Raw genomic sequence first — 56,435 nt, 5'->3', positions numbered from 1 at the left:
CACCGCTTCCGGCTGCTTGTCAGGTGCGGCAGGCTCCCTATAGGCCGGCGTTACCGCAGCCCCGGCGCCTGCTCCCAACGCCTCTCCCGGCTTCGATGCGTCCGCTTGAAGGGACAAGCGCCGCTGTTCCTCTGACAACGTCAGCCGGCCCAGTTCGAGCCGCAGCTCCTGGCATTGCTTTTCAAGCGTTTCCACACGCGAGGTCAGTTTAGCCGTATGCTCCTCGTACGTTTGTTTCGTCCCGGAGAACAGCTCGATCAGCGCTTTGTTCTGCTCCTCAAGCTCCATAGCCAAGTGATCCATCGCCTGCTCCATCTCTTTTACGATGGCGCCGTCGGGCTTGGCCGCTCCTTCGGATTTTCGCGGGATAATCTTTGCATAGACCACGATTAGAAGCCCGACCAGCACGATGTATACCCAAGGTTGGTCCAATTGCATTCACCTAGTTTCACAACATAATAGTTATAAGGTCAAGTCGATATGATGCCCCTTGAACGGATGCTCCGGTGCGGTGCCGCCCGGCGCCTGTTTGGACTCCTCGGCCGATTTCTTCGCTCCGCCGCCGCCTCGGGGGTCCCGTTCGCCCGAACGGCCCGACTGATCGTCTTTGATCGAAGCTTGACCGGTCTCCTCCGTCTTGGCGCTGACCTGACGCTCTTTTATCGTCGACTTCTCGTTGGAGCTGTTAAGCATGGCCTGGTCTTCCACTCGCTTTTGCACCATTTGATGCTGCTTCAGACCGGCTTCGTCGTTCTTATGCAGCGCAAACTGCATTTCAACCGGTTTCATGCTCACCGGCATCCCCTCCTTCGAGCTGTACGCGTACGTCAGCCTTTATACGATAGGAAGCATCGCGATATCTCCGTCGATCAATTGGAACCTAACGCGGGGAGAAGTATCTTTAATGAACTTGGTATATCGGCCGATCACGATTTTCGTGCCGCTGTAGGCGTTGGCAATGACTTCGACCTTTGCTTTTTCCGAGTCCTCAAGCGATCTTTCAATTTCCAGCATGCGCTCTCTGGAGCTCGCAATTTCTTCCGTAACCTGTTTCTTGGTATGGTTCAGCTTAACCCGCATGGCCACTTTGTCCGGTCCAAGCTGTCCCGTGGCTGCCAACTGGTCGAGCAGCACGAGCGCTTTATCCGTTTTGTCCAAGTTCTCGCTCAAAGCTCTTTGTTGGATGCGAAGCTGCTGAAGCTCGTTGCGAAGCTCCGGCAGGACGCCGACTTCGATGACCGTGGCCGTCGACATAGAGTTGCCGATCGTTCGGGCAATAACCACGTCGCCCGCTTGAATCATTCCTCCGACAATCAGTCCCTTGGTGCCTTTGCATACAACTTGTTTGCCGGCGCGCACCTGGGAGTGCATAATGCTCTGGCTGACCAGCACTTCCTCACCCGCATAGATGTTGGCGTCTTGGATGAAAGAGCTCTTCACCCGTTTTCCGGCACGGATTGTTCCTTTGTTATGCCCAAGGATCCCCGCGCTGATCTCGATGGAGCCGTCTGCCTCCAAGTCTGCGGCGTCCACGCTGCCCGTAATGCGGATATCTCCCGCCGCTTTGATGCGAAAACCCGGCAGAACGTTGCCTCGGATGACGACAGACCCGACAAAATCAATATTTCCGACATTATAGTCGACATCCCCGTTCACTTCAAAGATCGGAAAAACATTGATTTTATCCCGGTCCGTCTTCGTGACCATTCCGTCAATGGCTGCATAAATGGCCGTCTGCTCCGGATCGGTCACGACATTTTTGCCGAGCTTGAAACGCGCATCCTTCCCGTCCTTCGCAAAAAGCGTTTCTCCGGTCACCGCGCGTCCCGGGACGCCTAAGGCGGCCGGAATTTTTTGCGCGATCAATTGCCCCTTTTTCACGTTATGGATCGTAGTCACTTCTTTATAATCAACCTTGCCGTCCTCCAGTTCGGCCGGGCGTTTGGACTTGTCGTCCAAATCGTACATCATCTGGACGCGCCCGTCCTGACCGTTCTGCGGCGCATCGCCTTTGGCAATCACCGTCTGGGAGAAGAAGAAAGCCTTCGGATCGTCTACGATCGCTGCGATTTTCTCCTCATCTATGCCGTATACGATGTGATACGAGGCAATCAATTCCATAAGCTGTCCTTTGGAAACGCGGAACGATTCCTCGCAATTCGCAAACTTGAGGTAAGCGAACAGCTTGTCGTCGGACAACGAAATATCCATATAATAGCTGAGCGGCATCGCCAGATCGGCCATCATTCTCCCCACTTTCCGACCCCTTAGTCATAAAATAGCTGCGACTTATGACGGCTCAAAGAACCTTTTAACCGCAGAATCGCTTTTGAGTGCAGCTGTGATATTCTGGATGGGGAAAGATTCATGACTTCCGCGATCTCGCTTAAAGACAATTCTTCGTAATAAAAGAGGGATACGACGGTCCGCTCTTTTTCCGTCAACCGTTCGATAGCTTTAGCTAACGTTTCCTTTAAATAGACTTCATTTACTTTGGATTCCGGACTTTTCGCCTTTTCGTCAATTAACAAAGAAAGCCGCGTCTCCGAATCTTCCTCCCGGATAGGATCGTCGATCGAGCAGACGGTCGTCACTGCGATTTCCTGTACCATCTGTTGAAACTCCTGCTCGCTGACATCCAGATAAGAGCTGATTTCGCTATCGGTTACGGAACGCAAGTATTGCTGCTCGAGCTTTTGGTAAGCGTCCTCGATCTTCTTGGCCTTCTCCCTCACGGAACGGGGAACCCAATCGCCTTGACGGAGCCCGTCGATCATCGCTCCGCGAATGCGCCAGGAGGCATACGTTTCAAATTGCAGTCCTCGCTCGTAGTCGAACTTTTCGATGGCATCGATCAAGCCCATAATACCGCAGCTGGATAAGTCTTCTTTCGAAACGTTTTTAGGCAGACCGATGGAAAGACGACCCGAAACGTAATCTACGAGCGGCAAATACGTTTCGATGAGCGCCTGCTTCGCTTTCAACTGTCTGTCTTCTCTCCATTGCTTCCAAACATCGATATTCGCCAAATGGGATTTTTGCGCGATCATGACAGATAGTCACCATCCTTATTCTTCAGACATTCGGCGAACCGCCTGTGCCAATTCGTCAGGGCTCCCTTGGATCTTCGTTGAGAGCTTCGGCGGATTCAGCGGGGAAAAATCGGTCTCCGCGGCGTCCTTCGGACCCGGCGACGGTTTCAGCATCTGATGCAGCTCCGCATCCTGATCGGGCGTTACAACATCGACCGCCGTCCCTTTAAGCTCATCCTCTTCTTCCGAATGCTCAGGAATCGGAGCGCCTGCCAATCCGGCAACCGTGCCAAGCAGCCAACGGAACAAAAATACGATTACAAACATCAGGACAAAGCTGTAGAAGCTGCGAATCAAGGTAGTCAGCCAAATATTGTCGGTGATCGACAAGGCAAAGGTAATGACGAATGCCGCGGCTCCTACGATAAAGTTCCAACGTATCGATCCGATCATAGGTTTACAGTTCCTTCACTCCGTGTTGTACGCTGCGAATCATGAGCATACCGGATTCGCAGTCGAATTCAATGGTTCGTCCGTAATTGCCGCCGGTATCTTCGGCAATAATCGGGATCTGGTAACGGCTAAGCATTTCTTTGCAGGACTCGACATTCCGCGGTCCGATCCGCATCGTGTCCGATTGGGAGCCGAATGCGAACATTTGTGCTCCCCCTGCCATTTTGGCAACCATGCGCTTCACTTGAGCCCCCAGATCCTCCATCAGGCGAATCATTTCGGGGATTGCCGTATCTGCATATTTCGCGATGTTCAGCTTTCCTTCTCTGGCAATATCCGAGGTCGGCAGCATGACGTGGGCCATTCCGGCTACTTTGGCCTTGGCATCGAACAAGGTAACGCCCACGCACGAACCGAGCCCCGTCGTCTTGAGCACACCGGTCAAGTGAGCGACGTTCAGGTCGGCCATTCCTACTTTAATCAGATTGTCTTGGATCATGGAGTATGCACTCCCAAAGCTACGAAAATACGTTCGAAGGACTCCGGGTCCGGGATGAGGAAGAAATGCCCTTCCACCTCGTCGCTTCCGTCCAGAAACTTCGTGTCGATCAAGAGCGCCTGGTCTCCCATTTGACCGAATTGGAGCAAGCCGTAGCTCAGAATCGCTCCCGCCATATCAATCGCAAGCGAAGGTACGGTAGGCTGCATGTTCAGCTGCGTGAAATCTGCCAGAGACGACAAGTACGAGCCCGCTAAAATGTTGCCGATCTCGTTGAGTGCGGACAACTCCATTTCGGAGTACTCTTCACCTTCCACCGCGTCCATTCCGACCAAGTTGCGAAGAAGCTTCTTGGCCGACTCGAACTTCAGGATAAAAAATAAATTTCCCGGCGTTTCCCCTTCGACTCTCAGAAATATAGCGATAACGGCTTCCTCGGCTCCTCCCACGCTGTCCGCGATTTCCTCGAAAGGAACCATTCGCACTTTGGGCACAAGCATATCAACAGGCTTATCAAGCAGCTGCGAGAGAGCAGTAGCCGCATGTCCGGCACCGATATTTCCGACTTCCTTCAGTACATCCATTTGAAAATCGGCAAAAGAATTAAATGCTTCCACTAGGCCTACTCCTCTACATTCTCCAGTTGAACGATCTCGCTCTTGGTCAATACTTCCTTCAGGTTCAGCAGCACAAGCAGCCGGCTTTCGCCCACTTTGGCAATCCCGTGAAGATACTTGGCCTTAATGCCGCCTACGATTTCCGGCGGATCGTCGATATGATCCGAATCCACATCGATGACGTCGTTGGCCGAATCGACAATCAGACCAACTTCGATGTCGCCGACGGCAACGATTATGATCCGCGAGTTATCGGTATATTCGGTTTCCGGAAATCCGAAGCGACCGCGCAGATCGATGACGGGGGTAACAACGCCGCGCAAATTGATGACGCCTTTGACAAATTCAGGCGTTTTCGGAACCCGGGTCATCGGCTGCATCCGTTCAATGGTGCGGACCTTCTCAACCTCTACCCCGTATTCTTCCTTTCCTAATGTAAACACGATGACTTTCAATTCTTCTCCCATACTCGCAGCCTCCTTAAGTTATCGCGTGAATGTAGCCGTCTTTGCGTCCCGCTATTTAATCAAGGCATTCGTATCGATAATTAACGCGACTTGCCCGTCTCCCAGAATGGTTGCGCCGGAAACCGCAAACAGCTTGGTCAAATATTTGCCGAGCGTCTTCAGCACGATTTCCTGCTGCCCGATAAATTCGTCAACGACGAGAGCTGCCATTTTGTCGCTTTTGCGAATGATGACCACTTGCGTCTCGTTCTCGGAAATATTCGTTCCTCCCGGCACATCGAACAGATCGGCCAAGGAAACGAGCGGGATGACCCCGGTACGGTACTCGACCATGCGATTGCCGTGAACCGAGCGGATCTGTTCTTGACGGACAGCCATCGTTTCCACAATGGAAGAAAGCGGAATTGCGTACTTCTCGTTATTGAGCCGGATCAGCATCGCCGAGATAATCGACAGCGTCAGCGGCAGCTGAACGGAAAATTTGGAGCCTTTCCCCCATGTCGAATCGACTTGGACTTGCCCGCCGAGACTTTGAATCTTCGTCTTGACGACATCAAGTCCGACCCCGCGGCCGGAGATGTCCGATATTTTATCCGCCGTGCTGAAGCCGGAGGCAAAAATCAGCTGATTGACCTCGTCATCCGTGATACGCTCGGCTTGTTCCTTGGTCAAAACGTTGTTTTCCAGAGCTTTTTTCAACACTTTGTCCCGGTTGATGCCGCGTCCGTCTTCCTCGATCTCGATAAATACATGGTTTCCGCTATGATACGCGCGCAGATGAATCGTTCCGGTCTCGGGCTTTCCGATGGCAACGCGTTCGGCAGACGGCTCCACGCCATGGTCGACGGCATTCCGGAGCAAATGCACCAACGGATCGCCGATTTCGTCGATGACCGTCCGGTCCAATTCGGTATCGGCGCCGGTGATGATCAGATCTACCTTTTTGTCCAGCGTCTTCGCGACATCCCGGATCATGCGCGGGAAACGGTTGAAGACGGTATCGATCGGGACCATGCGCAGCTTCAGTACGATATTCTGCAAATCACTGCTGACCCGGGACATATGCTCGACGGTTTCCGTCAATTCGCCGCGGCGAATTTCGCTGGCAAGCTGCTCCAACCGTACCCGATCGATCAGCAGCTCGCTGAACAGGTTCATCAGCGTGTCAAGCCGCTCGATGTCGACGCGGATCGTGCGTCCGGCTACAGGGGCACCACCTGCGGCAGGCGCTTTTTTCGCTTCCTGCTTCGGCGCTTCCTGCGTTGATGCGGCGGCAGTCTCGGCTTGGGTCTGTGCCTGTGCGGCCGCTGCGTTAGACCCGGAAGGCGGGCTCATGAGCTCCGTCAGCTTGGCCTGATCCAGCACGATAACGTCCACTTTATCGATTTCGGATACGCTCGCGACTTGCTTTTGCAGCTCGTCGGTTTCGATTTGAGATATGTAATAAACGACAAACGATTGATCGAATCGCTCCTGCTCGATATCTTCCACGGAAGGGTTGGATTTGATGACCTCCCCGTTCTGCTCAAGCACGTTGAATACCATATAAGCGCGCGCCGCTTTTAACACGCAATCTTGGCGAACCGTTACTTCGAGGCGAAGTACAGGAATGCCCGCTTCGATGGACTGCTGAAGAATCGAATATTGAAATTCGTCAAGCTCTCCCCCGACGACAGTTGTCGGCGCCGCTTTCGCCGTCGCGCCTCCGGCTGCACCACCCTTGGTGTACTCGCCGGAAACGATGGACTTCAGCGCGGCGACGATTTCGGTAACGTCCGCTTGACCCGTGCCGCCTTGGATGATGTCCTCCACCATGGATTCCAAGGAATCCAGACTTTTGAACAGGCAGTCGAAAATAAACGAATCCATCTTCAGCTTATGGTTGCGGACGAGGTCCAGCACGTTCTCCATCTCGTGAGTCAGCGACGCCAGATCCTCGAATCCCATCGTCGCCGACATTCCTTTCAATGTGTGCGCCGACCGAAAAATATTTTGCACGATCGAGATGTCTTCCGGGCTGCTTTCCAGACTGAGTATCTGTTCGTTCATCGCTTGCAAGTGATCTCTCGACTCATCGATAAACATCGAGAGGTATTGATTCATTTCCATATCTACACCTCCATCATGGTAATTGCTCTATCAAGGCTTACCCGGAAGTCAGGGCTCGCGGGCGACGGCTTGTACCAGCTTCGCGGTAATTTCCTGCTGAGGCAGCACATGCGTTACGCAATTCAGCTCCACCGCCGCGCGGGGCATCCCATAAACGATGCAGGTGTCCTCCGATTCGGCAATCGTCGTTACGGCTCCGGATTGCTTCAACGCCAGCATCCCTTTGGCTCCGTCAGAGCCCATACCGGTCATGAGCACGATGTGGCGTTTAAGCTCCCTCATCGGCAGCAGCGATTCGAAAAGCACGTCCACCGACGGCCGGTGTCCGCCGCGCGGATCTTCTTTTGTCAGATGGATCTTGTAAGAATGGTTCCCATTGCGGGCTACGGTCATATGATAGCCGCCAGGGGCCACATAAGCGGTGCCGCTCTCCAGAATCATGCCGGCTTCCGCCTCAACCACCCGCAGCCTCGAAACGGAATCGAGCCGCTGTGCCAGCGACTTGGTAAAGTTAGGAGGCATATGCTGGACGATAACGACGGGAGCGGGAAAGTACTCCGGGAAATCGGACAACACCTGATGCAGCGCCCGAGGCCCCCCGGTTGAGGTGCCGATGGCGACTATATGTTCGAATCCAGCCGCACCTGTAGCGGGGCGCCGTTCCATTCTTGGGGCCGGTTCCGAGAACGGCCGCGGATCTTTCGGCACCTCCGGCGCTTTAGGCGACGGTTTGCTCAACGCGGAACGCGACAGCTTGCGCATGTTTGTTTTTACCGCGATGTGCAGTTTTTCGAGCAGTAGCTGCTTGACTTTATGCAAATCGAGTGAAATCGAACCCGACGGTTTTCCGACGAAATCGACAGCCCCCCATTCGAGCGCTTTGATGGTCTCCGCCGCGCCTTCTTGGGTCAGACTGCTTAACATGATGACCGGAACAGGGTGCTCATTCATGATCGCGCGAAGCGCATCTAACCCGTTCATTTCCGGCATCTCAATATCCATGGTTACAGCGTGGGGGTTCAACTTTTGGACCAGCTCTACGGCTTCCTTGCCGTTTTTTGCGGTTCCTACTACCCGCAGCGCCGGATCCCCCGAAATAAGGTCGGTGATGATTTTTCTCATAAAAACCGAATCATCGACCACGAGCACATCGTAAGGCTGCATACGTTTCACTCCTCTGCGTTGTGTCTGATTCTGAAGGTCGGAGGACGTTCTCTTTTATTTAAGCAGCTTAATCATTCGGTTCAAGAAGCCTTTGACCGCCCCCGAGCTCATGTCCGCCGGCTTTTGGTTCGCAATAAAATCATCGGTCAAATCATAGATCGATTTGGATGCGCCGCTCGACGGAAAAGCTACGGTAAAAGGCACCTGCTTTTTTACGGCTTTGGATACCGCAGCATCATCAAGCACGTAGCCGATGGTTGGAATGTCCAGATTCAAAAATTGCTTGGCGACCATACTGATCTTTTCGGCGGTTTGCCTGCCTTCCCTCCAATCGGTCACCCGATTGACGACCAGCCGGAAGCGAATGTCGTAATCCATCGCGCTTACCATTTTGATAATGGCGTACGCATCGGTAATCGAGGTCGGCTCCGGCGTCGTCACCACGATCGTTTCTTGTGCGGCGACGATAAACTTGAGCGTTTCTTTCGACAACCCGGCCCCCGTATCGAAAATGATAAAGTCCGCATGTCCGTTCAGCTGGCCGATTTGCTCTTGAAAATAATCCAATTGTTCCTCGGACAGCCGGATCAAGTCGTTAAAACCCGAGCCTCCTGCGATAAATTGCAAATCGTTATAGCCTTTATGAATGATGTCCCAAATCGTCTTTTCCTTTTTCAACAAATGATACAAATTGTACTTCGGCGTAATGCCCATGAGCACGTCGATATTGGCCAAACCGATATCGGCGTCGAAAACGAGTACCTTGAGCCCTTTTTTTTGAAGTGCAAGAGCAAAATTAAGTGTAAAGTTCGATTTGCCGACCCCGCCCTTACCGCTTGTAACGGCGAGAATGCGTGTCGGCTTTTCTGCGGAGTTGGCTCGATGCCTGATCAGATTCCGAAGCTCTTGTGCCTGATCATTCATGGGTGTTATCCTCCAGAATCCAATCGATCAGCTGCCTCTCGTTCAACTCCTCGATATCGTCGGGAACGCTCTGTCCGTTGGCGATATAAGAAGTATGCAATCCAAAATCGCGGATCAGGTTAACGACGGCGCCGTACGAATCGGTCTCGTCCTTTTTCGTGAACAATACTTTATCTAATTTGAACTTGCTGAAGTTGTGCGTAATGGCCTTCATATCTTTATATTTGGTCGTTAAGCTGAGCACCAGAAACGTTTCGCTCTTCCCTCCGGATTGAAGCAGCGCGTTCAGCTCCGAAACGTACATTTCGTTGCGGAAGTTCCGACCGGCCGTATCCATAAAAATAAGATCGCAGTCTTTCAAATTCTCGAGTGCCTTGTTCAAATCCAGCGGAGAAAAGACAACCTCAAGCGGCACGTTCAAAATGGTAGCATACGTCTTGAGCTGCTCCACCGCGGCGATGCGATACGTATCCGAGGTGATGAACCCGACCTTGCGGCGATGCTTCAGCACTTGTTCGGCAGCCAGCTTGGCAATCGTCGTCGTTTTACCGACGCCCGTAGGCCCGACAAAATGAGCGATTCGGGTATCGGAAGCGATCCCTTTGCCGCCCTGAGACTGAAGCAGCGTTTGGAGCTGCATCCGGAGCGAATGGACTGCGAATTGTTCCGTGATCGGAACGTCCTCGGCTTCGGCTTCCTCCGCTACCCGGGCCAGAAGCTCCTGAACCATCTGCGAGTCGATCTCCTGATCGAGCAGCCGGCACTCCAGTTCCACTAAAACCGGATCTTGGGCTGCCTCCGGCATACGCTGTGAAGAAAGCTTCTGCATCATTTCTTTCATTTGCTTGATCTCTTCAAGCAGCGTATCTTCCTTGGCTCTGCTGCTGACGGATGCCGGCTGTGCCCTAACAGGTGCGGCCTGAGGAGGCGGGCTTGCCGGGAGCACGTCCGGCACTTCGGGAAACGACAGCGCCGGCTGCGCTTCCCGCTCCCGGTCACGCTGCATCCCGTAAGCTGTAGCCGCTGTCGGACTACCCACAAGCGAAGTCGCCGCCGGGGCGACCGGCTTCGCTAACGTAGCGGTCGCCGACTTGCCGGAAGCCGGCTGTCCGCTTCCGGCTGCGGAATCCGTGGCAGCGATCACTTCGATCTTTTTCTTCGAAAACATGCCGAGAAATCCGCCGGAACGAATTTCTTTCGTATTGATGATGACAGCGTCTTTCCCGAGGTCCGTGCGAATTTTTTGCAGGGCATCCGGCATGGAGTCTACGACATATCGCTTCACTCTCATAGATTGACAACCCCCATGCTCTGAATTTCAACGCTCGGTTCAAGCTCGCTGTAAGATAAAACCGGAATGTCCTGCATGGTGCGTTCGAGCAGCTGCCTTAAGTACATGCGAATGGTGGGCGAGGTAAGAACGATCGGCTGCTGTCCTGCTTGAAGCAGCTTGGTGACTTGATCGGTAACCTTCTGATAGATCACTTGGCTGGACGTCGGATCGAGCGCGAGGTAGCTGCCCTGATCCGATTGCTGTACCGATTCCGCAATTTTTTTCTCGAGCGTCGGCCCTACGGTAATGACTTTCAGCGATTCGCCGCCGGTCGTGTACTGCTGCGTAATTTGTCTGGACAAGCCCTGCCGGACATATTCCGTCAGCACTTCCGGATCCTTCGTATATGTGCCGTAATCGGCAAGCGTCTCCAGAATGGTGACGAGATCGCGGACGGATATTTTTTCGCGAAGCAGCTTGACCAGCACTTTTTGCACGTCGCCGATCGACAGTACGTTCGGGATTAAATCGTCGACCAGTGCCGGGTGATGCTCCTTGACATTCTCGATAAGCGCCTTCGTTTCTTGGCGGCCCAGCAGCTCGTGAGCATGCTTCTTAATAATTTCCGTCAAATGCGTCGCGACAACGGATGGCGGATCGACGACCGTGTAGCCGGAAAGCTCGGCCCGTTCCTTGGTCTGTTCGTCAATCCATAGCGCCGGCAGCCCGAAAGCCGGCTCCAGCGTATCGATCCCTGTAATCGAATCGTCGTCGATTCCCGGACTCATTGCCAAGTAGTGGCCGAGTAACAAATCGCCGCGCGCGACCGTATTGCCTTTAATCTTAATGACATATTCGTTCGGGCGCAGTTGAATGTTATCGCGAATCCGGATTACCGGTACGACGATTCCGAGCTCGAGCGCGCACTGTCTGCGAATGAGAATGACGCGATCGAGCAGGTCGCCGCCCTGCTGCGTATCCGCCAGCGGGATAAGTCCGTATCCGAACTCGAACTCGATCGGATCGACCTGCAGCAAGCCGATGACACTTTCGGGGCTTCGTACTTCTTCGATTTGCTGTTCCTCCTCAAGCTGGACTTCAGCAGCTTGCTTGCGGTTCATGGTCTGCTGCATCTTGTAAGCTGCGAATGCCAGCACGGCAGCGATCGGCAATGTAGTGATCAGATGGATCGGCGTGAAAATGCCCAGCGCCGTAATCGTTCCCGCTACAATATAAAGCAGCTTCGGATAAGAAAAGATTTGCGATGTCAAGTCGTGCGCCAAGTTTCCTTCGGATGCCGCCCTCGTCACGATAATCCCCGCTGCCGTAGAGATCAGCAGCGCCGGAATTTGGCTGACGAGACCGTCCCCGATCGTCAGGATCGAATACAGCGATCCCGCATCCTTAAGCGACATCCCTTTCATCGCCATTCCAATAATCAAGCCGCCGATGATATTGATCAGCAGCATGATAATGCCGGCGATCGCATCCCCTTTGACGAATTTGCTCGCACCGTCCATAGCGCCGTAAAAGTCGGCCTCGCGTGAGATTTTCTCGCGTCGTTCTCTGGCCTGCTGTTCGTTGATCAGCCCTGCGTTCAAATCCGCGTCGATACTCATTTGTTTCCCCGGCATCGCGTCGAGCGTAAACCGTGCGGCTACCTCGGCAACCCGCTCCGAGCCTTTGGTAATGACGATAAACTGCACCAGCACCAAAATGATAAAGACCACAAAGCCGACGACAATGTTGCCTTGGGCAACGAACGATCCGAAGGTGCTGACCACGTTGCCCGCGTCCCCATGGGCCAAAATGTTTCTGGTTGTCGATACGTTCAGCGCAAGCCGGAACAAGGTGGTGATGAGCAGGAGCGACGGAAAGATGGAGAACTGAAGCGCATCCTGTGTGTTCATGCCGATCAAAATGATCATGAGAGCAGCCGATATGTTAATAATCAGCAGGACATCCAGCAACCATATCGGCAGCGGGACGACCATCATCAGAACGATGCCGATCACGCCGATCAGCACGACCAGGTCTTTTGCTTTCATTGCAGGGTGTCCTCCTTTCCGGGATTAGTTCGCTTTTCCTTTAACTTTGTATACGTATGCCAGCACCTCGGCTACGGCCTGAAACATATCGGCCGGTATCGATTCTCCGATCTCAACCTGCGCGTATAACGCGCGGGCGAGCGGTTTGTTTTCCATCGTTATGATGCCGTTATCCTTGGCAATCTGCCTTATCTTCAAGGCGATGTAATCGGTCCCCTTGGCGATAACGGTAGGCGCCTGCATCTTGGAGGCATCGTATTGAAGCGCGACGGCAAAGTGCGTCGGGTTCGTGATGACGACGTCCGCTTTAGGAACGTCCTGCATCATCCGCTGCAGTGCCATACGGCGCTGCTTCTCGCGGATTTTACCTTTAATCAGCGGATCCCCTTCCGTTTTCTTATATTCGTCTTTAATATCCTGCTTGGACATCCGCAAGCTCTTCTCATGCTCGTAACGCTGATATATGTAATCCAAAATTGCCATGACGATCAAGATCAATCCGATTTTAATCCCAAGCTGCAGTGTCAAGGAAGCGGTGAAAGCGATAATTTCTTCCAGTGGCAGCCGGGCAAGCTGCAAGATGTTGTCCTTTTCCGCCATTAGGGTCGAATAAACAACCACACCGATGACCGTCATCTTGAGCACCGATTTGAGAAAATCGACGATAGCCCGCATGGAGAACAGCCGCTTTGCCCCTTCGAGAGGGTTAATTTTGCTGAACTTCATCATGAGCGGTTCGCCTGTAAACAAAAAACCGATCTGCACATAATTTCCGACAACGCCGATGACCATCGAGATTAAAAAAATCGGACCGAGAATTAAAAACATTTGTGTGGCGATCTTTTCGAATAAGACCATACTGTTGTCCATGGTGACATTCATATTGAGAAAGTCGATGAAAATCGAGCGAAACAAACCGACGAGTCGCTCTTTCATGTAGCCTCCGAACAAGAAAAACGATAAGAAGGAGAAAAACAAGATGAAGGCGGCCGGCACTTCCATGCTTTTGGCCACTTGCCCTTTTTTGCGGGCTTCTTGTTTTTTCTTAGGCGTCGCCGCTTCCGTTTTCTCTCCCGAGAACAATTGCAAATCCAGCTTTAAACGTAATGCAGCCACGGCCTGCCTCCTCACGCGCTAACTGCCAGCGAACAATCCGAAAAACTTGGCCATCGTTTCCAGCATAGTTGAGAATTTCTCTTTGTAGATCAATTCGTATCCTGGAAACAAGAGAAGCAGCAGAATAAAACCAACGATAATCTTCACCGGTATCCCGATGACGAAAATGTTGAACTGCGGGGCTACCCGAGCGAGAAGCCCAAGACCGACATCGGTCAGAAACATCGCGACGACAAGCGGCGCCGCCATTTGAAAGCTAATCGCGAATACTTGAGAGAACGTCTTCAGCACAAAGTCCGAAAGCTGACCGTTATAATTTTTTACAAACAACTCGTTATTCAAAGGAATCCATTCGTAGCTTCGCATAATTCCTTCGAGCAAGTAATGATGACCGTTGAAGCTTAAAAACAACAGCATGGCGATCATGTACTTCAGGTTACCCAAAATCGGACTTTGCGCTCCTGTCAGCGGATCGATTACGTTCGCTATACCGAACCCCATTTGAAGGTCGATGAACGCACCCGAGATCTGAACGACCTGAAAGAACATATACGCTATAAACCCGAGGCTTAGTCCCACAAACACTTCCCGGAAAACGGAAAGAATATACAGCGAATCCATAGCCACCGGCGTCGTCAACCCGATACTGAAGAACGTAATGAAAGCAACGAAAAACGATAGCCCTACCTTCAGCTGCATCGGCACATTACGAGCCGCAAATACGGGTGCTATGACAAAAAACGAAGAAATCCGACAAAAAAACAACAAAAATCCGGGAAGATACTGCAAAACCCACTCCATTTCACCCACAACCTATCCCACGTATTTATACAGGTTATTCAACAGATTATAGGTAAAATCAACGAGTGTCGTCAGTATCCAAGGACCGAATATAAGTATCGCAAGCAGCACAACGACGATTTTCGGAACAAAGGCAAGGGTCTGCTCCTGGATTTGCGTTGTCGCTTGAAATACACTGATGATCAAGCCGACTGCCAGCGCCAGCACCATCATCGGAGCGCTGGCTTTAAGCGTGGTGTATACCGCTTCTCCGGCTAATCTGATTACAAATTCCGAGCTCAATGCGCTCTCCTCCCGGCTGGTCCGTCTATGTATTGTAACTGAGCAGAAGCGAACGAACGACGAGATACCAACCGTCCACAAGAATGAACAGCAAGATTTTGAACGGCAACGAAATCATTACCGGCGGCAGCATCATCATCCCCATCGCCATCAGCGTACTGGCAATAACCATATCAATGACCAAAAACGGAATGAAGATCATAAAGCCCATCTGAAACGCCGTCTTTAACTCGCTAATCGCATAAGCGGGTACAAGCGACGTAAGCGGCGTATCTTCCACTCCGCTAGGCCGTGGCGCCTTGGTGTAATCCAGGAACAGCTTCAAGTCTTTCTCCCGCGTATGCTGAAACATGAACTTCTTGATTGAAACGGATGCTTTCTCCAGCGCTGCCGTCTGGGTCAGCTCGCCTTTAAGATAAGGCTGCACAGCCGTTTGGTTGATGTCTCCAAGCGTTGGCGCCATGATGAAAAAGGTCAGAAATAACGCAAGACCGATCAGCATTTGGTTCGGCGGCATTTGCTGCGTACCGAGCGACGTCCGGACAAAGCCGAGCACGATAACGATTCGGGTAAAGCTGGTCATCATGATCAGAATGGCCGGAGCGATGCTGAGTATGGTAATCAGCAGCACGATGGTAATGGCGCTCGAGGCCCCCTGCGGATTGTCGGATGTTCCGATATCGATGTTGATTCCGGGAATCGGATCGGCCGCATAGGCAGGGCTTGCGAGCGAACCGCACAGAACAAGAAGAATCAGCAGGAAAATGAGCCTTTTATTGAATTTCATCATTTATCATTCAACCGATCTGAATTAGTGTCTTGCTTGAGCAGCTGCTCCATATGTTTCTTCTGATCCGACATATGCTGGATTTTCGTGTGAAACACCTCTTGGAACGAGGCTGTCACTTCCATATCTTCTTCGACTGCCGGCTTGTTGCGAAGCTTTTTGAGCCAGCCTCCGATGGAATCGAAGGTCGGGCCTGCAAACGCCGGACCGGAAGACATCAGTTCCGTAATCAAAGCGACTTCGGTTTCATCTTCGATCTTTTCGAGCAGTTGAATGTTCTCCCCTACTCCGACGATATAAAGCGAACGGCCAATTTCGACTACTTGAATCGATTTATTTTGTCCGAGCGGCAATCCGCCCAAAGAACGTATCGACCGCCCGGATAAAAATTTATTTTTCTGCGAAATCATCTTCACGATGACCAGAAAAATTCCGATAATAAGTAGTAGAAAAAAAAGGACTTGGAAGATCATCCAGAACGTGCCCCCTGAACTACCTTCCGTTACAAGCCGATCCGGTGTTCCCAGCATTCCCGCCCCAGAGGGGGCCGGGTTTTCCGATTCCGCAAAACAAACAGCAGCAGGCCATACTGCTGTTTGCATCCAAACCATGGCAACACCGGATGATAACTTGGCTATGAGTCTTCTCAACATTTCACTTTCCTTTCAATTTGCGCAAGACCCATCGTTTAACCCTTGGTTGAAATTATCCCAAGGTTTTCTTAATCGCTTCAATAACACGGTCCGCCTGAAACGGCTTCACGATGAAATCTTTGGCGCCTGCCTGGATCGCATCGATAACCATAGCCTGCTGCCCCATAGCGGAGCACATAATGACCTTGGCATTTCCATCAAGCTTCTTGATTTCTTTAAGCGCATGGATACCGTCCATTTCCGGCATCGTGATGTCCATCGTAACCAGATCGGGGCGGAGCTCTTTAAATTTTTCAATCGCTTGTGCGCCGTCGTTTGCTTCTCCAACAACTTCATAGCCGTTTTTCGTTAAAATATCGCGAATCATCATTCTCATAAATGCTGCGTCGTCTACAATCAAAATGCGGTTTGCCATGGGTAACCATTCCTCCTATAGGATGCTTAAGTAATCTTGTTGGTTGATTATTATTGTAGTTTTTGAATCCGATCCCATTGATTCACAATATCCGTCACGCGGACACCGAAGTTTTCGTCAATGACGACGACTTCGCCTTTAGCGATCAATTTGTTATTGACTAAAATATCGACAGGTTCCCCGGCCAGCTTGTCCAGTTCGATGATCGATCCTTGAGACAATTCAAGAATGTCCTTAATGACCTTATGCGTACGACCCAGTTCGACGGTCACCTTAAGCGGGATATCCAGCAGCAGATTCAAGTTCGTATCTTCTGCAGGAGACAGCTGCGGATGACTGAAATTGGCGAATTGAGCCGGCTGGACGTTCACTCCCCGAGCCGTCGGAACACCGTAATTGGCCGGCTGCGGCGGATAAGCTTGCGCTGCAGGCGGAGTCATCGGCGGCTGGTACGCCGGCGGCTGCTGATAACCGTGCTGCGGCGGCGCTTGATGCCCTGCCGGAGGCTGCGAATAAGGATCTTGTCCGTAAGCGCTTGGCGCGGCATGGGCCGGCTGCTCCGGTACCGGTTGGGAAACGGGCACGGATTGCGCAGGCGCCGGTGCAGGTTCCTCTATTGCGTCTCCACCTCCCATTAAAGTAGACACCATCTCTCTGGCGAAAGGGACCGGCAGCAGCTGCATGATTGTCGAATCAATCAGGTCGCCGATCGTCAGTCGGAAAGAGATTTTGATAAATACATCTTCTTGAGGCAGGGAGGCAGTTCCTTCCCCTGACGCTAAATTTAATATGTCGATTCCCGGCGGCGAAATATTGACAAACCGGTTGAAGATCGTCGACATCGATGTAGCGGACGAACCCATCATTTGGTTCATCGCTTCCTGAACCGCGCTGATGTGAATTTCGCTGAGCTCTGCCGTTTGTCCCGTTCCGTCTCCGCCCATCATCAAATCGGCGATAACCTGGGCATCCCGGGTTTTGATAACCAAAAGATTGATCCCGTGAAAGCCGTCGACGTAGTTCACATGGACAGCCACGTGCGGCTTCGGAAACTCGTCGGCGAGTTCAGAATGAGCGATGATGGATACTTTCGGCGTCGTAATATCCACCTTTTTCCCAAGCAGGGTGGAAAGTGCAGTGGCCGCGCTTCCGAATGTAATGTTTCCGATTTCGCCAAGCGCATCTTGCTCCAAAGAAGACAAATAATCTTCCACTTGAGGAACAAACTCGGAAATAGCGGAGGATTCGCCATCGCCCGATTGTCTCAATAGCGCATCGATCTCTTCTTGAGACAAATAATCCTTGTTATTCGTCATTCTCTTCCACTCCTTCTTCTTGGACAATCTCGCTGATTTGGACAGCCAGCTTGCCTCGCGTCGTTCCGGGACTGCCGTAAAACTTCAACTTCTCCCCTATGCGAATGTCCAACGGCTCGTTCACGGATTTGCCTAGCGTGATGACATCCCCAGCGTTGAGGTTCAAAAACTCCCTCACGGAAATTTGGGAAGAACCCAGTTCCGCGATAATCGGCAGTTTCGCTTTATGCAGCCTGGACTGCAGAGCCGTCAGCTCCTCCGGCGCGCTTGTTTTTTTCTGGGAAACGAACCAATGGTGCACCGACAGTCTCGGCATAATCGGTTCAATGACCACATGCGGAATACACAGGTTGATCATCCCGGTCGTGTCGCCGATTTTGGTGCTGAGCGAGATCAGCGCGATCGTTTCGTTAGGCGATACGATCTGCATAAACTGCGGATTCGTTTCGAGCGCTTCCAGCCGCGGAGACAAATCGATAACCGTCTTCCAAGCTTCCTGCAAACTGTCGAAGGCCCGGCTGAAAATCCGTTCGATGACAATGGTCTCGATCTCGGTCAACGCATTGATTTTCGTTGGCGATGTCCCCGCTCCGCCTAACAGCCGGTCCAGCATCGCAAAGGCTACGTTCGGGTGAACTTCAAGCACCATGCGGCCTTCCAGCGGCTCCGCTTCGAAAATGTTCAGAATCGTCATCTTCGGAATGGACCGGATGAATTCGTCATAAGGCAGCTGCTCGACCTGCACTACGTTAATCTGGACAAAGGTTCTAAGCTGAGCGGAAAAATATGTCGTCAAATATCGGGCAAAGTTTTCATGAATTCGGGTTAAGCTTCGGATATGATCCTTGGAGAAACGCACGGCACGTTTAAAATCGTACACCCGTATTTTTTTCTGCGTCTCTTCCTTTTTAAGCTCCTCTGCATCCATTTCCCCTGAAGAAAGCGCCGCTAGCAGGGCGTCAATCTCATTCTGTGAAAGAACATCAACCATTAGCGTCACCTCCTTTGAACTGCTGCATCATGCTATGTAGTTATTGGAGTACGAAATCCGTAATCAAGATTTGATTCATTTTTCCCGATTGGAGAAGCGAGTTCATTTTATTCATAAGGGCGGAAGTGAGATTGTCGAAGCCTTTGCTCCCCGATACTTGCTCCGGTGTCATATCGGATAGCGTTTGAATGACAATGGCCTTCATTTGGCTGTCCAACTTCTCAAACTCTTCCTTGGCCTTCTTATTTTCCAGTTCAAAGGCAAAGCTCAATTTAATGAATTTGCCATTGCCCCCGGCCAAATTGGTAAGCACGTCTTTCATGATGACTGTATTTTGCTTGACCTCATCCGGGGTCAGCTTTTTGGCTTGTTTTACGTCGCGGGCAGAACTTTGCGCCTGCTCTTGAGGGTTCTGATTGGCTTTATCCATATAGTTCCACAGGACGAACGCAGCCGTCAATATCAATGTAATCGCAATAAGAATAGCAACAACCATTATGAAAATTCTGCTTTTAAACAACTTACGACCCCTCCGAATTCAGGCTCTTAACCGTACCGCCGACAAGACCTACGGTTTGCAAAAAGCGGTGTACGGTGTCCATTACTTCCGTCACCGGCTCGAGCACCATGATTTTTTTACCGGTCACCAGCGTGATCATCGTGTCCGGCGTTTCTTCAATTGATTCGATCAAAAGCGCGTTCAGAACGATTGCTTTCCCATTAAGCCGTGTCAGGCGGACCATCGGTTACCTCCGAAAGGATAAAGTCGGGGGAGAGTTACTCCCCCTTGAAGCAAACTATCGTTTCAGATTGACGACTTCTTGAAGCACTTCGTCGGATGTAGTAATAATTCTCGAGTTGGACTGGAATCCGCGCTGAGCGACGATCATTTCCGTAAACTCGGACGTTAAATCCACGTTGGACATTTCAAGCTGACCGGAGATGATTGCGCCGGTTCCCGTTGCTGGGTTGTTTGCCGTGGACCCATTCAGGTCGATTGGTTCCGTGTTCGAGTTTGGCGTCGTCCGGTACAAGTTTCCTCCAATTTTCTCCAACCCGCCCGGATTTGTTACCTTGGCAACGGCGATGAATTGATTGGTCGGCGTTGCAGCTCCGTCAGCTCCGATGGCGATAATTTCGCCGGACTGCGAAATCGAGAATGCAGTAACGGCTTCGTCCAACTGCACACCTGTACCGCCAGTATTCAGAACGAACATACCGTCCGCCGTAACGAGACGCCGTTGGGCATCCAGATCAAAATTGCCGGCACGTGTCAGGAGCGGCTGCCCGTTTACATCTGAAGTTGGAGATATAAGGAAGAAGCCGTCTCCGTCAATACGCAAATCCGTTATTTTATTCGTCGTCTGAGCGCTGCCCGGTGTGTGAAGAGTATCGATAGCGCCAACCGTCACGCCAAGTCCGATTTGTTTGGCATTAACGCCGCCCACTGTATCCGTCGGTGCCGTTACACCTGAAATCTTTTGGCTCATGATGTCTTTGAACGCTACACGCCCGGCTTTGAAGCCGTACGTATTCACGTTTGCAATGTTGTTGCCGATGACGTCAAGCTTCGTTTGAAAGCCTCTCATACCCGAAACGCCGGAATAAAGCGATCTTAACATCGATAGTTATCCTCCCATATTGCAACTGCACATCGATGGATGAAAACAGTTGTCAATGATGATGTGTAATTGGGCTTTCGAATGGGGCCAGTTACAGCAAGTTAAAGCACATTCGTTCTTCGGTTGTTTCAGTCGGTCCACAACCTCGGCCTCCGAAATTCGGGCCGGCCTATCGCTACGAAATAATCATGGCTGAGTCGATCTGGGTAAATACGTTGTCCTTCATCGATGCTCCGTCCATGGCTGTAACTACCGTGCGGTTCTTGATGTTGACGATCAGAGCGGTATCGTTGATCAGCATCAACGAGTCCTTTGCCCCTTTGCTCGCGGCTTTGTCAATCGCGGTGTTGAGCTTGACAAGCTGCTCGGGCCCAAGCTGTATGCCCCGCTGCCGCAAACGCTCTTCCGCGTGATGACTAAAACGCACAAGTTGATTTTGCAGCATCGCATCGAACGAGCTTGTCTGAACCCTCGGTTCCGGGTCCGTTCGTCGTACAGGCTGCGGCGATACGGCATTCGGAAACAGGCGACCAACCGTTATTCGATCCGTCATGGAGTTACCTCCGGATTGGAAATCTGGCTGATCTGATCCATCTTCACTTCGTCGCCGTTAATTTTTGCGTACTGCTCGTCCTTCTTCATAAGGATGGACTCCACAGTTCCGGTTTTGACGATAGATTTGTTGTTCTTGTCAACGTAAGTGTAGGTAACCTTTTTACCAATCAAACTGGATGCAAATCCTAGCGACTGCCGAAGCATTTTCATTTCCGAGCTCATTTTGGTCAATTGCTCCACAGATGTAAATTGAGCCATTTGAGCGATGAATTCTTTATCCTGCAGCGGCTGCGTCGGATCCTGGTTTTGCAATTGGGTCATCAGAATTTTAAGGAATTCGTCTTGTCCCAATTTCCCTTTTCCCTCAGCTTTGCCGGCGTTCTGAATATTTCCTTTGGCGTAATACGGCCATATATTCCTGGTGCTGACATTTGAATCGGGCACGGTTTCACCCCCTGCTCCATCGGTGTAAGCTTACTTAGGCCGTAACGTCAATCGATCCGGTTCCCAGACTGCCTGCGGTGCTCGAAGTCTTCGCTTCTTCCTTCAATTCATCTTCCATCGCGGCAATTCGGCCGCTGGCCGCTTTCTGCTGCTTGGAGGATTGTCCGGACTGCTGCTGTTGGCGTCCTTCCTGAAACATGCCGGACTGGTAGTTCTGGCTTTGGCTTACTTCAAGCTTCTCCACCTGGATGCCCTGGCTTTGCAGTGTCGTTCTCAGCTGCGATAACTGGCTCTCCAGCATTTCCTTACCGGCCAAGCTGTCCGCTACGAACTGGGCAATCAGTTGTCCGTTATGCATGGTCAATTTAACTTCAACATGTCCGAGATGCTGAGGGTACAACGAAATTTTAGCCTCGGTCATCCCGTCTGCCGAGGTTCCCATAAATATGGAACGAACGACAAACTGCGTCATGTCCTCCGAAAACGTCGCTGCCTGCATCTGCACAACCGGCGCTTTTATCTGCGCGTGATTGCCTTGCTGCTTAATATACTCGTGCAGCGGCATCGGCTGACCTTCCGTTCCGTCTGCCATTCCCGCGTTCAGCGGTTCAAACAGAGGACCTTCGTCTGCTTTCGGCGGGTCTAGATGAAGCTGAACCATCGTTGCCTTGGCTGTAAGCGCTTCGAGCTTTTGCACCGGGCTGGAGACCACTTGGACAAGCTTCCCGGCATCCGAAGACGGAGCTGCTTCCGCTGTCGCTGCAGTCTGTATAGTAGAAGAAACACGGCGTTGATCGGCGCTAGGCTTTTGCAATTCGCTTAATTTGGATGCAGCCGACATCAGAACAGCCGGCAACTCTTTCACGGCTTGCTGAAGCTTCGAGTCTGCTTTCCCTTCCGCTACCAGGTCTTTTAACTGCTTCAAAATGGCGGCGGCTTCCTGCGCCGTCAGCGCTTTGGGCTGCTGTATCGCGCCAAGCTCATCGTTCTTCGTCTCCGCAGTTGTATCCACGGCAGGCGTCAAAGGAATAAACAGCAGCGGATTAAGCGCATCTGCACTTTCTTCCGGTTTGTTTCCTTCGCCTGTTGGAGCAGTCGCCTGATCGCTTTCCGGCTGATTCAAGGGAAGTGCTGCCAGCAGCGCTTGAAGCTGCAGTAACCAGGCTTGCAAATCCGGGTTGTTCATCAGCGCGTTCGCATCCTCGCCCTTAGCCGAGTCGAGCAGTTGAATTAAGCCGTCGATTTGTTGGGCCGTTTGAGCCTGTGCTTGATCCGCCGTCTGCGGAAGTACAGCAATTAAAGGAGCGATCAGCTGAGCAAGTGCCGACAAACCGGCGTTCCCTGCAGTAGTAGCCCCCGATCCGGAAGCATCGCCTGTCATCATTCCGTTTAGAGCCGACGAGAAGGATCCGGCCCCTCCGGCTGCGCCCCCCGTATTGGCGGAAGCGTTCGATCCGGCAACGGATGTCCCGGCGGATGCGGCCACAGGAGTTTGTGTTGAAATTTCCATCTTTTTTCACCTCCTTTCCATTGTAATTATTGAACCAGTCGGGCCGAGATCAGCGCTGCGGTTTCTTTGGACTGATCCGATATAGCCGCCAAAATTCTGGAACGCCCGCCGCTATCCATAGAGCTCAAGATGGAGATCACTTTGTCGGGATTCGATTTTTGCATTTCCATCAGGACAGTAGCCGCGCTTTTTGGCGTCATATTCGAAAATGTGCTGCCTAAATCGTCTTTGCTCAGCTTGTCTGCGGGCTGCTTGCTCTGCGACGCCAATTCTTTCAAGCGTTCCTGCAGGGCTGCAATTTCCGTATCTCTTACGTTCGTTTGGTCTTTCAGCAGAATCGAGGCGTCAGCAGCCTTCTTCGGGTCCATCTTCTCGAGTACCTTGACGCGCTCGTCCGGCTTCATCATCCCAAGCACCAGAACCAATTCTTTGGAGGTTAAGTTCTCCATAATCGGCGCCGATTTGCTCGGCGACATCTTCGCATACATAGTAGCAAGCTGTTGAATTTGATGCGCATACTCCTCGTCGCTCAAAGTCTTGCTTTTTGCGCTTTCTTCCAATGTACTGTTCTTGAGCTGCAATTCCTTTATCGTCTCATCCCGCTGCTGCAGCGAGGCCTCCGCCTTTTTCAGCGCCTGCTCCAATTCCTGAAGCTTGGCCGTCGTACCGGCATTCGCATTATCCTGTGTCGGAGCGGACGACTCGGCCCCAGCAGATTGAGCCGTTTCCGGCTTGTCTGCCGTTTCCTTCGTTTTCGGGTCCGGGATGATGCTGTTTACGATAGGAATTTTATTGGCTGCCCGAAGGACGTTGTTCATTACATCGTAATCGAAAATCGTCAACAGAACGCCGAGCAGTACAGCTGTAAAAACAAAAGGGATCAGGAACCATATTAAAAACCGCTCCATAGCTCCGTAAGAGGAGGACTGCTCCGTATCTGTGTTTGCCACTTCCTCACCTCCCCGCATGTTCATGAATTACGAAAGCCGTTTAAAACGATTCGTCGCCATTTCGTCCAATTGATTTTGTTCATTCTTCAAAACCTCGGTGGAAAAATGCTGAAACGCTCTTTCTTTCGCTTTCGTCCAAACTTTTTCTTCAATCATCTTACCGGTTAAATCATCCTGCTTGAGCTGTACGATCGTTTTGGCTGCTTGCACATCCCGATGCTTGAGCTGAATGCGGCCGTCAATATGGTTCACGTAACTTTGCAGCATGAGCAGGTTAGATACAGTTGTCACTTGGCTGGAAGACTTATGCAGTTCCTCCTGCATATCGTGCTTGGCTTTCTCCAGCTCGGCCAGAGAAGATTCCTCCGCACGCATTTTACCGATGGCTTCGGACAGCATCCATTCCGCCTGCGTTTTCTCGTTCATCTTCAAATCAACGATTTTTTGAAAAGCGTATCGAAACCGCATGCTCCTTCTCATCCCCTGTAAAATTCTCGAATTAGCCTTTCCTGCGCTTCCGCGTATGTCAGCTTCTCCGTGACGCGCTGTCGCGTATAATCCCATATCGCTTGTATAGAGTCGAGAGATTGATCAATTTCTGAATTTGATCCTCGCTGGTACGCCCCGATATTGATCAGATCCTCCGAATCTTTATACACAGATAGCAATCTTTTTAAGTTCTCAGCCGCAAGCTGCTGCTCGTGAGGAACAATTTCTTTCATCACCCGGCTAACGCTGGCAAGAACGTCGATAGCGGGGTAGTGCCCGCGGTTGGCTATGTTACGGTTCAACACGATATGACCATCCAGTATTCCCCGTACAGCATCCGCAATTGGCTCATTCATATCATCCCCGTCGACAAGAACCGTGTAAAAGGCCGTAATGGAGCCCTTAGGCCCTGTACCCGACCGCTCCAGCAGCTTAGGCAGCGTCGCAAATACGGAAGGCGTATAGCCGCGAGTTGCAGGAGGTTCGCCTACCGCCAAGCCGACTTCACGCTGTGCCATGGCAAATCGGGTCACCGAGTCCATCATCAGCATCACGTTCATCCCGCGATCGCGAAAAAATTCGGCGATCGTCGTAGCGATCAGCGCACCCTTGATCCGAATGAGCGCCGGTTGATCCGACGTTGCGACGATGACAACCGAGCGTGCCAGCCCTTCGGGACCAAGATCGCGTTCGATAAAATCGAGCACCTCTCTGCCGCGTTCTCCGATAAGCGCAATCACATTCACATCGGCTGACGTATTGCGGGCGACCATTCCCATCAGCGTACTTTTACCGACGCCGGACCCGGCGAAAATACCGACGCGCTGTCCCTTGCCTATCGTCAGCAAACCGTCAATGCAGCGTACGCCAACGCTGATCGGATCTAAAACACGTGGCCGTTTCAACGGATTGCTAGGTATATTATTAGTAGAATATTGGGTCATGCGCGACGGCAAAAACGTTCCGTCGAGCGGCTGACCGAGCCCGTCCAGCACTTTGCCAAGTAGCTCATGCCCTACCTGCACCGTCAGCGGCTTGCCGGTACCGACCACATCGCAGCCTGGACCGATGGCATGAAGCTCGCCGAGCGGCATAAGAATAACCTTGTTGTTCTTAAAGCCGACAACTTCCGCTTTGAGCGGCTGGTTCGATTTGAGCGGATAGATGTAGCATACGTCGCCGATGCTCGCATCCGGTCCCTCCGATTCGACCGTTAATCCGATGACCTGAGTGACTTTTCCGTTTACGCGCACCGGGTCGATTTGACTTAAATGCTCTATGTATTTCTGCGCGGATGGCACCTGCATGATCTAAGATCCCTCGCTTCGCAGCGCCACTTGCCGAAGCGCATTCTTGATTTCGTTCAGCTGCGTGTCGATGCGAGCGTCGATACTTCCGAAGGAGGACCGAATAACGCATCCGCGATCTTGTACCGAAGCATCCGGAATAATTTGTAGCTCCGCTTGCGAATCTAAGTGCAACAAAAGTTCTTCTCGTGCGTCTTGTATATAGGAGAACTGAGAAGGCGATACGCAAAGCGCAATAATTCCCTTTTCTCTTCGCCGCGACAGTACCTTTTGGATGAGTTCGATAACCCATTCGGATTCCAGCGTCAGCTGGCGATCGACGATTTTCTCTGCAATCGAGCAGCTGAGCTCGATCAAGAACGGTTCGGACTCTTGAATGATCTGTTGCTTTAATAAGTACGATTGTTCCAAGATTTGCGACGCTTCCTGCAGCATGCTGTCGTACTGCTGGCGAAGCTCCGCTTCGGCTCTGCCCAGCCCTTCCTGATAGCCTTGCTCGAAGCCTCGGTCCATCGCTTGCTCGATCGTTTCCTGATCCAGCTGTCTGCGTTCGTCCCACCAAGCTTCTATCTCGGCTTGGGCCTGCTGTCTGATGGCTGCGGCCTCATCCATGGCGGCGCGTACTTGTTCTTCGGCAAACGATTCGGCGTCTTGGAGAATTTGCTCCTTCATCTGCATCAGATTGTCGAGCTCGAGCTGTTGTTCCTCCGTCAGTTCGCCTTCTTGCAGCAGTTCTTGTTTAAGAACGGGAGGGACCGGAGGCTCGACAAGCTTGCTGTCTTCCATAGCTACATATTGAAACGATTTGATGACATTAGACAATAATATCATCTCCTCCGCCACGGGCGATGATGATTTCACCGGCTTCTTCCAAACGCCTGATCGTAGCTACGATGCGTGTTTGCGCTTCTTCGACGTCACGCAGCCGAACCGGACCCATATATTCCATTTCTTCCCGGAACGTTTCGGCCATCCGCTTGGACATGTTTTTGAAAATGGCTTCCCGAACTTCTTCACTGGCCACTTTAAGCGCCAATTGGAGGTCGGCATTCTCGATGTCGCGGATAATGCGTTGGATCGAACGATTGTCGATGTTGACGATGTCCTCGAATACGAACATCCGCTTCTTGATTTCCTCGGCAAGCTCAGGATCCTGAATCTCGAGCGAATCGAGGATCGTACGCTCTGTCCCGCGGTCGACGCCGTTCAAAATTTGAACGACGGCCGAAATCCCGCCGGCATTCGTATAGTCCTGCGTAACTGTGGCGGAAAGCTTCTGCTCAAGTACCCGCTCGACTTGGCTGATAACCTCCGGCGACGTGCTGTCCATCAAGGCAACCCGCTTCGCCACATCCGCCTGCTTCTCCTGAGGGAGCGAGGACAGGATGATGGAGGCTTGCTCCGGCTGCAGGTACGCGAGAACCAGAGCAATGGTTTGTGAATTTTCATTCTGAATAAAGTTCAAGATTTGAGCAGGATCGGCTTTCCGGGCAAAATCGAAAGGTCTCACTTGAAGCGTCGCCGTCAACCGATTGATGATATCCAATGCTTTTTGAGATCCGAGCGCTTTCTCCAAAATCTCTTTCGCATAAGTGATACCGCCTTGCGATATGAATTCTTGGGCTAAACAAATTTGATGGAACTCTGCCAAGATCGCTTCTTTTTCGGCGTTGTCAACTTTTCTGACATTGGCTATTTCCAAAGTGAGCTGCTCAATTTCTTCGTCACGCAGATGTTTAAAAATTTGAGCGGACACTTCCGGACCCAAACTAATCAATAGAATTGCGGCTTTTTGTCGCCCCGTTAAACCCGGTTGCTGTACTTTAGCCAAGTGTTGCACACCTCTATTCGTCTACTAACCAAGTGCGGAGCAGATTAACAAATTCTTCCGGTTTTTTCTTGGCAAGCTGTTCCAGCTGCTTGCGCACTTGATTTTCATTGTTCAAGTTATCGATATCGATGGTCGGGAATTCCACTCGCGGCGACTCATCCATAATCTCTTCTTCTTCCTCTTGCTGCGCCTTGCGTCTGCGCATAAACCAGTAGGCGCCTCCGCCCAGCAAAGCAAGAGCCAATCCGCCGAGTGCACCGTAGAGCAGCATCGAATTCGTGCTTGTTCCCTGGGTTTCGTTCGTTTTAGCGAACGTGTGCGGAAACACGGTTACCTTTTTATCAAGCTCTGTGTCCGTTATCTGTGGCTTGTTATCGGCCAAGCCTGCACGCACAACGTTGACGAGGATTTTCCGGATCTCCTTAACCGTATCTTCCGAAAGCGAGTTCGGATTTTGCGGATCGGGTGGTTCAATGCCGACGTTAATGGTTAAATCTTTTACTATGTAGGGCGTCATTTCAATTTCGTTCGTAATACGGTTAACTTCCCGGTTTACCGTTTTTTGCAGCTCTTCGGAATTCGTCTTTCCATTGTTGCTGCTGCCCGGGTATCCCGGCACATCCGTCGCGCCCGTTCCCGGTACGCCGGACGTCCCTGCACCACCGTCGCTCGTATAGTTCTTTTGGATCTCCTGAATGGAAATATCGAGCCCGGTTTGGTCTACCGTATTCGGCGCAGTCACTAGCTGCTCTTTGCGTCTCGTCTGATCGAAGTTCATTGTAGAGAACACACTTACGATCACTTTGTCCCGGCCGAGAATGGAGCCGAGCATTTGCTGCACGTTGCGCTGCACGTCGTTTCTGAACTTGTTGTTGATTTCGAACTGCTGCAAAGCGAGATTGGAAGCTCCGTTCACTTTGCCGTTCGCCTTGGAGTACTCAAGCAGATCGCCGTTTTGATCGGAAATCGTAATGTTCTCGACCGGCAGCCCTTTGATGCTGTGGGAAACCAAGTTATACATCGTATCGACCTTGGCCTGATCAAGCGTATAGCCCGGCTTGATATCAAGCACGACGGAGGCCGATGCTTTCTCCGGTTGCTCCCCCTTCCGCAAGAACAAGCTTTCCTGTGGCAAGCTGATCAATACTTTCGAGCTTGCGATCGCATTGTTCGAGTTGATAAGCTGCTGCAGCTCGCCTTGGACAGCATTGACGTATTTAACATCGAATTCTCTGTCCGTGGTGCCGAAGGTGCTGCTTTGGCTAAAGGCGCCATAGCCGACGTTGCCGTTTTTGTTCAAGCCTTGCGATTCGACGGCAAGCTTGACGCTGGCGACTTGACTGCGCGGAACGCCGATGCTTTTTCCGTCTTCGCTGAGCTGATACGGGATTTTGGCGCCGTCCAAGTAAGCTTTGATGGCCGCTGCGTCGCTAGGCTGCAAGTTCGTGTAAGCCAAGGCGTACTCGGTTTTAGAAAAATTATAACTAATAATACCTACCGTCAGTATGACTAAAATCACAGTTGCGATAACAGTCCACTTTTGCGTTTTGCTGAATTGATTCCAATATTGTTTCGTTCGGTTCCAATATTGGAGCACATTTTCGTTCACTGTTTCACCCCATCTGATGAACCCTCGTCAGGTACGTTTGAAGATTAGATTTGCGTTCTCATGATTTCTTGATAGGCCTCGATGACTTTGTTCCGCACTTGAACCGTGAGCTCTAATCCCAAGGACGCTTTTTCAGAGGCGATCATCAGTTGATGCACGTCGGAAATTTCTCCTTTGACAAACTGTTCCTTCATGACATCCGAAGTGGACTGCTGGTTATTCAGGTCGGCGATCGCATCGCTCAAAAATTTCCCGAATTGGTCCGTAACTTCAGATGCGCTAGTTATTTTAGGTTGAACGGCGCCAGCTATCTGCTGCGGCTGCTGCAATTTCAGGGATTCGATCATAATTATTGCTCCTTTTCGTTAACTATTTCCCGATTTCCAACGCTTTCCCAATCAAAGCCTTGGAAGCGTTCAGTGCGGTGACGTTGGCTTCGTAGGACCGGGTAGCCGAGATCATATCGACCATTTCTTTTAAAACGTCCACGTTGGGCAAAAGTACCATGCCGTTCTCGTCCGCATCCGGATGCGTCGGGTCGTAATGCTGCCTAAAAGGAGAAGGATCGTCGATCACTTGAGTTACCCGTACGCCGTCACCGGCTCCCGAATTTTTACCGGACATGGCATTGGCAAGCGAATCAGCGAAATTTTGCTGTTTTGGTTCGAAAGACACCAATTTGCGCGAATACGGAACCCATTTACCGTTTACCATTCGCGCTCTTGTCGAATCCGCATTGGCGATATTGGACGAAATGACGTCCATCCGAAAGCGCTGCGCCGTTAGTGCGGAAGAACTGATGTCAAATCCGTTTGTAAGTCTCATCTGTTACACTCTCCCGCCGATAGCTGTTCTGATTTTTTTGATATCGCCGCTGACTTGCTGGACCATTACGTTGTATCGAAGCTGGTTTTTGGCCATGAGGGCCATTTCGTAATCGATATCGACGTTATTCAAGTTGTTGTTAATCATGGACTGGTTGTCACGAACGATTTGTGGCTCCGGCTTTGCTGGACGTCCGATATAAAAATGCCTCGGATCGGTCCGATACCCTTCAATCCCGGCTCCGTTCATTTCCTGCTGCAGCAGTTCTTCAAAACGAACTTCCGACCGTTTGAAAAAGGGCGTGTCGACATTTGCCACATTGTCAGCAATCACTTTTTGCCTAAGTGCGGCGGCATCAAGGGCACGCTCCAGCGTTTGAAATGAGGGCTTGTTTAAAATATTCATGCGTTGACTCCCACTTTCCAAGGATGATTCTGAATCTAGTTATTCAACAAGATAACGTAATATCCTCCTTCCTTCGACATCTAAACATAAAAAAAATACAATACGGTTTGTCGTAAAATGTAGTAAACGAGAACTACATCTATATTGAGAGATCTTGGAAGTGAATACAATATGAAAAAAGCCCTATATTTGCATATAGAGCCCGAAATGTTAAATATTTCACCTTTTTGAGAATGTTGGCTACGCTTTCACACTTTGGATTCCAGCCATCAATTGATCGTTCAAAACACGAATGTATGTTCCCTTCATGCCGAGCGAACGGGTTTCAATAACACCAGCGCTTTCCAGCTTGCGAAGAGCATTGACAATCACCGAACGGGTAATCCCTACGCGATCCGCGATTTTACTGGCCACAAGTAGGCCTTCCGACCCTTCGAGCTGCTCAAATATATGTTCGACCGCTTCCAGCTCGCTGAAGGATAACGAACCGACCGCCACCTGAACGACCGCTTTACCCCGGGCTTCGATCTCAATCTGCTCCGCTTTTTCGCGCAAAATCTCCATTGCCACAACAGTTGACCCGTATTCTGCCAAAATCAAATCGTCATCGATAAACATGCCGTTACGCTTCGTGAGAACAAGCGTTCCCAATCGTTCGCCGCCGCCGATAATCGGAACAATCGTCATGTAGAAGCCAGTATCATGCGAAATCTGTCGAAAGATATCGAATTCGCTGCCTGGCTCCAGGTTGGAGGACGTCTCCTCCACCTTGAGCAAAAGCTGGTTGTATTCGGACGGAAACCGGTTTTCCTGCAGCACCGTTTCGTTCACGCCGGCCTCGAATACAGGCGTTGTGAACGCGCTCCCCAGCACCTTTCCTCTCCGACTGACGACAAATATATCCGCCTGCAAAATATCGCTCAGCACCGCGGCCATATCCATAAAGCTGACCGGGTTCCCCGCTTCCTTTTGCAGCAGTTTATTCAGCCTTCTAGTTTTCATCAAAAGTGTCATTAGTCTTGCCTCCAAGTTGACATTACAAAATGTACTGGCTGAGATCCCGGTTCTGCACGATACCGGACAGCTTTTCCCTGACATACTCCGGTGAGATTACGATTTGCTCAAGCGTGATTTCCGGCGCTTCGAAGGACAAATCTTCCAGCAATTTCTCTAAAATGGTATGCAAACGGCGGGCGCCGATGTTATCGGTATTCTGATTCACGTCAGCGGCAATCCGGGCAATTTCCAGAATCGCTTCGTCGGAAAACTCGACACGTATCCCTTCCGTTTCCAGCAGTGCCGTATACTGTTTGGTTAACGCATTTTTCGGCTCTTTCAATATGAGCACAAAGTCCTGCTCCGATAAACTGCTTAGCTCGACCCGGATCGGAAACCGCCCCTGAAGCTCGGGAATTAAATCCGACGGTTTTGCGATATGGAATGCCCCTGCCGCCACAAACAGGATATAATCCGTTTTTACAGGGCCGTATTTGGTCATGACGGTCGATCCCTCGACAATAGGTAAAATGTCCCGCTGCACGCCTTCACGTGAGACGTCCGGCCCACTGCCGCGGCTGGAGCTGCATATCTTATCGATCTCGTCAATGAAGATGATGCCCCCCTGCTCGGCCCGCTTCACCGCTTCCTGGATCACTTCGTCCATATCCAGCAGCTTTTGGGCTTCCTCTTGAAGCAGCACCTTACGAGCTTCTTTGATCGGGAGCTTGCGCTTTTTCGTACGCTTCGGCATCAGGCTTCCGAACAGCTCCTGCATATTCATGCCGGCTTGATCGTTGCCCTGTCCCGCCAGCATATCGAACATCGAAGGAGAGCTATCCTCCACCTCGATTTCGATCACTTGATTCTCAAGCTCGCCGCGCAGAAGACGTTCCTTAACTTCCTGTCTCTGGGAAGCAATCGACGAATCCGTTTCCGGCTCCGTATCCGTATGGCCCGCGTTCTGCTGGCCAAACAGCATTTCTAGCGGATTGCGCTGCCCCCGATGCTTGGATGGACTAGGTACAAGGATGGATACGATACGGTCGTTAACCATTTGTTCCGCACGGTCCTTAAGCTTATCGGTTTTCTCAGCTTTCACCATGCGGATCGACGTTTCCACCAAGTCCCGAACCATTGACTCGACATCGCGTCCGACGTATCCGACTTCCGTGAATTTGGTCGCCTCGACTTTGATAAACGGCGCATTGACCAGCTTTGCCATGCGGCGGGCGATTTCCGTCTTGCCGACGCCGGTCGGTCCGATCATTAACAGGTTCTTCGGTGCAATCTCGTCGCGGAGCGATTCTTCGAGCAGGCTCCGGCGGTACCGGTTACGCAGCGCGACGGCAACGGACTTCTTGGCCTGCTTCTGTCCGACGATATACTTATCCAATTCGGCTACGATTTCTCTGGGGGTTAAGGCTATTTGCTTCAACGTCATAACCTCCTGGATCATTCGATTTCTTCAACAATGATATTATGATTCGTAAACACGCAAATCTCCGCCGCCATCGTAAGCGCGGCATGGGCGATTTCCTTCGCGCTCATCTGCGGCGCATAACGGTGCAGCGCCCGGCCCGCGGCGAGTGCAAAGCTGCCCCCGGAACCGATCGCCAGGATACCGTCGTCCGGCTCGATGATTTCCCCGTTGCCGGACAAAAGCAGCAGCCCGCTTCGATCCATCACGATCATCATCGCTTCCAGTCTGCGCAGCACGCGATCCTGCCGCCAATCTTTGGTCAGTTCAACGGCAGAGCGCTGCAAATTGCCGTGATGCTCTTCCAGCTTCGCCTCGAACTTCTCGAATAATGTAATTGCATCGGCGACCGAGCCGGCAAACCCAGCTATGACGTTGCCGCGATACAATCTTCTCACTTTTTTGGCTTGACTTTTCATGACCATGCTGTTGCCGAAGGTCACTTGGCCGTCCCCTGCAATAGCGCCCTTGCCCTGATGGCGGACGGCAAAAATCGTCGTGGCGTGAAATTGCTCCATGGGCCCGATATTCCTCCTCATTGTAAAGAAAAGCTTCGGATTAAGCGCTTTTCCGCCCACAATAGCACTTGCTGCGGGCTTACGGAACTTCGTAGATGGTGCATAAATTAGTTGTCTACAAGACGAAAACTAAGCTGTTTCAAGCTTAGTTTGGCGAAAGCTCCGCATTAACGGAGCGAGATTATATTCGTGATCTATCGTAACACAGTACATGTTTTATTTACAAGGCGAATTGTATAGGTTTTGTGAAAAATTCTGAATTTTCTCAATTGCTCGCATAGCAATTTTTTCGTATTTGAGCTTCTTGTTCTTGATCTTCTCGTCAAGCGGCGCAAATAGCCCGAAATTGGCATTCATCGGCTGAAAATGCTTGAAATCGGCCGTCGTGATGTATTGCGCCATGCTGCCGAGCGCGGTATCCGGAGGCAGCACGAACAGTTCCTCCCCTTTGGCGTAGCGCGCCGCGTTCATCCCCGCAATGAGGCCGGAAGCAGCCGATTCGACGTATCCTTCCACACCGGTCATCTGTCCAGCAAAGAACAGGCTGTCCCGGTCTTTGAACTGGTACGTAGGGCGCAGCAGCCTCGGCGAATTGATGAACGTATTGCGGTGCATGACGCCGTACCGGACAAACTCCGCGTTTTCCAATCCGGGAATAAGGGAAAGTACCCGCTTCTGTTCGCCCCACTTCAAGTGGGTCTGAAAGCCTACCAAATTATAGAGCGTGCCCGCCGCATTATCCTGACGCAGCTGAACGACCGCGTAAGGCAATTCGCCCGTATGCGGATTGATGAGTCCTACGGGCTTCATCGGACCGAATAAGACGGTTTGCCGGCCGCGCTTCGCCATCACTTCGATCGGCATACAGCCTTCGAAATAAATTTCTTTCTCGAACTCCTTCATCGGGGCCGTTTCCGCGGAGATCAAGGCCTCATAGAACACTGTGAACTCCTCTTCGGTCATCGGGCAGTTCAAATAGGCCGCCTCGCCCTTATCATAACGGGAGGCAAGGTAAACCTTACTCATATCGATCGATTCTTTTTCCACAATCGGTGCTGCCGCGTCATAGAAGTATAAGTACTCCTCGCCCGTCAGCTCCTGCAAACGCTTGGAAAGCGCAGGCGAGGTTAGCGGTCCGGTCGCAACGACGACAATTCCTTCGGGAAGCGACTCCAGCTCCTCGTTCCGCACCTCGATCAGCGGGTGGTTGCGCAGCAAGGACGTTACCTCGCCCGAGAAGCCTTCCCGGTCGACGGCAAGCGCCCCGCCGGCCGGAACGGCATGCTTGTCGGCTGCGCGCAATATTAACGAGTTCAGGATCCGCATTTCTTCCTTCAATACGCCCACCGCGTTCGTCAATCCGTTCGCCCGCAGCGAATTGCTGCAGACGAGCTCGGCGAATTGATCGGAAATATGCGCAGGCGTTTTTTTCACGGGACGCATTTCATATAAAACCACCGGCACGCCTTGGCTTGCGATTTGCCAGGCGGCTTCGCTGCCAGCCAAGCCCGCGCCGATGACAGTCACTTTCGGTAAGACAGTCAACTTCCGTTCCTCCTATATAAAGCCAGATGACAAGTTAGTCCTGATCTTGCTCTTCTTTCGCTTCTTCTCTAAAGTCGCAGGACACGCACTGGACGAACGTTCCTGATTTGTTTCGCTTTTCAACGAGCATCGCGCCGCACTTTGGACACGGGTGCCCTACAGGTTTATCCCATGAGACGAAATCGCATTCCGGATACCGGTCGCATCCATAGAAGATGCGCCCTTTTTTGCTGCGGCGTTCGATGATTTTCCCTTCGTGGCAATTCGGACAGGTGACGCCGGTATCCTTGACGATCGGCTTCGTATTGCGGCAATCCGGAAAACCGGAGCAGGCCAAAAACTTGCCGAAGCGTCCCATCTTGTAGACGAAATGACGGCCGCATTTCTCGCAAATCTCATCGGAAACCTCGTCCTGAATCTCGACTTTCTCCATCTCTTCCTCGGCCACTTCAAGCCGCTTCTCGAACGACTCGTAAAACTCGCTCAGCACGCGGACCCAATCTTCTTTCCCTTCCTCGATGTGGTCCAGTCCCTCTTCCATATGGGCAGTGAAATCCACGTCCAGAATTTCCGGAAAAAATTCGATCATCTGCTGAATAACCAACTCGCCAAGCTCGGTCGGCACAAATTTCTTTTCTTCTATAGCCACATAACCGCGCTTTTGGATCGTTTCGAGGGTCGGAGCGTAGGTGCTCGGACGTCCGATTCCCATTTCTTCCAACGCCTTAACCAATCGCGCTTCCGTAAAACGCGGCGGAGGCTGCGTAAAATGCTGCTTCGGGTCGATCTGCTGCTTTTTTACCTTGTCCCCTTCTTTCAGGGGCGGAAGCAGCTTATCGTCATCCCCTGTATCTGCCGAAGCATCGTCGTTCCCTTCCACATACACCTTCATAAAGCCGTGGAACTTCACCTTCGAACCGACGGCCCGGAAAATCGTGTTGGCGGCCGTTAAATCGACGGTCATCGTATCCAGAACCGCGGAAGCCATCTGGCTCGCAACGAAGCGCTCCCAAACGAGCTTGTAGAGGCGAAATTGATCGCGGCTCAAGTGCTCTTTGATCTGATCCGGCTCGCGCAGCACTGAGCTCGGACGAATCGCTTCGTGCGCATCCTGCGCGTTCGCATTTTTCTTCGTATAAACGCGCGGCGTTTCGGGATAAAACGGCTCCCCGAATTTTTGCACGATATAGTCTTTCGCTTCTTCCTGGGCCACAGGAGAAATCCGCGTCGAATCGGTACGCATATAGGTAATCAAACCGACAGTACCCTCGCTGCCCAGATCGATTCCTTCATATAATTGCTGCGCTACGGACATCGTCTTGGCCGCGCGAAAGTTTAATTTTCGGGCCGCCTCTTGCTGAAGCGAGCTTGTAATGAAAGGAGGGGACGGATTGCGAAGACGTTCCTTTTCCTTGACTTCGCTTACAATAAAATCGGCCTTCTGAAGCGCGGCTAGGACAACGTTCACTTCCGCCTCGTTCTTCAGTTCTTTCTTTTCGCCGTCTACACTGTAAAACTTCGCCTCAAAATCCGCTTTTCCCGAGGACAATTTGGCCGTAATGGTCCAATACTCTTCGGGCACGAACGCTTTAATCTCATTCTCGCGGTCATAGATCAGCTTTACAGCCACGGATTGCACCCGGCCGGCGGATAGCCCTTTCTTGACCTTCTTCCAAAGCAGCGGGCTGATTTTGTAGCCTACCAGCCGGTCCAATATGCGCCGCGCCTGCTGCGCATTCACCAGATCCTGATTGATTTTGCGAGGGGTCTTGAAAGCATCCTTGACCGCCTGCTTCGTGATCTCGTTGAACACGACACGGCACGCGTCCTGATCGGAGAGCTCAAGATAATGAGCCAAGTGCCAGGCAATCGCCTCGCCTTCGCGATCAGGGTCCGCTGCGAGATATACTTTTTTCACGCGTTTGCTTGCGTCTTTAAGCTCTTTGAGTACGGAGCCTTTGCCCCGGATCGTGATATATTTCGGTTCAAAGTTTTTCTGGACCTCGACTCCGATCTGGCTCTTCGGCAAATCCCGAATATGCCCCATCGATGCTTTTACAATATATTTGCTTCCTAAATATTTGCTGATCGTTTTGGCTTTTGCGGGTGACTCCACAATGACTAACGAATCGGCCATAGGGTCTTGCCCCCTTCGACAATGGAAATATGTATGACCATCAAGGTACGGCGTATACCGAACCCGGCAGTTCGACGATCCTGCGCGTCATTAGTAAATTTATCAGAACTGAATGCAAATGTCCAAAGGTAAATTGGCTTTGCGAAAGCAACTCATCGATCGTAAGCGGACGGAAGTGAAGCATGTCAACTATTTTTTGCTCATCTTCGGACAAGACAGGCTTTGCTTCCGTTGTATTCATAATGTATGCCTTTTGATCCAAGGATATCCGGCCTGCGTATTCCTCCAAGATATCTGCCGCTCCGGTTACCAGCTTGGCCCCCTGCTTCAGCAAGGATAGCGTGCCCTCGCTTTTGGGAGAGGAGATCGGGCCGGGAACGGCGAACACGTCGCGCGAAGCTTCCAGCGCCTGGTCAACCGTGATCAGGGAGCCGCTTTTCAGCGCCGCTTCAACCACGACAACTCCGAGGCTCAGGCCGGCAATAATGCGGTTGCGCTGCGGAAACAAGCCGGGCCGCGGCCTTGTGCCGAGCGGGTATTCGGACAAAAGCAGTCCGCATTCGGAAATTTTACGGTATAACGCTTTGTTTTCGGGCGGATACACCGTCTCGATACTGCAGCCCAGCACGGCTACTGTGCTCCCATGGCTGCGTAAAGCTCCTTCGTGGGCCGCGCTGTCAATTCCCCGTGCGAGCCCGCTTACCACGCATACGCCTGCTGCGGATAACGATTCGGCCAGACGCTCGGCCGTCATCTTACCGTAAGCGGTCGGTGTGCGCGTGCCGACCATAGCAATGCACGAGCGGTTAACGATATCCAATTGTCCCTGGTAATACAAAATCCAAGGAGGGTCGGCTGTCTCCAAAAGCATCGTCGGATAACGCTCATCCCCAAGGACCACCCACTCGATGTGCAGCTCCTCGTAACGGGAACGCTTGGCTTCCAGTTGAGCTTCGGTTAAATTGCCAAGTCCTCTAGTCATTTGTTCAGCCCGGGCCGGGGTCAGGCCAAATTCAAGCCAATCGGCATAGCAGAACGAACGGATATCGCATAACTGCGGAAACTGCCGCATCAGCCGGCTAATTGTCTTCGAACCGACACCTTCCATATGGTGCAAGGCAAATAGCATGCTTCGGTTGTCCATATAGTATAGCTCACTCCTTTGGTCAGAAACAACTTTCTTCATTTGTAAGGTATAGACAAAAAACAAAAAAGCCTCTCAAACCCGTATCTCATACGGATTTGAGAGGCTGCTTGCCATCTCGTCATTGATGCGAAAGGTTGCTTACTTCTTGGTGATGCACTTTTCGAGCAGGCCTTTTTCTTCCAATACGCTCACCAGAGTGGAGCCCATTTCGGAAGGTGTCGGCGCTACTTTGATACCGCAGCGTTCCATCGTTGCGACTTTCTCCGCTGCCGTTCCTTTGCCGCCGGAAATGATGGCGCCCGCGTGGCCCATCCGTTTTCCAGGAGGCGCCGTTTGACCGCCGATGAAGCCGACAACCGGCTTCTTCATGTTCGCTGCGATCCACTCTGCCGCTTCTTCTTCTGCGGAACCGCCGATTTCACCGATCATGATGACGGCATAAGTGTCCGGATCTTCATTGAACAGCTTCAGGATATCGATGAACTCGGAGCCTTTTACCGGGTCGCCGCCGATACCTACGGCAGACGATTGGCCAATGCCGCGAGTCGTCAGCTGATGTACCGCTTCGTAAGTCAGCGTTCCGCTTCGGGATACGACGCCAACATGGCCCGGCGTATGGATGTAACCCGGCATGATGCCGATTTTGCACTCGCCCGGAGTGATGACGCCTGGGCAGTTCGGCCCGATCAAACGGGTCTTTTTGCCTTCCATGTAACGGCTGACTTTGACCATATCAAGCACCGGAATACCTTCGGTGATGCAGATGACGAGATCGAGCTCGGCGTCCACGGCTTCCATGATCGAATCCGCAGCGAAAGCCGGCGGAACATAGATAACCGAAGCGGTAGCGCCGGTCGCATTTTTCGCTTCCAGAACGGTGTTGTACACCGGAAGAGTTACCGTCGTGCCGTTTTCCAGCGTGAAATCAACATTCGAGCCGCCTTTGCCCGGAACCGCGCCGGCTACCATTTGCGTGCCGTACTCCAGGCCGCCCAGCGTATGGAACATGCCTGTCTTGCCTGTCATGTTCTGAGTGATGACCTTTGTATTTTTATCAACCAAAATAGACATGGTTAAAATTCACATCCTCTAATAGTATGGAAGAAGAAAGGTGCTGCTTCGGAAGGAGAAATTACTTCACCAGCGCAACGATTTTTTGTGCGCCGTCGGCCATCGAATCGGCTGCTACGATGTTCAAACCGGATTCGTTCAAAATCTTTTTGCCGAGATCCACGTTCGTGCCTTCCAGACGTACGACAAGCGGACGGTCCAGACCCAGTTCCTTCGCTGCAGCCACAACGCCTTCAGCGATAATGTCGCACTTCATAATGCCGCCGAAAATGTTAACGAAAATTCCTTTTACATTCTCGTCGGACAGGATGATTTTGAACGCTTCGGTTACTTTCTCTTTCGTAGCGCCGCCCCCTACATCGAGGAAGTTGGCCGGTTCGCCGCCATAGTATTTGATGATATCCATCGTCGCCATAGCCAGACCTGCACCGTTAACCATGCAGCCGATATTGCCGTCAAGCGCGATGTAGCTCAGGTCGAATTTGGAAGCTTCGATTTCTTTTGCATCCTCTTCGTCCAAGTCGCGCAGCTCAAGGATGTCTTTATGACGGAACAGCGCGTTGGAGTCGAAGTTCAGCTTCGCGTCAAGCGCCATAACGTTGCCGTCACCCGTAACGACGAGCGGGTTGATTTCGGCGATGGAGCAATCTTTTTCGACGAAAGCAGTATACAAAGCGGTCATGAATTTAACGGCTTTGCTTACGAGCTCGCCCGGAATATTGATGGCATAAGCCAGCTTGCGCGCTTGAAACGCTTGCAGACCGACAGCCGGATCGATTACTTCTTTGAAGATTTTCTCCGGAGTGTGGGCGGCTACTTCTTCGATCTCCGTTCCGCCTTCTTCGGAAGCCATCATGACGACGCGGCCGGTAGCGCGGTCGACCACGAGACCGATGTAATATTCTTTCTTAATATCGCAGCCTTGCTCGATCAGGAGGCGCTTCACTTCTTTGCCTTCCGGACCGGTTTGATGCGTAACGAGGACTTTACCCAGGATTTCCTGTGCGTATGTACGAACTTCGTCGAGGTTCTTGGCAACTTTGACACCGCCCGCTTTACCGCGGCCGCCGGCGTGAATTTGCGCTTTGACGACAACTACGGGAGTACCCAGCGATTTCGCCGCTTCCACCGCTTCGTCTACCGTGAAAGCCACTTTTCCTTCCGGTACGGCAACCCCGTACTGTTTCAGCACTGCTTTGCCTTGATACTCATGGATATTCATTTAGCAAAATCCTCCTATCAGTAATGACTTACTATATGGAATCGACCCTTCCCAAGCTCTGGACGAGTCCACTCGCTAATAAAGTCCGGTTGCCAAACATTAGCATGTCCTAAACGGCAAACCTTTATCATTGTAACACTTTTTTCGAGCGGTTTCCTTATATTTTGTGTTAAATATTTGATACATCTTTTTTATAAGCGTCGAAAAGAATAGTTATTTGGAAAATTAACCATGCGCGGCCGCGAAATATGTAAAAAGCGCATCTACCCGATACTCTACGTACCGAAAATAGATGCGCCGAACGCAATTCCTGTTAATAATAAGTCGGGTTGGCCGGCGTTCCCGCCCGAGGCTCCCGCTCCGCTTGCTTTAAAAAACGCATTTCGTTTCCGGTAAAACTGCACACCATGCATTGAATGGTCGGTTCGGTTTCGTCGATGCGCTGCGGTTCGGCCACCTCTTGGACGGTTCCGGAAATCGCATCCTTGATAAAAGGCTGGGAAAAGCTCGAGATCATACTGAATTTGATCCGGTTGGAACGGCAGTTCGGACAAAAGTAAGGTTTTTCCTGCATCTCCTGATCACCTCATCGAGTATTTTTGCCAATTGTTGATTTTTTATCCGGAAACGTCCTGGATCGGTACGATTCGGTTGCGCTGGACAAGGGGACATATTACAATACAGGTAAGTTATAATACGGCAGATAAGGAAGCACCTTTCGCCATGAATCGACATGGGAGAGGTGTGTTTATTTATGTACGGGAAAGTGGTAAGCGCTTGTCTGCATGGCGTGGACGGAAAGCTGGTCGAAGTCGAGGTGGATCTGAGCAACGGTTTGCCGCAAATGATGATTGTCGGGCTGCCCGATGTGGCCATCAAAGAATCGATGGAGCGCGTTCGGGCCGCAATCAAAAATTGCGGTTTTACGTTTCCTTTACAGCGGATCACGGTGAATCTGGCGCCGGCGGATCTGCGCAAAGAAGGCTCGGCCTTCGATCTGGCCATCGCCCTCGGCATTCTCATGACAAGCGGGCAACTGCCGGACGAAGCGCTAAGCGATACGTTGATTATCGGGGAGCTTGCGCTGGATGGTTCCGTCCGGTCGGTCCCCGGCGTCTTATCGATGATCGCAACGGCCCGGGAACACGGAATAGCGCGTGTGATCGTACCGGCGGAAAATGCGGAGGAAGCCGCTTGGATCGGAGGGTGCGACATTCGCTGCGTACAACATCTGAGTCAGTTTCGGCGGTCCGGGGGGAATGCGGATGCAGCTGTTGCTGGTGGAGCAGAGGAATTAAATGCCGGGCCGATGGAGTCTCTCGCAGGAAACGGGTTATTGTCCGGTTCTAAAACTGATGTGTCTCGGGAAACGAGTAAAGCGGAGGACGATTATGCGGACGTCAGCGGTCAGCTCCATGTCAAGCGGGCGCTCATGATCAGTGCAGCCGGCATGCACAACTTCATACTTATCGGTCCTCCGGGGACCGGCAAGACGATGCTGGCCAAAAGACTCCCTACCATTTTGCCGCCCATGAGCGATTCGGAGTCGTTGGACGTCACGAAAATTTACAGCGCTTCGGGAAAATTTGCCGACCGGCGGCAGCTTATTCGAGAACGACCGTTTCGAATGCCCCACCATACCATTTCCGCCGGTGGGCTTGTGGGAGGCGGGGGCATTCCCAAGCCCGGAGAAGTAAGCTTGGCACATCGCGGCGTACTTTTTCTGGACGAGCTTCCGGAGTTTTCCCGCGTCGCCTTGGAAGTGCTGCGCCAACCGATGGAAGACCGGTTCGTGACCATCGGCCGCGCACGGGCCGTTTACCGCTTTCCAGCGCACTTCTTGCTCGCGACCTCGATGAATCCGTGCCCCTGCGGGTACTGGGGGGCGGCGAGCGATCAGCAAGGCTGCGTATGCAGTCCGCTTAAAATATCGCATTATCGCGCGAAAATTTCCGGGCCGCTCTTGGACCGGATCGATCTGCACGTCGAAGTGCCGAGAATCGAGTATAAGGACTTACGCGGGCCGCGGCAGCCTTTGTCGTCTGCCGAAATGCGCACCGCCGTGGAGCGGGCGCACGACATCCAAAAGCGCAGATACGCCGAGGCGGGCATTCTGTTTAACAGTGAGCTCAACGGCAAAAAGCTGCGGGAGCATGTCAAGCTGGACCCTCCCTCCGCGCAGCTGCTGGAGCGGTCGTTTGCAGCACTCGGTTTGAGTGTGCGAGCGCATGACCGGATTCTGAAAATCGCGCGAACGATCGCCGATCTGGAGGGGCAGCCCGAGATCCGGGAAGATCATGTGGCCGAGGCGCTGCAGTATCGGGTGCTCGATAAAAAAATAAATCCGCATACGCTTTTCGGTTAAAAAGCGTTGCGGATATGTTCAAGCTCCCGGACGGCGCCTGTCGGGTCCGTTTGGATCGAGATTACGTCGAAACGGACCTGCTTATCCTGGAGCCGCTGCATATGCATATACACTTGAGCGGTCTCCATCACCTGCCGCTGCTTTCGCGCGTTGACCGACTCCTGCGGCGTGCCGAAAGCCCCGCCTATGCTGCGGGTCCGTACCTCGATAAAAACCAAAATCTCGTGATCCTCGGCAATCAAGTCGATTTCGCCAGTCCGGCAGCGCCAGTTTCGGGCACGGAGCTTCAATCCTTGCCCCTGCAAGTGATCGGCCGCCGCCGCTTCACCGAGGGCTCCGAGCTCCTTGCGGCTCAGCCGGGTTTCCTTCATCGGACATCGCTCCTCCATTCCTTGGCTCGTTGATCCGAACGGTAAATATAACTAAGCACCTCAGCGACCAGTTTATAGAGCTCCGGCGGTATTTCTTGATCCAAGTCAAGCTTGGACAATACTTCGACAAGGGAAGCGTCTTCCTGAATCGGAACGCCGCTTTCCTTGGCTTTCTCCATAATTTGCTCGGCGACTCTGCCCTTCCCTTTGGCGATCACCTTCGGGGCATCCGACATTTCGGGGGCGTACTTCAGGGCCACCGCTTTTTTTAACCCGACTGGTTTCTCCTTCATATCCGAATGTCCATTCCCTTATACGGTTTTTGCGAGTATGCGTTAGGCAGCCGGCCGGCTCCGGGATGGTTAAGGGTCTCGGCAAAAGCCGAAACGGCTTCATTGCCCTCCTGAACGGCTTTTGTCGGATACGGGCTGTATTTCATCGATATAAATTGATAGCCAATGGACGCAAGTCCGGCCGAAATCTCCTCTTTGTGCGCTTCCAGCAGCTCCTGCGTAAAAGGCGAATCGTTATGAACATGCAGGCTGACAATGTTATTTACGACCTGCACGTCAACCATGGTATCTCCAAGCATTTTCATGCGCAGATCAAACACAAGCCGACAGTTGCTGGCGTCCAGGCTGCCATTTTTACCTTTGCGCGATTGAATATGGACCGCAGCCGTCTGTTCGCCGCCGGAATGCATGATCGGCACAAACAGCGTGAGATGAGAAAGCATCGCATTCCGGTCGGCGCTTAACATGAGCTGCTGTCCGGTAATTTGCTGCACCGCCTGCTGGGCCGCTTCCTTCAAGCCTTGCGGAGCATCGGAAGCCTGCGACAGCTGCATCAGCAGGCTTTTGAGCGTGTCTGCCGATTTGGCAAAGTCGGCTTGCGCGCCGGCTGATGCGTGAGACAATCCTGACTGCGGAGCATCCGGCATGGTCCGCTCCAGCAGCTTCATCGCTTGATGCTCATGCTCGATGCCAAGCGTTTTCATAAGGCGCCCGATTAAGTTGCCGCCCTCTTGCGGCGCTTGTACCGGCTGCGCCGCTGCTTGCGCTCCCGCGCTTGCTCCCGCTCCCGGCTGCGCAGCTGCCTGCGCTCCCGCGCCTGCGCTCGCCCCCGGCTGCGCCGCTGCTTGCGCTCCCGCGCCTGCTCCCGCTCCCGGCTGCGCCGCTGCCTGCGCTCCCGCGCCTGCGCTCGCTCCCGGCTGCGCCGCTGCTTGCGCACCCGCGCCTGCGCTCGCTCCCGGCTGCGCCGCTGCCTGCGCTCCCGCGCTTGCGCCCGCCCCCGGCTGCGCCGCTGCTTGCGCTCCAGCGCCCGCGCTCGCCCCCGGCTGCGCCGCTGCCTGCGCTCCCGCGCCTGCGCTCGCTCCCGGCTGCGCTGCTGCCTGCGCTCCCGCGCCTGCTCCCGGCTGCGCCGCTGCCTGCGCTCCCGGCTGCGCCGCTGCCTGCGCTCCCGCGCTTGCGCCCGCCCCCGGCTGCGCCGCTGCTTGCGCTCCAGCGCCTGCGCCCGCGCCCGGCTGCGCCGCTGCTTGCGCTCCCGCGCCCGCGCTCGCTCCCGGCTGCGCCGCTGCTTGCGCTTCCGCGCCTGCGCCCGCTCCCGGCTGCGCCGCTGCTTGCGCTCCCGCGCCTGCTCCCGGCTGCGCCGCTGCTTGCGCTCCCGCGCCCGCGCCCGCTCCCGGCTGCGCCGCTGCTTGCGCTCCCGCGCCTGCGCCCGCCTGCGCCGCTGCTTGCACTCCCGCGCCTGCGCTCGCTCCCGGCTGCGCCGCTGCTTGCGCTCCCGCGCCTGCGCTCGCCCCCGGCTGCGCCGCTGCCTGCGCTCCCGCGCCTGCGCTCGCCCCCGGCTGCGCCGCTGCCTGCGCTCCCGCGCTTGCTCCCGCTCCCGGCTGCGCCCCAACCGGCGTCCCCTCTCCACCGTCGGGTTTCACCCCGATCAGCAAGCTCGCCGTATCGCGAAGCTGTTGAACAAGCTGCCGCACGGTTTGCAGCAGCTCGCGGCTTTGCGGCGACAGCGAAGCGTTCCCTTCCAGCTCGCGTCCTGCAAGCTGTCCAAGCTGATCCAAAACCTCATGAAACGGCGGACCCTGCACCGCCTGCCGCACCGATGCGACCGTCTCCGGAGTCAGCGGCAGTCCTTTTTGAAACGCGATGACCGCCGAAGAAAGCCATGCTTCTTGCGGCATATTCGGAGGCATTTGAGCCTGCAGCTTCGCAAATGCCTGTACATTCTCCTTCGTCAACGCAACTCCGGCCTGATTCAGAAGCTGCACCAACTGCCGGTTGGCCGGAGAATCGGAAAGTCCCATCGTTTTCACGATATCCGCAAGCGATCCGTCCGATATTTGCACGTTCGACTGCAGCGGCTTAAGGACCACCTGTCCGCCCGACGATTCCGGTTGGACTTGAAGCATCGTCACTTCCCCCGGCTTCAACGGCGCTTCGAGCTGTGCCCGCACCTGCACCCCGCCGATATTGACCAGAGCCTCTTGCTCCGGTCCAACCTGAAGCACCATGCCCTTCACCACTTGCCCGACCTTGAGCTCCAAAGCTTTCGGTTCCGCCGCCTGCGCGTCGCCCGTCAATCCCCGGATCAATCCGCTGATATTCATCGCTGCCGCTCCTTCCATCTATACAAATAAAGCCGGCCTGGGCACCGCTTGTACGTCTCCCTGCCGGCTGCATTTCCGGTTCACTATATATATCGGCTAACCGCCGGGCTTTTTTCAGCGCAGACTTGCATCGACTAGAACAGCACCTGCTGTTCGTAAACGATGTTTCTTAGAAACGTTTTGCGATGCATCGCCGACGGACCATATTCCGCCAGACGCTCCCGATGCACTTTTGTCGCATATCCTTTATGTATCGCAATGCCGTACTCCGGAAATTTCATATCCCATTGCAGGCACATGCGGTCCCGTGTCACCTTCGCTATAATGGAAGCGGCTGCGATCGACTGGCTTAAGGCATCGCCGTGTATAACGGCAAGCTGCTCCACGTCAGCATCGACCTTCTCGGCATCGACAAGCAGCGAATCGGGAACGGGGTCCAGCTGTTCGACCGCGCGTTTCATCGCGAGCCGTGCCGCTTGCTTAATATTGATCCGTTCGATCGTTTCGACGTCCGCGACCCCGATGCCGATAGACAGCGCCTCCTGCCGGATCACATCATATAACGCTTCCCGCTTCTTCTCGCTTAACTTCTTCGAATCGTCGACGCCTTCGAGCACCAGACCTTTTGGCAAAATAACCGCCGCAGCCACCACATCGCCGAATAAGCAGCCACGTCCGACCTCGTCAACTCCGGCCACTAGCGTCCTTCCCCGACCCCAGAGCTCTTGTTCGTATTCCAGCATTTCCTCACCCGCATTTCCTGCGTCAAAATTCGACCTTGGCGATTCGCCATGATGTTCCATTATACCGCAGGATTCGGGAGCTGCCTATCCCCTTACGCATAAAACCGCGCATTCAAGCTTTTTCTCGTCTCGTCCAATAAATGTAAAATCATTCTTTTCCCTTCTGCCGTCAACGTATAGTACTCTGTGGAACGACCCAGATCCACGAACAAACGGTCGTTATTATGAGCAAGCCAAAAATACAGCGGATGCTCTCTGCCATCCTTCAAGCTCAGGGCAATCGACATATCGGGGGGACGACTGCCCAGCTTGGCCGTTTCCGCAGTCGCTTCCTGTATCGCTTCGAGAAACTGTCCGATCGTATCCCGAGAAACGATCGAACCTGTATTGCCCGACGAATCGGTAACGATCAGGCTCGCAATATCCTCCGCCCGAATATGATAAGGCTGGCCCCAAGTCCGTTTTCCGACGGCCAAATCTTTTCCCGCCTCGTGATTGCAAGCACTGAGCAATCCGATGCCGAATAAAGCGGCGGCAACGGCCATCCGCATCCGTATTTTCCACTCGTTCATTCCGTTCATTTTCTCACGCCTTTCAGCAGCTCTATCTATAAATACAGGACGTCGCACCCAACCGTTTTGTTTCTTGTCCCCAACCAAAAATTTTCAAGGGTCTGTCCACTACGACTATGACTGCCCCCAAAAAACAAAAAGGACCCGATTACGGAGAACCATAATCAAGTCCATGAACTATGCTATGCTGCATGAAAAGAGAACAGAATAACAATAAAAATACATATTTTTGTATAAATATCCGTTGATTGTTATAAAAACTCCTAGACGTGCAAAATCATCGCTTCATTATAATTGCGCATCATCTGGGACACCGTTACCAATTTGTAGTTATTTCCAGTTAAATGCGGAAGCAGCATCTCGATCGCTTGTACCGTCTGGCTGCGGTCCTCGTCCGGATCGTCTCCGCTGCCGTCGTGAAATAAAATAATATCGCCTTTTTGCAGTGTTTCCAGCACCCGCTCCACAATCGTATCTGCACCCGGGAGACTCCAGTCCTTCGTGTTTTGATGATCCGGCCAAATAACCGTATGGAGCCCGAGCCGATCGGCCGCCTCGACGGTATGCTTATTGAATTCGCCATAAGGAGGGCGAAACAAAGAGGGTACTATTCCTGTAATTTCTTGAATAATTCCGTTCGTCGTTTCCAGCTCGTTATAAACATCCTGCCTTTCGCATGCAGGCAAAGCAGGGTGGCTGTACGTATGGTTTCCTATTTCATGCCCTTCTTCGACAATCCGGCGAAGAAGATCCGGGTATTGCTTGGAATAGGAACCGATGACAAAAAAAGTGGCATAAGCTTGGTGCTTCTTAAATAAATCCAGAATTTGCGGAGTATAGACCGGATTCGGACCGTCATCGAACGTGAGCGCGAGCTGTCGTTCCCGTGAAGGCAATTGATAGATGATCATCGGAACTCTCCCTTCCAAGAGGAAAATAGCAAGGAGAGGCGTTCGATTCCTCTCCGAAAGCACAAGGTCCTCGGGTCGGATCGTCGCTAACGTTTAGATGCCATCGCCGACTCGGATAATCGTTTGTATAAGATGTTGCCTAATTCCTCCGCGACCCGGTACACGGCCAGTATACTTTCAACGTGGGTTTCAAGAGCATCCTGGTTCAATAAAGGGCCGATGACAAAGCCGTTATCTACTCCCTCAAGCTCGTAAGAATTCGGCCGCAATTGGAATCCCCGCAAGGAAGCGTTCGATTTAAAATGATTTTCGCGCGCACGCAAATTATGAATCAACGGGGAATCCGTCCGGTTCACACGTCCCGCTCCGGTGCAGTTCACCACGATATCTGCCGTCAGTTCGATTTTCCCTTCAAGACCGTCCGCTTCAATATACAACCGCCGGTCCGCTCGGCTGTCGATTTGTTCAATTTTTGCCTGCGTGGCGGTGACCAACCCTTCCGCAACAAAGCGGGCAGCGATCTCGATATACTCGCGTGCCGACGGACGCTGGCCGCCTAATGTCAGAGCTTCGTTCTCTTCCCCTTCGAATACGCCGCCCGGCAAATATCCGCTCGAGGAAACGACATTGATGCTGCGCACGGCAGAGAGCAGCTCCGCACGGTTCGACAGAAAATAAATCGCCTCAATCGCAGAAGCGTTCGAGCCTGCGACCAAGATGTCCAGCTTCCGGTCGAACGCTTTGGCGCGCTTCGCAACCGCCTGTTCCAGACCGGCATAGGCATCCTCATACAAGTCGTGGATGTACCCCTCGTCCACGCTCAAGCCGAAGCTGTTGCTGCGCGGAATGCACCCCGTGGCCAGCACGAACGCCCGGCTATGAAAGCTTGAGTCGTCAGCCAGCCGGATCGTAAAGCCGGAATCCTCCGGCTCAACATCCGTTACCTCTCCTGTCATGAGCCCGACCTTGGCCAAATTCCGTTCTTCCGCCAGCTGCACCGTTTGGCTAAGCAAGCGCTCGACGTAGAAGCCGAACAGCTTCCGGGGCACATAAAGCTCGTCTACCTGTCCGCTTTCGAGCTGCTCTTTATAGCGAAATATCCAAGCCTGCAGCAATCGATCTTCATGGTGCACGCCTTCGTGGACCAGTTCCTTATAATGCAGCGACAGCCAATCCCGAAACTCTTTCGGCGTCGATTGGTCAGCCGGTTCAATCAGCAAAAAACCTGACGGGCTTTGTTTCCCGTAAGGAATCCCGCGCCCGAATTCGCCGAAACGGTCAATAATCAAGATTTCGACCGGCTTTTCTCCCGCTTCCTTGCCTGCTTCAAGCAATCGGTTTAATATCTGAATGACCACACGGCTTCCCGACAAGCCTCCGCCAGCGACAACCAAATCGGCATGATTAAGGTTTATCATCGCTTCTCTCCCGCTCCTTTTCTAACTATCTTTGCCACGCAATCTGTCGATATAAATTCCCGGATTCGACCCTTCGATATCGATAGCGCCTACGACCCGCGCATAGAACGGAGCCGCCTCCTTGGGGCCGCCGATAACGGCATAGGCGTAGCCCATATCCGCCATGGCATGCAAGCAATGCAGCAGCAGCGCTTTGCCTACCTGTCCGCCCCGATAAGCTTCGCCCACCCCAATCGGACCGAAAAAATTCCGGTATGTTGCTTCGTAGCAAGCAAACCCGATAATTTCGCCGTCCCGGGTGGCGATAAAGCTGCTGACCGGAGAATTGGAGAACGTGACGTCGCATTCGCTCATCCAGCCTTTGCTGAAATTGGTTTGCACCCATTCCAGCACCTGATTTTTTTCATAAGCTCTCGGACGACGCACCAGGATGCCCTTCTCGCGCAGTGCGTTATTATAATCCTCCAACGAAGGCAGCTCATAAAGCTTCACTAATCTGTCCATCATTTCCACGATCGCTTCACCTCAAAATCATTTTCAATATTACATCGCCGAATACGTCTGCTCGCGCGTCTCAACCGTAACAAGGTTCCGAACCCATTTGCCTTGCCGGATGCGGTAAAGCGTCATGCACGCCTTCACAAGATCTTCCATAATGACCAGAATAAAAATTTGCGGCAAGCTCCACTTCAAGACGAATGCGCCCACTAAAGCAAGCGGAATGCCGATCAGCCATTGTCCGGTAAAATCAATCACCAATCCCGCCTGCAAATCTCCTCCGCTGCGCAGCACCCCGCTGATCCCAACGGCATTGATCGTTTTCAGCCAAAACGTGAGCGCCATGATCAGATACACTTGGAACGCCGTATCGATTAACGAATCGTCGATCGCCCCGTACAACCCGATAATCGGGCGGTAAAACAACAACAGCAGCGAACCAAGCGCCAACGACAGCAAAAGACTGATAATGATCATCCCCTTGGCCTGCTCAATTACCGCATTAAAGCGCTGTTGTCCAAGAGTATGCCCCAGAAGCACGGCTGTCGCCGTTGCGCATCCTTGTTCAAAAGCGGCACTGAACGAATCGACGGTCGCCATCATCGACATAATAGCTAACGCTTCGGTCCCGATCTTTCCGTAAATGACATGATACAAGAAGATACCTGTAGACCAGATGAAGCCGTTAACGGTAGCCAGCACGGATATTCGGACAAACTGTACTAAGCGATCTTTACTGATATAACGGATGAAATCGTTCGGAACGAACGCCAGGGGGTGTTTTGTGAAGTAAATCATTGCGGTGAGCAGCAAAGCCTCCGCCACACTGCTGATCAGCGTAGCATAGGCAGCCCCCATGATGCCGAGCTGGGGAAACCCGGCTTTTCCAAAAATAAGCAGGTAGTTGAGCAGTACATTCAAGGTGACGCCTCCGATGCTGAAGTACATCGCTGTGGAAGCTTGTCCGATAGCTCGAAGACCGACGCCAAACACATTGACAATCGCTAAAAAAATGACGCTTAACGAAATGACGCCCAAAAACTTCGATGCGATATTGGCAAGATGGCTATCGGAAGCGGCCAGCCCCATAATGACCGCCGGATTGGCGGTAAAAAAGAGCAGAACCGGTAGCACGACAAGCACAAACGCCATTCCGAAACTAAGTCCCAGAACTCCTTTGACGCCGGAAAGATCGTTCGCTCCCCAATATTGGGCGGCCAGAACGCCGCAACCGCTGCTGAGGCCGACGAGCAGCACAATCGAAATCATCATCGCTTTGCTGACAATACCGACCGCAGCTACTTCGGTTTGTCCCAGCGTTCCGACCATAAGGACATCCGACAAATTCCGCGACGACAACATAAGCACCTGAATAATGACAGGAATCGCCGTCGCAATAAAACTGACGAAAAATGCTCTTTCAAAGCCAAAAAGCTTTTTTGTTTTCATTCCAGTTCTCCCTATCGTATGTCTGTTCATCCTTTCGCCGACTGTTTTGTAGAGATCGGCGAAACTTTATCGCCGTCACTAGTTCTCGTATTCCCGCTAAGCACTCACTCCTTTTATGGTTTATTCTCCATCTCCGGTTTCCCCTAACCTCCATCAGGGAAACTTTTTCTTCTAATCCAATAAATAGCAAGCGCCATTTATTAAATGGATATTATCAGATTTTTCCCATTGGATCAATAGGTTTTTATGCATTTAAATTGTATAATTTTTACGAAGAGAACCGTTGTTCATCGAGGATTGAAAATTAGAAAAGCCTCTTGCGCCATCACGCAGAGGCAGACTCTTGAAAAGAAAAACGGGCTTCTTTCGGTCAAAAAATCGGCAGTACATGGAAAAATACATTCGGCGAAGCAATTCGAAAATAGTAGCTGCTCCAGCCCGCGCCTTTATTGTTAAAACGATTGCGCTGGCCGAATACCAACCGCTCCTGTTCCAATTCCTCAAGTTTATCGACTCTGCCCTCCGCATAATCCAGCAGTCGCGACCCTGCGCTCTCCAGCCTCGTCAGAACGCCGCCATACCGGATATCGAGCACTTCCCAGCCAAAAGGCTTATACATCGCATGCCATTGGTTCCGATGGGCGATCCGCAGCGCGTTGACGCGCCTGGAAAGCTCGGGAAGCACATTCAGGGCCGCATCTCTAAGCTTTTCCAGTTCACCGTTGTCGTAAGCCTGCTTCAGTTCGATGCCCAATTGACTTTTTAACGCCAGCACCCTGCACAATAGTTCCGGCACCTCGAACAAATAATCAAGATCCGCCTCGGGATTGCGCTGCTCATGAATCGCTTGTTCCAACTGCGCATAATGCTCCGACAGCTCTAATCCCTCGATCTGCTTGTCGAACAACCCCAATAGCACATCCTGCCACAGCAAAAACTTGGACGGATTGCTCTGCTCCGTATTGTCCGGCATGCTCCCCGGCGTTTCATCCAAATATTTCAGGTTGAGGAACGCCTCCGCATCAATGCCTGTACAAAACTTCACTCTTTGATGCACCTGCTCCGTACTCACTTCCTCCGCATAAGCATGTTCCGCATACAGCTGAATGCCGAGCAGCGCATTGAAGTGGTTATTTTCCATGCCATCGTCGCCCCACATGGCCGCATGCACCTGCATCACGCCCTCTTTTTTGCAGGCTTTCAAGGCTGCGTCGGACGTTCTCAAAGAAAGACCGTAGTTCGTGCCGAAGCAATTCCACGTCCAGATGCCGCCAAGGAAAATCGGATTTTGACCCCGGCCCAATTGACGATGAAGATCAATCAGATACGAATAGTCCTTTTCTTCCGTATGGAAAAAGTCCCAATAAACTAACCGTACGTCGCTCGGAATCACGCTTATCATTTCCTTGGGAAGCTCCACGTTTTTCACGAACACGTAATGATCGCCATGGGCCTTGGAGGCCATCTTCAAGAACATATCTCCGTACATGCACGGCTCCAAGTCGAGCTTGTGCGCAATTTCGCGCACCTTGGACAAGTGCCGGATCATCACGTCGAACCGGTCCTTGTAACCGAAACGGTCCAGATATTTCCCCCTTCCCAGCTCCTCTGCTTCGTCCATGCCAATATTCACCTTTTTACTGCGAAACGGAGCCGTTGCGGCTGCAAGCATTTTCTCAATCAGCTCGTACGTCGGTTCGTATTCGGACAGCAGTACGCCTCTCGTGTCCCGGTAGTGCGCCGCCTCCTCCCATTTCAAAAACTCCTCCAAATGCGCGTAAGTCTGGATGCTGGGATAAGCTTCGATACCAAAGATGTCGGCGTAGTCGTCAATCGCTTTCAACTCGGCGAACGAATATCTCCCCCGCATGTAGCCGAAATAAGGCTCGCCTTCCAGCTCATACACGTCTTCCATGTAAAGAACCATCGAATTGAGCCCCATCAGCGCGAGCTTGCGGATCCATTGTTTAAAACTGTCTACCGTCAATACCGCATTACGGGACAAGTCGAACTGCGGCCCGATCGCATCGAACTGCGGATGCTCCTCGATATGGAACGATTCTTTCACGCCGTAATGCTGAATAAACAATCCTAAAGCGCGAAAAAATTCATGCTTTTTTCCATAGCGGATCGTTCCTTGCCCTTGATCCAGACGAACCTCCAGCACATTCGGCGTCCGCTCCACACGTACCGGAATTCCGTCATCCGACAGCGTAAACCGCAATTCCTCCGCCAACAGCCCGATCCCGGCAGACAACTCCTCCGTTTGCCCTTCAAACTTTATTCTCATCGCTTATCCCTCCAAACTGGTATGGAACCAAAAAAATATTGATATGTAACATTATTACGTTTATTATTATATTGTGGGGAATTATATTACGTCAACGAATAAATCACAAGCAGGTGAAGGTCATGAACAATGCCGGTGTATTGCTGCAAAGCATGCTCGATACGCTGCATCCGGCTGAAAAACGGGTAGCCGAGTATATTCTTAAGCATCAACAGCAAATTAGCCAAATTTCCGTGCAAAAGCTCGCCGAGGACACTGAAACGAGCGTAGCGACGGTCGCCCGGCTTGCCCAGCGCGCCGGCTTCAGCGGATACCGCGAATTAAAGTTTGCACTGCTTTCCGCCGCGGCCGCCCTTCCGAAGACAGACGATCAATTTGACGATATTCGTCCCGGCATGGATTCCGCCCAAGTGATCCAGCAGCTTACCTGCTGGGCGAAACAATGCATCGAGGATACAGCGATGGTTCTATCCCCCGAACAGGTGGACCGGGCCGTTACTGCGCTGCTTAACGCATCGAAAACAGCTTTTTTCGGAGTAGGCAGCTCTTCTTTCGTCGCGATGGACGCCTCTTTCAAATGGATTCGTCTGAACCGATGGAGCTTTGTTTACAGTGATCCTCAAGTCATGCTGCTTTCCGGCGTTATGCTTCAGCCGGGGGATGTGCTGGTCGCTATCTCCTATTCCGGCAAAACAAAGGAAACGCTCGAAGTGGCTGCGATGGCCAAGGAGCACGGGGCCACGGTGATCAGCATCACGCAGGTCGGCAACAATCCGCTTCATCAGATGGCGGATATCGGGCTGTGGGTCACGGCGACCGAAGCGGGGATGAAACGGGGCGATATCGGTTCGCGCCTGGCGCAAACCCATGTGATCGATATTTTATACATGTCCATGATCAGCCGTAACTTTACCGACGCCGTTATGCAGCTGGAAGAAACCTACACCATGGTGCGCCAAAAAAGGAAGGACTAAACCAAGAGCAAATGGAGGCGTTGCACATGACGGAGCGCGAACGGTGCGCCGGCTGGCTGGTGCTCAAAGGGACGATCCTTGACGGGAGCGGCAGAGAGCCTTTTAGCGGTTATGTCACCGTCGATCAGGGTAGGATCGCAAGCGTTTTTCCCGAAGAAGAAGCACCTGTAGAAGTTATGTCTCAGCTTGATTCTACAGACGCACAGGTGCTTGATTTCGGCAACGCATACCTGACCCCCGGCTTGATCGACATTCATCTTCACGGGGGCGCTGGTGCGGATGTCATGGACGGCAGCGCCGACAGCCTGATTCGGATGCTCCGCTACTATCTCGCCCATGGCACCACCTCGATTCTCGCCACCACCTTGACGGCCTCGAAGCCTGACATTGATCGCGCGCTCGCCGCCGCTTTTTCCGTGCAGCAAACGGAACGCATAGGCCAAGTGATCCAAGGGGTCCATCTTGAAGGGCCCTTCCTCAGTCCCAAATGGCCGGGCGCCCAGCATCCGCAATGGATCTGCAATCCGCAGACCGGCTGGCTTCGCGAATGGACTGCCCGTTTTCCCGGATTCATTCGTATGCTGACGCTCGCCCCCGAACTGGAAGGAGCCGAAGAAGCCATTGCCTATGCGCTAGAGCAAAATATCATCGCCGCCTGCGGGCATTCCGACGCTACCTACGATCAGGTGCGGACTGCCATTGGCTGGGGAATCTCCCACGCCGTCCACTGCTGCAATGCCATGCGTCCGTTTCATCATCGCGAACCGGGGGTTGTGGGGGCAGTGCTTCTGCACGACGAGCTGAGCACCGAAATCAATGTAGACGGGTATCATCTGCATCCGGCGGCAGTGGAATTGATTTTAAGACTGAAGCAGCACCGCGTTTGCTTAATTACGGATTCCATGCGCGCCGCGGGAATGACGGACGGCTTCTACCATTTGGCCGGACTCGAGGTGCACGTCAAGCAAGGAGCTGCCCGCTTTGCCGACGGCACGATTGCCGGAAGCACCATTCCTTTGGTGCAATCGGTACGAAATCTCGTACAGAAGAACGGCAAATCGCTGCCGGAGGCAGTGAAGCATGCAACCTCGATTCCGGCGGGAATCGTAAAACTGAACAACAAGGGGCTTTTAAAAGCCGGATACGATGCGGATCTTGTTGTGCTGGAGCCGGAGGGTCTGCAAGTGAAGCGTGTCATGCTTGGCGGGGATTGGTATGATCCCGAAACCCATGATTTTGCCTACATTTCAAGGAGGGGCTTGCTTTGAAATCCATTGGTGTCATTCAGTCCATTTACCGTTATCCCGTTAAGTCTTTTCAAGGGGAACGCCTGACCGCGGTCGATATTGAGCGATACGGATTATACGGAGACAGAGGGTACGCTTTTATCGATCATACGCGTTCAACCGATGCTTCCCGGTCCAACAAGAAGCTGAACGCCAAATTTGTTCCGAAGCTGCTCGCTTACTCCAGCAAATACGTCGCGGACAGATCTGACAACGAATTTCCGCCAATCCAGGTAACGGCCCCCGACGGCCGGATATTTCAATGGGATGAGGAGCTTTTTGAAGAAATTCGGGCCGTCGTTTCTCCGCGGGAAATTTCTCCCCGGAAGTATTCGCC

59 protein-coding genes (2 of these 59 running past the window's edge) are annotated in these 56,435 nt (G+C 52.5%); 4 read left to right on the top strand and 55 right to left on the bottom strand.

What is annotated here, in order from left to right:
* From QMG93_RS15600 to QMG93_RS15380, 45 genes are all read right to left on the bottom strand, one after another.
* Positions 1 to 438 carry the 5' portion of a hypothetical protein gene (locus tag QMG93_RS15600; RefSeq protein WP_281937956.1) on the bottom strand. Its footprint begins 162 nt before the window's first position, so 438 of the gene's 600 nt are visible here — the first part of the coding sequence; it begins with the start codon at positions 436 to 438; the stop codon falls past the left edge of the window.
* 24 nt (positions 439 to 462) lie between these two features.
* Positions 463 to 789, bottom strand: coding sequence for a hypothetical protein (locus QMG93_RS15595; protein WP_281938114.1), 327 nt, complete (start codon positions 787 to 789; stop codon positions 463 to 465).
* A gap of 45 nt (positions 790 to 834) precedes the next feature.
* On the bottom strand, positions 835 to 2,244 hold the full coding sequence (locus QMG93_RS15590; protein WP_281938113.1) for a DUF342 domain-containing protein: 1,410 nt from the start codon (positions 2,242 to 2,244) through the stop codon (positions 835 to 837).
* A 23-nt stretch (positions 2,245 to 2,267) separates the two neighbouring features.
* A complete protein-coding gene (locus QMG93_RS15585; protein ID WP_054972313.1) occupies positions 2,268 to 3,050 on the bottom strand; it encodes a FliA/WhiG family RNA polymerase sigma factor in 783 nt (260 codons plus the stop codon).
* Positions 3,051 to 3,068: 18 nt separating this feature from the next.
* Positions 3,069 to 3,485, bottom strand: coding sequence for a hypothetical protein (locus QMG93_RS15580; RefSeq protein ID WP_253406987.1), 417 nt, complete (start codon positions 3,483 to 3,485; stop codon positions 3,069 to 3,071).
* Between the two features lie 4 nt (positions 3,486 to 3,489).
* Positions 3,490 to 3,984, bottom strand: coding sequence for a chemotaxis protein CheD (locus tag QMG93_RS15575; RefSeq protein WP_054972315.1), 495 nt, complete (start codon positions 3,982 to 3,984; stop codon positions 3,490 to 3,492).
* Positions 3,981 to 4,601 (bottom strand): chemotaxis protein CheC, encoded by a 621-nt coding sequence (locus tag QMG93_RS15570; protein WP_281937950.1) that lies wholly within the window; start codon positions 4,599 to 4,601, stop codon positions 3,981 to 3,983. The genes QMG93_RS15575 and QMG93_RS15570 overlap by 4 nt, the downstream gene beginning before the upstream one ends.
* Before the next feature lie 5 nt (positions 4,602 to 4,606).
* Positions 4,607 to 5,068, bottom strand: a complete 462-nt coding sequence (locus QMG93_RS15565) for a chemotaxis protein CheW (protein WP_036676403.1) — start codon at positions 5,066 to 5,068, stop codon at positions 4,607 to 4,609.
* Between the two features lie 51 nt (positions 5,069 to 5,119).
* Positions 5,120 to 7,177 (bottom strand): chemotaxis protein CheA, encoded by a 2,058-nt coding sequence (locus QMG93_RS15560; protein ID WP_281937946.1) that lies wholly within the window; start codon positions 7,175 to 7,177, stop codon positions 5,120 to 5,122.
* A gap of 48 nt (positions 7,178 to 7,225) precedes the next feature.
* A complete protein-coding gene (locus tag QMG93_RS15555) occupies positions 7,226 to 8,341 on the bottom strand; it encodes a protein-glutamate methylesterase/protein-glutamine glutaminase (protein ID WP_281937944.1) in 1,116 nt (371 codons plus the stop codon).
* A 54-nt stretch (positions 8,342 to 8,395) separates the two neighbouring features.
* Positions 8,396 to 9,265 (bottom strand): MinD/ParA family protein, encoded by an 870-nt coding sequence (locus tag QMG93_RS15550; protein WP_281937943.1) that lies wholly within the window; start codon positions 9,263 to 9,265, stop codon positions 8,396 to 8,398.
* Complete coding sequence (gene flhF / locus QMG93_RS15545) at positions 9,258 to 10,556, bottom strand: flagellar biosynthesis protein FlhF (protein WP_281937941.1); 1,299 nt, start codon at positions 10,554 to 10,556, stop codon at positions 9,258 to 9,260. The genes QMG93_RS15550 and flhF overlap by 8 nt, the downstream gene beginning before the upstream one ends.
* A complete protein-coding gene (gene flhA, locus QMG93_RS15540) occupies positions 10,553 to 12,586 on the bottom strand; it encodes a flagellar biosynthesis protein FlhA (RefSeq protein ID WP_163857854.1) in 2,034 nt (677 codons plus the stop codon). The genes flhF and flhA overlap by 4 nt, the downstream gene beginning before the upstream one ends.
* Before the next feature lie 24 nt (positions 12,587 to 12,610).
* On the bottom strand, positions 12,611 to 13,702 hold the full coding sequence (gene flhB / locus QMG93_RS15535) for a flagellar biosynthesis protein FlhB (protein ID WP_251602983.1): 1,092 nt from the start codon (positions 13,700 to 13,702) through the stop codon (positions 12,611 to 12,613).
* Positions 13,703 to 13,720: 18 nt separating this feature from the next.
* Positions 13,721 to 14,503 carry a flagellar biosynthetic protein FliR gene (gene fliR, locus QMG93_RS15530; protein ID WP_281937934.1) on the bottom strand — a complete coding sequence of 261 codons (783 nt, stop codon included), beginning with the start codon at positions 14,501 to 14,503 and terminating at the stop codon, positions 13,721 to 13,723.
* 12 nt (positions 14,504 to 14,515) lie between these two features.
* Positions 14,516 to 14,785 (bottom strand): flagellar biosynthesis protein FliQ, encoded by a 270-nt coding sequence (gene fliQ, locus QMG93_RS15525; RefSeq protein ID WP_025850740.1) that lies wholly within the window; start codon positions 14,783 to 14,785, stop codon positions 14,516 to 14,518.
* Positions 14,786 to 14,810: 25 nt separating this feature from the next.
* Entirely contained in the window at positions 14,811 to 15,575 is a 765-nt protein-coding gene (gene fliP, locus QMG93_RS15520) for a flagellar type III secretion system pore protein FliP (protein ID WP_281937931.1), read from the bottom strand.
* Positions 15,572 to 16,045 (bottom strand): flagellar biosynthetic protein FliO, encoded by a 474-nt coding sequence (locus QMG93_RS15515; protein WP_281937929.1) that lies wholly within the window; start codon positions 16,043 to 16,045, stop codon positions 15,572 to 15,574. The genes fliP and QMG93_RS15515 overlap by 4 nt, the downstream gene beginning before the upstream one ends.
* 232 nt (positions 16,046 to 16,277) lie before the next feature.
* Positions 16,278 to 16,640, bottom strand: coding sequence for a response regulator (locus QMG93_RS15510; protein ID WP_010491286.1), 363 nt, complete (start codon positions 16,638 to 16,640; stop codon positions 16,278 to 16,280).
* 50 nt (positions 16,641 to 16,690) lie between these two features.
* Positions 16,691 to 17,956, bottom strand: a complete 1,266-nt coding sequence (gene fliY, locus QMG93_RS15505; protein WP_281937926.1) for a flagellar motor switch phosphatase FliY — start codon at positions 17,954 to 17,956, stop codon at positions 16,691 to 16,693.
* Positions 17,946 to 18,947, bottom strand: a complete 1,002-nt coding sequence (fliM, locus tag QMG93_RS15500) for a flagellar motor switch protein FliM (RefSeq protein WP_025850745.1) — start codon at positions 18,945 to 18,947, stop codon at positions 17,946 to 17,948. The genes fliY and fliM overlap by 11 nt, the downstream gene beginning before the upstream one ends.
* Before the next feature lie 40 nt (positions 18,948 to 18,987).
* Positions 18,988 to 19,443 carry a flagellar basal body-associated FliL family protein gene (locus QMG93_RS15495; protein ID WP_281937923.1) on the bottom strand — a complete coding sequence of 152 codons (456 nt, stop codon included), beginning with the start codon at positions 19,441 to 19,443 and terminating at the stop codon, positions 18,988 to 18,990.
* Between the two features lie 25 nt (positions 19,444 to 19,468).
* Entirely contained in the window at positions 19,469 to 19,690 is a 222-nt protein-coding gene (locus QMG93_RS15490; protein WP_010491294.1) for a flagellar FlbD family protein, read from the bottom strand.
* A 54-nt stretch (positions 19,691 to 19,744) separates the two neighbouring features.
* Positions 19,745 to 20,569 carry a flagellar basal body rod protein FlgG gene (gene flgG, locus QMG93_RS15485; protein WP_281937920.1) on the bottom strand — a complete coding sequence of 275 codons (825 nt, stop codon included), beginning with the start codon at positions 20,567 to 20,569 and terminating at the stop codon, positions 19,745 to 19,747.
* A gap of 175 nt (positions 20,570 to 20,744) precedes the next feature.
* Entirely contained in the window at positions 20,745 to 21,122 is a 378-nt protein-coding gene (locus QMG93_RS15480) for a TIGR02530 family flagellar biosynthesis protein (protein ID WP_281937918.1), read from the bottom strand.
* Positions 21,119 to 21,568: a flagellar hook capping FlgD N-terminal domain-containing protein gene (locus tag QMG93_RS15475; RefSeq protein ID WP_281937916.1), complete on the bottom strand. Its 450-nt coding sequence runs from the start codon at positions 21,566 to 21,568 to the stop codon at positions 21,119 to 21,121. The genes QMG93_RS15480 and QMG93_RS15475 overlap by 4 nt, the downstream gene beginning before the upstream one ends.
* Before the next feature lie 34 nt (positions 21,569 to 21,602).
* Positions 21,603 to 23,078, bottom strand: coding sequence for a flagellar hook-length control protein FliK (locus QMG93_RS15470; protein ID WP_281937914.1), 1,476 nt, complete (start codon positions 23,076 to 23,078; stop codon positions 21,603 to 21,605).
* A 26-nt stretch (positions 23,079 to 23,104) separates the two neighbouring features.
* Positions 23,105 to 24,028, bottom strand: coding sequence for a magnesium transporter MgtE N-terminal domain-containing protein (locus QMG93_RS15465; protein ID WP_281937912.1), 924 nt, complete (start codon positions 24,026 to 24,028; stop codon positions 23,105 to 23,107).
* 27 nt (positions 24,029 to 24,055) lie between these two features.
* On the bottom strand, positions 24,056 to 24,496 hold the full coding sequence (gene fliJ, locus QMG93_RS15460; RefSeq protein WP_281937910.1) for a flagellar export protein FliJ: 441 nt from the start codon (positions 24,494 to 24,496) through the stop codon (positions 24,056 to 24,058).
* Positions 24,497 to 24,504: 8 nt separating this feature from the next.
* Entirely contained in the window at positions 24,505 to 25,824 is a 1,320-nt protein-coding gene (gene fliI / locus QMG93_RS15455; RefSeq protein ID WP_054972334.1) for a flagellar protein export ATPase FliI, read from the bottom strand.
* Between the two features lie 3 nt (positions 25,825 to 25,827).
* Positions 25,828 to 26,646 (bottom strand): FliH/SctL family protein, encoded by an 819-nt coding sequence (locus QMG93_RS15450; protein WP_281937908.1) that lies wholly within the window; start codon positions 26,644 to 26,646, stop codon positions 25,828 to 25,830.
* Positions 26,639 to 27,655, bottom strand: coding sequence for a flagellar motor switch protein FliG (fliG, locus tag QMG93_RS15445; RefSeq protein WP_025850755.1), 1,017 nt, complete (start codon positions 27,653 to 27,655; stop codon positions 26,639 to 26,641). The genes QMG93_RS15450 and fliG overlap by 8 nt, the downstream gene beginning before the upstream one ends.
* A 13-nt stretch (positions 27,656 to 27,668) precedes the next feature.
* Positions 27,669 to 29,264, bottom strand: a complete 1,596-nt coding sequence (gene fliF / locus QMG93_RS15440; protein ID WP_281937905.1) for a flagellar basal-body MS-ring/collar protein FliF — start codon at positions 29,262 to 29,264, stop codon at positions 27,669 to 27,671.
* A gap of 44 nt (positions 29,265 to 29,308) precedes the next feature.
* Positions 29,309 to 29,611, bottom strand: a complete 303-nt coding sequence (fliE, locus tag QMG93_RS15435; RefSeq protein WP_281937903.1) for a flagellar hook-basal body complex protein FliE — start codon at positions 29,609 to 29,611, stop codon at positions 29,309 to 29,311.
* A 22-nt stretch (positions 29,612 to 29,633) separates the two neighbouring features.
* Entirely contained in the window at positions 29,634 to 30,089 is a 456-nt protein-coding gene (gene flgC / locus QMG93_RS15430; RefSeq protein ID WP_281937901.1) for a flagellar basal body rod protein FlgC, read from the bottom strand.
* A 3-nt stretch (positions 30,090 to 30,092) separates the two neighbouring features.
* Positions 30,093 to 30,494, bottom strand: a complete 402-nt coding sequence (gene flgB, locus QMG93_RS15425; RefSeq protein WP_281937899.1) for a flagellar basal body rod protein FlgB — start codon at positions 30,492 to 30,494, stop codon at positions 30,093 to 30,095.
* Between the two features lie 240 nt (positions 30,495 to 30,734).
* Positions 30,735 to 31,508 (bottom strand): GTP-sensing pleiotropic transcriptional regulator CodY, encoded by a 774-nt coding sequence (gene codY / locus QMG93_RS15420; RefSeq protein ID WP_281937897.1) that lies wholly within the window; start codon positions 31,506 to 31,508, stop codon positions 30,735 to 30,737.
* A 22-nt stretch (positions 31,509 to 31,530) separates the two neighbouring features.
* A complete protein-coding gene (hslU, locus tag QMG93_RS15415; RefSeq protein WP_413789299.1) occupies positions 31,531 to 32,934 on the bottom strand; it encodes an ATP-dependent protease ATPase subunit HslU in 1,404 nt (467 codons plus the stop codon).
* An 11-nt stretch (positions 32,935 to 32,945) separates the two neighbouring features.
* On the bottom strand, positions 32,946 to 33,488 hold the full coding sequence (gene hslV, locus QMG93_RS15410) for an ATP-dependent protease subunit HslV (RefSeq protein WP_010491321.1): 543 nt from the start codon (positions 33,486 to 33,488) through the stop codon (positions 32,946 to 32,948).
* A 216-nt stretch (positions 33,489 to 33,704) separates the two neighbouring features.
* Positions 33,705 to 35,033 (bottom strand): FADH(2)-oxidizing methylenetetrahydrofolate--tRNA-(uracil(54)-C(5))-methyltransferase TrmFO, encoded by a 1,329-nt coding sequence (trmFO, locus tag QMG93_RS15405; RefSeq protein WP_281937891.1) that lies wholly within the window; start codon positions 35,031 to 35,033, stop codon positions 33,705 to 33,707.
* 34 nt (positions 35,034 to 35,067) lie between these two features.
* Positions 35,068 to 37,170 (bottom strand): type I DNA topoisomerase, encoded by a 2,103-nt coding sequence (gene topA, locus QMG93_RS15400; RefSeq protein WP_281937890.1) that lies wholly within the window; start codon positions 37,168 to 37,170, stop codon positions 35,068 to 35,070.
* Between the two features lie 40 nt (positions 37,171 to 37,210).
* A complete protein-coding gene (gene dprA, locus QMG93_RS15395; protein ID WP_281937888.1) occupies positions 37,211 to 38,314 on the bottom strand; it encodes a DNA-processing protein DprA in 1,104 nt (367 codons plus the stop codon).
* Positions 38,315 to 38,455: 141 nt separating this feature from the next.
* Positions 38,456 to 39,388, bottom strand: a complete 933-nt coding sequence (gene sucD / locus QMG93_RS15390) for a succinate--CoA ligase subunit alpha (protein ID WP_253407049.1) — start codon at positions 39,386 to 39,388, stop codon at positions 38,456 to 38,458.
* 61 nt (positions 39,389 to 39,449) lie between these two features.
* Positions 39,450 to 40,610 carry an ADP-forming succinate--CoA ligase subunit beta gene (gene sucC, locus QMG93_RS15385; protein ID WP_063186328.1) on the bottom strand — a complete coding sequence of 387 codons (1,161 nt, stop codon included), beginning with the start codon at positions 40,608 to 40,610 and terminating at the stop codon, positions 39,450 to 39,452.
* 313 nt (positions 40,611 to 40,923) lie between these two features.
* Positions 40,924 to 41,184, bottom strand: a complete 261-nt coding sequence (locus QMG93_RS15380; RefSeq protein ID WP_216793961.1) for a hypothetical protein — start codon at positions 41,182 to 41,184, stop codon at positions 40,924 to 40,926.
* 180 nt (positions 41,185 to 41,364) lie between these two features.
* Between QMG93_RS15380 and QMG93_RS15375 the strand changes: the two genes are divergently transcribed.
* Positions 41,365 to 42,975, top strand: coding sequence for a YifB family Mg chelatase-like AAA ATPase (locus tag QMG93_RS15375; protein WP_281937879.1), 1,611 nt, complete (start codon positions 41,365 to 41,367; stop codon positions 42,973 to 42,975).
* Here the strand turns inward: QMG93_RS15375 and QMG93_RS15370 are convergent.
* The 10 genes from QMG93_RS15370 to QMG93_RS15325 all read right to left on the bottom strand — a co-directional run bounded on the left by QMG93_RS15370 (position 42,972) and on the right by QMG93_RS15325 (position 53,838).
* Positions 42,972 to 43,346: a YraN family protein gene (locus QMG93_RS15370; protein ID WP_281937877.1), complete on the bottom strand. Its 375-nt coding sequence runs from the start codon at positions 43,344 to 43,346 to the stop codon at positions 42,972 to 42,974. The genes QMG93_RS15375 and QMG93_RS15370 overlap by 4 nt on opposite strands.
* Positions 43,343 to 43,639 carry an EscU/YscU/HrcU family type III secretion system export apparatus switch protein gene (locus QMG93_RS15365; protein WP_054972431.1) on the bottom strand — a complete coding sequence of 99 codons (297 nt, stop codon included), beginning with the start codon at positions 43,637 to 43,639 and terminating at the stop codon, positions 43,343 to 43,345. Before QMG93_RS15365 ends, QMG93_RS15370 begins: the two co-directional genes overlap by 4 nt.
* Complete coding sequence (locus QMG93_RS15360) at positions 43,636 to 45,957, bottom strand: hypothetical protein (RefSeq protein ID WP_281937874.1); 2,322 nt, start codon at positions 45,955 to 45,957, stop codon at positions 43,636 to 43,638. The genes QMG93_RS15365 and QMG93_RS15360 overlap by 4 nt, the downstream gene beginning before the upstream one ends.
* Positions 45,958 to 46,091: 134 nt before the next feature.
* Entirely contained in the window at positions 46,092 to 46,760 is a 669-nt protein-coding gene (locus tag QMG93_RS15355) for a ribonuclease HII (RefSeq protein WP_281937872.1), read from the bottom strand.
* 32 nt (positions 46,761 to 46,792) lie between these two features.
* Positions 46,793 to 47,281, bottom strand: coding sequence for a hypothetical protein (locus QMG93_RS15350; RefSeq protein ID WP_281937871.1), 489 nt, complete (start codon positions 47,279 to 47,281; stop codon positions 46,793 to 46,795).
* 254 nt (positions 47,282 to 47,535) lie between these two features.
* The gene (locus QMG93_RS15345) at positions 47,536 to 48,183 is read right to left on the bottom strand and encodes a polysaccharide deacetylase family protein (protein ID WP_281937869.1); all 648 of its coding nucleotides are present in this window, start codon (positions 48,181 to 48,183) and stop codon (positions 47,536 to 47,538) included.
* 86 nt (positions 48,184 to 48,269) lie between these two features.
* Complete coding sequence (locus QMG93_RS15340; protein ID WP_281937867.1) at positions 48,270 to 49,601, bottom strand: FAD/NAD(P)-binding protein; 1,332 nt, start codon at positions 49,599 to 49,601, stop codon at positions 48,270 to 48,272.
* Between the two features lie 21 nt (positions 49,602 to 49,622).
* Positions 49,623 to 50,108, bottom strand: a complete 486-nt coding sequence (locus QMG93_RS15335) for a GNAT family N-acetyltransferase (RefSeq protein ID WP_281937865.1) — start codon at positions 50,106 to 50,108, stop codon at positions 49,623 to 49,625.
* Positions 50,109 to 50,144: 36 nt separating this feature from the next.
* Positions 50,145 to 51,548 (bottom strand): MATE family efflux transporter, encoded by a 1,404-nt coding sequence (locus QMG93_RS15330; RefSeq protein WP_281937863.1) that lies wholly within the window; start codon positions 51,546 to 51,548, stop codon positions 50,145 to 50,147.
* Between the two features lie 370 nt (positions 51,549 to 51,918).
* A complete protein-coding gene (locus tag QMG93_RS15325; protein WP_281937862.1) occupies positions 51,919 to 53,838 on the bottom strand; it encodes a beta-N-acetylhexosaminidase in 1,920 nt (639 codons plus the stop codon).
* A 122-nt stretch (positions 53,839 to 53,960) separates the two neighbouring features.
* Here QMG93_RS15325 and QMG93_RS15320 point away from each other — a divergent pair, with 122 nt between their 5' ends.
* The 3 genes in view from QMG93_RS15320 to QMG93_RS15310 are tightly spaced (at most 26 nt apart) and all read left to right on the top strand, a layout consistent with a single transcriptional unit that may run on beyond the window.
* Complete coding sequence (locus QMG93_RS15320) at positions 53,961 to 54,812, top strand: MurR/RpiR family transcriptional regulator (protein WP_281937861.1); 852 nt, start codon at positions 53,961 to 53,963, stop codon at positions 54,810 to 54,812.
* Positions 54,813 to 54,838: 26 nt separating this feature from the next.
* Positions 54,839 to 56,080, top strand: coding sequence for an N-acetylglucosamine-6-phosphate deacetylase (gene nagA / locus QMG93_RS15315; protein ID WP_281937859.1), 1,242 nt, complete (start codon positions 54,839 to 54,841; stop codon positions 56,078 to 56,080).
* Positions 56,077 to 56,435 carry the 5' portion of an MOSC domain-containing protein gene (locus QMG93_RS15310; protein WP_281937856.1) on the top strand. 385 nt of this gene lie beyond the right edge of the window, so the window shows 359 of its 744 coding nt (coding positions 1-359); the start codon lies at positions 56,077 to 56,079; the stop codon falls past the right edge of the window. Before nagA ends, QMG93_RS15310 begins: the two co-directional genes overlap by 4 nt.

Origin of the sequence: Paenibacillus tyrphae (genome assembly GCF_027925525.1) — a bacterium.
In the GTDB taxonomy this organism is placed as follows: Bacteria; Bacillota; Bacilli; order Paenibacillales; family NBRC-103111; genus Paenibacillus_G; species Paenibacillus_G tyrfis_B.
The sequence above is the reverse complement of the archived record's forward strand: the minus strand, read 5'-3'. Positions and strand labels throughout refer to the sequence as shown.

What these genes read in the sequence shown, in the direction of transcription:
- QMG93_RS15555 (WP_281937944.1), bottom strand. Translation starts at nt 8,341, where the DNA reads ATGCAGCCTTACGATGTGCTCGTGGTCGATGATTCGGTTTTTATGAGA.
- nagA (WP_281937859.1), top strand. Translation starts at nt 54,839, where the DNA reads ATGACGGAGCGCGAACGGTGCGCCGGCTGGCTGGTGCTCAAAGGGACG.
- sucD (WP_253407049.1), bottom strand. Translation starts at nt 39,388, where the DNA reads ATGTCTATTTTGGTTGATAAAAATACAAAGGTCATCACTCAGAACATG.
- QMG93_RS15595 (WP_281938114.1), bottom strand. Translation starts at nt 789, where the DNA reads ATGAAACCGGTTGAAATGCAGTTTGCGCTGCATAAGAACGACGAAGCC.
- QMG93_RS15510 (WP_010491286.1), bottom strand. Translation starts at nt 16,640, where the DNA reads ATGGCAAACCGCATTTTGATTGTAGACGACGCAGCATTTATGAGAATG.
- QMG93_RS15360 (WP_281937874.1), bottom strand. Translation starts at nt 45,957, where the DNA reads ATGAATATCAGCGGATTGATCCGGGGATTGACGGGCGACGCGCAGGCG.
- topA (WP_281937890.1), bottom strand. Translation starts at nt 37,170, where the DNA reads ATGGCCGATTCGTTAGTCATTGTGGAGTCACCCGCAAAAGCCAAAACG.
- QMG93_RS15320 (WP_281937861.1), top strand. Translation starts at nt 53,961, where the DNA reads ATGAACAATGCCGGTGTATTGCTGCAAAGCATGCTCGATACGCTGCAT.
- QMG93_RS15325 (WP_281937862.1), bottom strand. Translation starts at nt 53,838, where the DNA reads ATGAGAATAAAGTTTGAAGGGCAAACGGAGGAGTTGTCTGCCGGGATC.
- QMG93_RS15335 (WP_281937865.1), bottom strand. Translation starts at nt 50,108, where the DNA reads ATGATGGACAGATTAGTGAAGCTTTATGAGCTGCCTTCGTTGGAGGAT.
- fliI (WP_054972334.1), bottom strand. Translation starts at nt 25,824, where the DNA reads ATGCAGGTGCCATCCGCGCAGAAATACATAGAGCATTTAAGTCAAATC.
- flgC (WP_281937901.1), bottom strand. Translation starts at nt 30,089, where the DNA reads ATGAGACTTACAAACGGATTTGACATCAGTTCTTCCGCACTAACGGCG.
- QMG93_RS15560 (WP_281937946.1), bottom strand. Translation starts at nt 7,177, where the DNA reads ATGGAAATGAATCAATACCTCTCGATGTTTATCGATGAGTCGAGAGAT.
- QMG93_RS15330 (WP_281937863.1), bottom strand. Translation starts at nt 51,548, where the DNA reads ATGAAAACAAAAAAGCTTTTTGGCTTTGAAAGAGCATTTTTCGTCAGT.
- flhA (WP_163857854.1), bottom strand. Translation starts at nt 12,586, where the DNA reads ATGAAAGCAAAAGACCTGGTCGTGCTGATCGGCGTGATCGGCATCGTT.
- QMG93_RS15490 (WP_010491294.1), bottom strand. Translation starts at nt 19,690, where the DNA reads ATGGTCCGCCTGACACGGCTTAATGGGAAAGCAATCGTTCTGAACGCG.
- sucC (WP_063186328.1), bottom strand. Translation starts at nt 40,610, where the DNA reads ATGAATATCCATGAGTATCAAGGCAAAGCAGTGCTGAAACAGTACGGG.
- fliM (WP_025850745.1), bottom strand. Translation starts at nt 18,947, where the DNA reads ATGGTTGATGTTCTTTCACAGAATGAGATTGACGCCCTGCTAGCGGCG.
- QMG93_RS15550 (WP_281937943.1), bottom strand. Translation starts at nt 9,265, where the DNA reads ATGAATGATCAGGCACAAGAGCTTCGGAATCTGATCAGGCATCGAGCC.
- fliR (WP_281937934.1), bottom strand. Translation starts at nt 14,503, where the DNA reads ATGGAGTGGGTTTTGCAGTATCTTCCCGGATTTTTGTTGTTTTTTTGT.
- dprA (WP_281937888.1), bottom strand. Translation starts at nt 38,314, where the DNA reads ATGGACAACCGAAGCATGCTATTTGCCTTGCACCATATGGAAGGTGTC.
- QMG93_RS15495 (WP_281937923.1), bottom strand. Translation starts at nt 19,443, where the DNA reads ATGGTTGTTGCTATTCTTATTGCGATTACATTGATATTGACGGCTGCG.
- QMG93_RS15370 (WP_281937877.1), bottom strand. Translation starts at nt 43,346, where the DNA reads ATGAAGGAAACCCGGCTGAGCCGCAAGGAGCTCGGAGCCCTCGGTGAA.
- QMG93_RS15585 (WP_054972313.1), bottom strand. Translation starts at nt 3,050, where the DNA reads ATGATCGCGCAAAAATCCCATTTGGCGAATATCGATGTTTGGAAGCAA.
- fliP (WP_281937931.1), bottom strand. Translation starts at nt 15,575, where the DNA reads ATGATGAAATTCAATAAAAGGCTCATTTTCCTGCTGATTCTTCTTGTT.
- QMG93_RS15355 (WP_281937872.1), bottom strand. Translation starts at nt 46,760, where the DNA reads ATGGAACATCATGGCGAATCGCCAAGGTCGAATTTTGACGCAGGAAAT.
- QMG93_RS15565 (WP_036676403.1), bottom strand. Translation starts at nt 5,068, where the DNA reads ATGGGAGAAGAATTGAAAGTCATCGTGTTTACATTAGGAAAGGAAGAA.
- fliY (WP_281937926.1), bottom strand. Translation starts at nt 17,956, where the DNA reads ATGACGAATAACAAGGATTATTTGTCTCAAGAAGAGATCGATGCGCTA.
- codY (WP_281937897.1), bottom strand. Translation starts at nt 31,508, where the DNA reads ATGACACTTTTGATGAAAACTAGAAGGCTGAATAAACTGCTGCAAAAG.
- hslU (WP_413789299.1), bottom strand. Translation starts at nt 32,934, where the DNA reads ATGACGTTGAAGCAAATAGCCTTAACCCCCAGAGAAATCGTAGCCGAA.
- flhF (WP_281937941.1), bottom strand. Translation starts at nt 10,556, where the DNA reads ATGAGAGTGAAGCGATATGTCGTAGACTCCATGCCGGATGCCCTGCAA.
- QMG93_RS15375 (WP_281937879.1), top strand. Translation starts at nt 41,365, where the DNA reads ATGTACGGGAAAGTGGTAAGCGCTTGTCTGCATGGCGTGGACGGAAAG.
- QMG93_RS15350 (WP_281937871.1), bottom strand. Translation starts at nt 47,281, where the DNA reads ATGAACGGAATGAACGAGTGGAAAATACGGATGCGGATGGCCGTTGCC.
- flgB (WP_281937899.1), bottom strand. Translation starts at nt 30,494, where the DNA reads ATGAATATTTTAAACAAGCCCTCATTTCAAACGCTGGAGCGTGCCCTT.
- QMG93_RS15365 (WP_054972431.1), bottom strand. Translation starts at nt 43,639, where the DNA reads ATGAAGGAGAAACCAGTCGGGTTAAAAAAAGCGGTGGCCCTGAAGTAC.
- QMG93_RS15380 (WP_216793961.1), bottom strand. Translation starts at nt 41,184, where the DNA reads ATGCAGGAAAAACCTTACTTTTGTCCGAACTGCCGTTCCAACCGGATC.
- QMG93_RS15470 (WP_281937914.1), bottom strand. Translation starts at nt 23,078, where the DNA reads ATGGAAATTTCAACACAAACTCCTGTGGCCGCATCCGCCGGGACATCC.
- QMG93_RS15515 (WP_281937929.1), bottom strand. Translation starts at nt 16,045, where the DNA reads ATGATCTTCCAAGTCCTTTTTTTTCTACTACTTATTATCGGAATTTTT.
- hslV (WP_010491321.1), bottom strand. Translation starts at nt 33,488, where the DNA reads ATGGAGCAATTTCACGCCACGACGATTTTTGCCGTCCGCCATCAGGGC.
- fliJ (WP_281937910.1), bottom strand. Translation starts at nt 24,496, where the DNA reads ATGCGGTTTCGATACGCTTTTCAAAAAATCGTTGATTTGAAGATGAAC.
- QMG93_RS15580 (WP_253406987.1), bottom strand. Translation starts at nt 3,485, where the DNA reads ATGATCGGATCGATACGTTGGAACTTTATCGTAGGAGCCGCGGCATTC.
- QMG93_RS15345 (WP_281937869.1), bottom strand. Translation starts at nt 48,183, where the DNA reads ATGATCATCTATCAATTGCCTTCACGGGAACGACAGCTCGCGCTCACG.
- QMG93_RS15340 (WP_281937867.1), bottom strand. Translation starts at nt 49,601, where the DNA reads ATGATAAACCTTAATCATGCCGATTTGGTTGTCGCTGGCGGAGGCTTG.
- QMG93_RS15590 (WP_281938113.1), bottom strand. Translation starts at nt 2,244, where the DNA reads ATGGCCGATCTGGCGATGCCGCTCAGCTATTATATGGATATTTCGTTG.
- QMG93_RS15575 (WP_054972315.1), bottom strand. Translation starts at nt 3,984, where the DNA reads ATGATCCAAGACAATCTGATTAAAGTAGGAATGGCCGACCTGAACGTC.
- flgG (WP_281937920.1), bottom strand. Translation starts at nt 20,569, where the DNA reads ATGTTAAGATCGCTTTATTCCGGCGTTTCGGGTATGAGAGGCTTTCAA.
- fliE (WP_281937903.1), bottom strand. Translation starts at nt 29,611, where the DNA reads ATGATCGAATCCCTGAAATTGCAGCAGCCGCAGCAGATAGCTGGCGCC.
- QMG93_RS15480 (WP_281937918.1), bottom strand. Translation starts at nt 21,122, where the DNA reads ATGACGGATCGAATAACGGTTGGTCGCCTGTTTCCGAATGCCGTATCG.